Annotated in this window: 41 protein-coding genes (1 of these 41 running past the window's edge); 21 read left to right on the top strand and 20 right to left on the bottom strand. The window is 50.1% G+C overall.

Annotated elements, in window-relative coordinates; all coding sequences use genetic code 11:
• The 7 genes from ACO08I_RS07850 to ACO08I_RS07820 form a co-directional block, all read left to right on the top strand.
• Positions 1-913, top strand: the 3' portion of a protein-coding gene (locus ACO08I_RS07850) for a hypothetical protein (RefSeq protein WP_421948993.1). 491 nt of this gene lie to the left of the window's left edge; the window shows 913 of its 1,404 coding nt (coding positions 492-1,404); its start codon lies off the left edge, out of view; it ends in the stop codon at positions 911-913.
• Between the two features lie 43 nt (positions 914-956).
• Positions 957-2,606, top strand: coding sequence for a TPM domain-containing protein (locus ACO08I_RS07845; RefSeq protein WP_282784621.1), 1,650 nt, complete (start codon positions 957-959; stop codon positions 2,604-2,606).
• Positions 2,607-3,722 carry a hypothetical protein gene (locus ACO08I_RS07840; protein ID WP_282784622.1) on the top strand — a complete coding sequence of 372 codons (1,116 nt, stop codon included), beginning with the start codon at positions 2,607-2,609 and terminating at the stop codon, positions 3,720-3,722.
• A complete protein-coding gene (locus tag ACO08I_RS07835; protein WP_421948992.1) occupies positions 3,691-5,979 on the top strand; it encodes a hypothetical protein in 2,289 nt (762 codons plus the stop codon). Before ACO08I_RS07840 ends, ACO08I_RS07835 begins: the two co-directional genes overlap by 32 nt.
• Positions 5,966-6,331: a hypothetical protein gene (locus ACO08I_RS07830; protein WP_282784626.1), complete on the top strand. Its 366-nt coding sequence runs from the start codon at positions 5,966-5,968 to the stop codon at positions 6,329-6,331. Before ACO08I_RS07835 ends, ACO08I_RS07830 begins: the two co-directional genes overlap by 14 nt.
• Before the next feature lie 131 nt (positions 6,332-6,462).
• The gene (locus ACO08I_RS07825) at positions 6,463-6,741 is read left to right on the top strand and encodes a hypothetical protein (protein WP_282784628.1); all 279 of its coding nucleotides are present in this window, start codon (positions 6,463-6,465) and stop codon (positions 6,739-6,741) included.
• On the top strand, positions 6,738-7,040 hold the full coding sequence (locus ACO08I_RS07820; RefSeq protein WP_044229748.1) for a type II toxin-antitoxin system RelE/ParE family toxin: 303 nt from the start codon (positions 6,738-6,740) through the stop codon (positions 7,038-7,040). The genes ACO08I_RS07825 and ACO08I_RS07820 overlap by 4 nt, the downstream gene beginning before the upstream one ends.
• Positions 7,041-7,506: 466 nt before the next feature.
• Here the strand turns inward: ACO08I_RS07820 and ACO08I_RS07815 are convergent, their stop codons facing one another.
• A complete protein-coding gene (locus tag ACO08I_RS07815) occupies positions 7,507-9,543 on the bottom strand; it encodes a dipeptidyl-peptidase 3 family protein (RefSeq protein WP_421948991.1) in 2,037 nt (678 codons plus the stop codon).
• A gap of 338 nt (positions 9,544-9,881) precedes the next feature.
• On the opposite strand from ACO08I_RS07815, the gene ACO08I_RS07810 reads away from it, so the two are divergent.
• Positions 9,882-12,074, top strand: a complete 2,193-nt coding sequence (locus ACO08I_RS07810; protein ID WP_421948990.1) for a DUF5916 domain-containing protein — start codon at positions 9,882-9,884, stop codon at positions 12,072-12,074.
• Between the two features lie 41 nt (positions 12,075-12,115).
• Here ACO08I_RS07810 and ACO08I_RS07805 read toward each other — a convergent pair whose 3' ends face one another.
• The 7 genes from ACO08I_RS07805 to ACO08I_RS07775 all read right to left on the bottom strand — a co-directional run bounded on the left by ACO08I_RS07805 (position 12,116) and on the right by ACO08I_RS07775 (position 19,967).
• Positions 12,116-13,228 carry a T9SS type A sorting domain-containing protein gene (locus ACO08I_RS07805; protein WP_421948989.1) on the bottom strand — a complete coding sequence of 371 codons (1,113 nt, stop codon included), beginning with the start codon at positions 13,226-13,228 and terminating at the stop codon, positions 12,116-12,118.
• Positions 13,229-13,445: 217 nt separating this feature from the next.
• Entirely contained in the window at positions 13,446-16,724 is a 3,279-nt protein-coding gene (locus ACO08I_RS07800; RefSeq protein ID WP_421948988.1) for a ThuA domain-containing protein, read from the bottom strand.
• A gap of 279 nt (positions 16,725-17,003) precedes the next feature.
• Positions 17,004-17,483, bottom strand: a complete 480-nt coding sequence (locus ACO08I_RS07795) for a DUF4112 domain-containing protein (protein WP_421948987.1) — start codon at positions 17,481-17,483, stop codon at positions 17,004-17,006.
• Positions 17,483-17,686, bottom strand: a complete 204-nt coding sequence (locus ACO08I_RS07790) for a DUF4177 domain-containing protein (protein WP_421948986.1) — start codon at positions 17,684-17,686, stop codon at positions 17,483-17,485. Before ACO08I_RS07790 ends, ACO08I_RS07795 begins: the two co-directional genes overlap by 1 nt.
• Positions 17,687-17,734: 48 nt before the next feature.
• Complete coding sequence (locus ACO08I_RS07785; RefSeq protein ID WP_421948985.1) at positions 17,735-18,463, bottom strand: metallophosphoesterase family protein; 729 nt, start codon at positions 18,461-18,463, stop codon at positions 17,735-17,737.
• 80 nt (positions 18,464-18,543) lie between these two features.
• Positions 18,544-19,071 carry a GNAT family N-acetyltransferase gene (locus ACO08I_RS07780; RefSeq protein WP_421948984.1) on the bottom strand — a complete coding sequence of 176 codons (528 nt, stop codon included), beginning with the start codon at positions 19,069-19,071 and terminating at the stop codon, positions 18,544-18,546.
• Positions 19,071-19,967, bottom strand: coding sequence for a hypothetical protein (locus ACO08I_RS07775; protein ID WP_282784650.1), 897 nt, complete (start codon positions 19,965-19,967; stop codon positions 19,071-19,073). The genes ACO08I_RS07780 and ACO08I_RS07775 overlap by 1 nt, the downstream gene beginning before the upstream one ends.
• Before the next feature lie 296 nt (positions 19,968-20,263).
• On the opposite strand from ACO08I_RS07775, the gene ACO08I_RS07770 reads away from it, so the two are divergent.
• The gene (locus tag ACO08I_RS07770; RefSeq protein ID WP_282784652.1) at positions 20,264-22,393 is read left to right on the top strand and encodes an elongation factor G; all 2,130 of its coding nucleotides are present in this window, start codon (positions 20,264-20,266) and stop codon (positions 22,391-22,393) included.
• A gap of 88 nt (positions 22,394-22,481) precedes the next feature.
• Here the strand turns inward: ACO08I_RS07770 and ACO08I_RS07765 are convergent, their stop codons facing one another.
• Positions 22,482-25,934 carry a pyruvate carboxylase gene (locus ACO08I_RS07765; protein ID WP_282784654.1) on the bottom strand — a complete coding sequence of 1,151 codons (3,453 nt, stop codon included), beginning with the start codon at positions 25,932-25,934 and terminating at the stop codon, positions 22,482-22,484.
• 169 nt (positions 25,935-26,103) lie between these two features.
• Here ACO08I_RS07765 and ACO08I_RS07760 point away from each other — a divergent pair, with 169 nt between their 5' ends.
• The 5 genes from ACO08I_RS07760 to rplI all read left to right on the top strand — a co-directional run bounded on the left by ACO08I_RS07760 (position 26,104) and on the right by rplI (position 31,711).
• On the top strand, positions 26,104-27,684 hold the full coding sequence (locus ACO08I_RS07760) for a formylglycine-generating enzyme family protein (protein ID WP_421948983.1): 1,581 nt from the start codon (positions 26,104-26,106) through the stop codon (positions 27,682-27,684).
• A 10-nt stretch (positions 27,685-27,694) separates the two neighbouring features.
• Complete coding sequence (locus tag ACO08I_RS07755; RefSeq protein WP_421948982.1) at positions 27,695-30,295, top strand: YCF48-related protein; 2,601 nt, start codon at positions 27,695-27,697, stop codon at positions 30,293-30,295.
• 168 nt (positions 30,296-30,463) lie between these two features.
• Positions 30,464-30,928 (top strand): 30S ribosomal protein S6, encoded by a 465-nt coding sequence (rpsF, locus tag ACO08I_RS07750; protein WP_044229715.1) that lies wholly within the window; start codon positions 30,464-30,466, stop codon positions 30,926-30,928.
• A gap of 39 nt (positions 30,929-30,967) precedes the next feature.
• On the top strand, positions 30,968-31,234 hold the full coding sequence (gene rpsR / locus ACO08I_RS07745; protein ID WP_044229713.1) for a 30S ribosomal protein S18: 267 nt from the start codon (positions 30,968-30,970) through the stop codon (positions 31,232-31,234).
• 27 nt (positions 31,235-31,261) lie between these two features.
• Entirely contained in the window at positions 31,262-31,711 is a 450-nt protein-coding gene (gene rplI / locus ACO08I_RS07740) for a 50S ribosomal protein L9 (protein ID WP_282784662.1), read from the top strand.
• A 115-nt stretch (positions 31,712-31,826) separates the two neighbouring features.
• On the opposite strand, the gene ACO08I_RS07735 is transcribed toward rplI, so the two are convergent.
• Together ACO08I_RS07735 and ACO08I_RS07730 are read right to left on the bottom strand one after the other, a co-directional pair.
• On the bottom strand, positions 31,827-32,591 hold the full coding sequence (locus ACO08I_RS07735; protein WP_421948981.1) for a M48 family metallopeptidase: 765 nt from the start codon (positions 32,589-32,591) through the stop codon (positions 31,827-31,829).
• 414 nt (positions 32,592-33,005) lie between these two features.
• Positions 33,006-33,806, bottom strand: coding sequence for a TlpA family protein disulfide reductase (locus ACO08I_RS07730; protein WP_421948980.1), 801 nt, complete (start codon positions 33,804-33,806; stop codon positions 33,006-33,008).
• A gap of 105 nt (positions 33,807-33,911) precedes the next feature.
• Between ACO08I_RS07730 and ACO08I_RS07725 the strand changes: the two genes are divergently transcribed.
• Positions 33,912-34,328 (top strand): hypothetical protein, encoded by a 417-nt coding sequence (locus tag ACO08I_RS07725; protein WP_044229697.1) that lies wholly within the window; start codon positions 33,912-33,914, stop codon positions 34,326-34,328.
• A 60-nt stretch (positions 34,329-34,388) separates the two neighbouring features.
• On the opposite strand, the gene serC is transcribed toward ACO08I_RS07725, so the two are convergent.
• On the bottom strand, positions 34,389-35,468 hold the full coding sequence (gene serC / locus ACO08I_RS07720) for a 3-phosphoserine/phosphohydroxythreonine transaminase (RefSeq protein ID WP_282779127.1): 1,080 nt from the start codon (positions 35,466-35,468) through the stop codon (positions 34,389-34,391).
• A 262-nt stretch (positions 35,469-35,730) separates the two neighbouring features.
• Between serC and ACO08I_RS07715 the strand changes: the two genes are divergently transcribed.
• The 4 genes from ACO08I_RS07715 (at position 35,731) to ACO08I_RS07700 (ending at position 40,639) form a co-directional block, all read left to right on the top strand.
• On the top strand, positions 35,731-36,375 hold the full coding sequence (locus ACO08I_RS07715; RefSeq protein WP_421948979.1) for a head GIN domain-containing protein: 645 nt from the start codon (positions 35,731-35,733) through the stop codon (positions 36,373-36,375).
• 106 nt (positions 36,376-36,481) lie between these two features.
• Positions 36,482-37,015 (top strand): dihydrofolate reductase family protein, encoded by a 534-nt coding sequence (locus ACO08I_RS07710; protein ID WP_282779131.1) that lies wholly within the window; start codon positions 36,482-36,484, stop codon positions 37,013-37,015.
• Between the two features lie 130 nt (positions 37,016-37,145).
• Positions 37,146-39,347 carry a peptidase domain-containing ABC transporter gene (locus tag ACO08I_RS07705; RefSeq protein ID WP_421948978.1) on the top strand — a complete coding sequence of 734 codons (2,202 nt, stop codon included), beginning with the start codon at positions 37,146-37,148 and terminating at the stop codon, positions 39,345-39,347.
• Positions 39,347-40,639: an HlyD family secretion protein gene (locus tag ACO08I_RS07700; protein WP_421948977.1), complete on the top strand. Its 1,293-nt coding sequence runs from the start codon at positions 39,347-39,349 to the stop codon at positions 40,637-40,639. Before ACO08I_RS07705 ends, ACO08I_RS07700 begins: the two co-directional genes overlap by 1 nt.
• Here the strand turns inward: ACO08I_RS07700 and recG are convergent, their stop codons facing one another.
• Positions 40,640-42,742: an ATP-dependent DNA helicase RecG gene (gene recG, locus ACO08I_RS07695; RefSeq protein WP_282779144.1), complete on the bottom strand. Its 2,103-nt coding sequence runs from the start codon at positions 42,740-42,742 to the stop codon at positions 40,640-40,642.
• 220 nt (positions 42,743-42,962) lie between these two features.
• Here recG and rbfA point away from each other — a divergent pair, with 220 nt between their 5' ends.
• The gene (rbfA, locus tag ACO08I_RS07690) at positions 42,963-43,352 is read left to right on the top strand and encodes a 30S ribosome-binding factor RbfA (protein WP_282779150.1); all 390 of its coding nucleotides are present in this window, start codon (positions 42,963-42,965) and stop codon (positions 43,350-43,352) included.
• A gap of 23 nt (positions 43,353-43,375) precedes the next feature.
• On the opposite strand, the gene ACO08I_RS07685 is transcribed toward rbfA, so the two are convergent.
• From ACO08I_RS07685 to ACO08I_RS07660, 6 genes are all read right to left on the bottom strand, one after another.
• Positions 43,376-43,876 (bottom strand): GbsR/MarR family transcriptional regulator, encoded by a 501-nt coding sequence (locus tag ACO08I_RS07685; RefSeq protein WP_044229770.1) that lies wholly within the window; start codon positions 43,874-43,876, stop codon positions 43,376-43,378.
• A 115-nt stretch (positions 43,877-43,991) separates the two neighbouring features.
• Positions 43,992-45,113, bottom strand: coding sequence for a glycine cleavage system aminomethyltransferase GcvT (gene gcvT / locus ACO08I_RS07680; protein ID WP_421948976.1), 1,122 nt, complete (start codon positions 45,111-45,113; stop codon positions 43,992-43,994).
• 12 nt (positions 45,114-45,125) lie between these two features.
• Complete coding sequence (locus tag ACO08I_RS07675; protein ID WP_421948975.1) at positions 45,126-47,135, bottom strand: peptidylprolyl isomerase; 2,010 nt, start codon at positions 47,133-47,135, stop codon at positions 45,126-45,128.
• 60 nt (positions 47,136-47,195) lie between these two features.
• Positions 47,196-49,763: a transglycosylase domain-containing protein gene (locus ACO08I_RS07670; protein ID WP_421948974.1), complete on the bottom strand. Its 2,568-nt coding sequence runs from the start codon at positions 49,761-49,763 to the stop codon at positions 47,196-47,198.
• A gap of 153 nt (positions 49,764-49,916) precedes the next feature.
• The gene (aroB, locus tag ACO08I_RS07665) at positions 49,917-50,975 is read right to left on the bottom strand and encodes a 3-dehydroquinate synthase (protein WP_421948973.1); all 1,059 of its coding nucleotides are present in this window, start codon (positions 50,973-50,975) and stop codon (positions 49,917-49,919) included.
• Between the two features lie 48 nt (positions 50,976-51,023).
• Entirely contained in the window at positions 51,024-52,403 is a 1,380-nt protein-coding gene (locus tag ACO08I_RS07660) for a hypothetical protein (protein WP_282779165.1), read from the bottom strand.
• Positions 52,404-52,787: 384 nt separating this feature from the next.
• On the opposite strand from ACO08I_RS07660, the gene ACO08I_RS07655 reads away from it, so the two are divergent.
• The gene (locus tag ACO08I_RS07655; protein WP_421948972.1) at positions 52,788-55,742 is read left to right on the top strand and encodes a DUF7619 domain-containing protein; all 2,955 of its coding nucleotides are present in this window, start codon (positions 52,788-52,790) and stop codon (positions 55,740-55,742) included.
• A gap of 146 nt (positions 55,743-55,888) precedes the next feature.
• Here ACO08I_RS07655 and ACO08I_RS07650 read toward each other — a convergent pair whose 3' ends face one another.
• The gene (locus ACO08I_RS07650) at positions 55,889-56,404 is read right to left on the bottom strand and encodes a hypothetical protein (protein WP_421948971.1); all 516 of its coding nucleotides are present in this window, start codon (positions 56,402-56,404) and stop codon (positions 55,889-55,891) included.
• Positions 56,405-57,671 lie beyond the last annotated feature (1,267 nt).

The raw sequence follows: 57,671 nt of genomic DNA, 5'->3' as shown, positions 1-57,671 counted from the left end.
CCTGGACGCTGAAGTGCTCGGCATGGAGGTGCAGAACTCTTGGACGGCCCCCTTCATCGCCCGCTTTATCCAGGACAACCTCAGCCGGTATCCTGGCCTGAAGCTAAAGTACGCCGTAAGCGACCAAGGCACGTCTTTGCTGGCGGCTATGCGCAGCCTGAGCCTGCCCCGGGCCAGTGACTGCAGCCATGTGATGATGAACGCCGTCAAGGATATCTTTGGGCAAGATGAAGCCCTCAGCGAGCTAAGCGCCTCAATCGGGCAACTGCGCAGGCGGCTTATGCTCTCAGATTGGGGCGGGTTGCTGCCGCCTACCTTACGGGACAAAGACCGCTTCCTGAGAATTTTCACTATCGTCGAGTGGGCAAACCGCATGGATGGCTACTGGGCCAAGCTGCCGGCCGTGGCGCGTCGGCACATCGCATTTTACCGTAAGGCCTGGCCTTTACTGCGGCGCTTGCGGCAGGTCAGGGAGTTGATTGCCATCGCGTCGGCTATCTTGAAAACGGCAGGGTTAAGCGAGCACAGCTTTCAACGCTGGCAGCAAAGTGCCGCCCAGTATTTGAGTGCCCAAAAGGTAGCCACCAAACAAGCCAAGGCATTCGTTGCCAAAATAGATGCGTACTTTGCCGCCCATGCCGGATTATATAAAGGGTGCAGCCAGATCATTTGTTGCTCCGATATTATCGAGAGCACCTTCAGCCGCTACAAAAACAAAGGGGGGATGAAGGCCATTAGTGCCGATGTGCTCAGTGTCGCTTTGTACAACCGGGAAATCACCAGCGGGTTTGTCCGCAGTGCGCTGACCAGCGTCAGTTGCCTGGATGTGGAAGAGTGGCAGCAGGATAACGTCTGCCACAACCGCTACGGGCTGCGAAAATCAATGGACCGAGAGCTAAAATCCCTAGGGTGAGAACCTTATCAGACTGAACAGCCTATGTCTAACTATAACGGCTTTGCCATTACTGTGCCAGCATAATCCTATACTGCCATTCAAAGATTATGGTGACTTGTTAGAACCATTGGAAGAAGGCTTGGTGCAGAACAAGGCTAATGAAGTAACCTCTTTAAAAGGCTGGGAAATCAAAATAGTGACACATACTAAGGCAATTCCTCAGGTAGAACAAAACCTTCAGGACTGGATTGCCGAGGGCAGTAATACTGTAGTGTTTTATGTATTGGCACAACATAGTGGTGGTATGCCAGTTATTGCGGTGACGAGTGATTTAGAGTCAGCATTGCCCCAGCCTGTTCGGCAGCATATTGTACAGGAAATAATGTTGCCATGGTATATTGTTACGGATTACAATACTTGTCTTCAGGAAGGAATAGAGGCTTTATTGTCTGACCAACTAGTGCTTGCATCAGTTGCATTTGAGGGGAGTTATCCGATAGATGGGGTAGAGGAGCCGCAATGGCAATTGTCTGCCAGTAGCGAAGCCGGGAATGGCATTATTGCAGATGCTGTATGTTACAAGCGGCAAGACGTGATGGAACTTCGCCCAACTTTTTCTTTTACTGGTGCTTTGCCGGGTAGCAGCATAAAAATCAAAGCAACGACCAATGACGCTACCTATACTGTAGATGGTGCAGTCTATAATGAAAGTACCATACAGCCATCCGGTCTTGGCATAGAAATTAGCACCGGGGAGTCGGTCGATTATTGGGCGGACTTTGAGGTGGAATGGTCGCTTTCTTTTGATGGTGGGGGGAGTTGGGTGGAGATATTTACAACTTCGAATACAATTTATGTCATCTATAATACACCCGCTCCGCCATTTGACGATTTTTTTGATCTTGATGAAAGACTATTGTACTATGGGTGCAATAGAGGAAAAGAAAATGAAAATAAAGCGGATCTCTTTCTAAGTATATGGGAAGGATTTGAATTGGCAAGTGGAAGCTTGACTTCTAACGACTTTTTAGGAAATGGAAATTATTCTACGTTATCATACTACGGGACCGCCGATCCCGACGCCTCTTGGGAACCCTTGTTGAACAATTATGATGGACAGTGTACGTCTTGGCAAAGCTTATTATCCAATATCTTAAAACACCAAGGCTATCGTTATGAAACAGACTTTAATTTTGTAACTATAGAGTCAGTGAATAGCAATGCTTTTGAAGGTATGCTAATAAAAAATTGGCACTTTGAGTCTAATCCCAATTCAAATTTTCCTGGTCCTAATAATTCTGAGTATTTATATAGGAATCTAATTCCTTACGATGAAAGCAATCCTGTTTATGATTTTCAACCCGAGTATGATAACGAAGGATTACCTACAGGGAAATGTAGATGGTACAACGAAAGTGTATGGAGCTTACCGGGTATTCCTGCTCAGGGAAATACTAACCCTGTATCGTATTTCTTATTTCATAAACTCTTAAAAATAAACATAGAAGGAGAAGGAATAGAAATGTTTTACGACCCTTCTTATGGTGTGACTTATTCTACTGAATTGGAGTTGAAAAGTTCCGTAGAAGGATTATATATTGTAGATTCTGAGGTGATTACTGTAGAGCTGGGAGGGTATGAATACAGTGCTATACCCGGATATTTCAGAAAAAACTTTTTACCAGAAGAAATAAAAGTAACAATTAATTAAATGAAGCCAATCTTCTTTATTCTTGTATCATTATTGTGTTTCAGTGCATCATGCATTGCACAGATTACTTATTCAGTTGTACATAATGCCGACTTGCATGTACCTGTAATCGGAGAACATATTAATGATACTTACATTCAGAGCCATAATATACTTAAAGTCGAAAACGAAATACCAACAACAGAAGTCAAAGCCGTTGTTGGTTCCTCGTTTTATGATTATCCGTTCACCTGGGATATACAGGATACCCTTGTTTTTGCTATAAACTGTATTCATACAAAATCTCCGGAGATAAGTTATTTTACTTTTTTTCGTTCTAAAATTTCAAAGATAAGTATTCAGGAAAGGAGAAAAAGAGACAGTTTGCTGGCGATTGAATTAGCAAAGGAAATCCCAGATAAAGATAAATTGTTAGGTGAATTGTTTGATAGGAAGTCGAGTAAACCGTCACTTAGGAATCTACGATATATATATCCTATTACATTTTTGTTCCGCTGGAAAACAGGCCTTCAGGGTAGAGACTTTCATAAAGGGCCGGTTATTGACAATATTACATTTGATTTTATTGCGCTCAATACCAGACAATTTCTCTTTTATATAAGAGATGACAGGCAACTCACCATATGGCAGTATGATTATCCTGAATACAGGGAAAAGCTAGAGGAAAATGCCTGGCAAGAGTTGATTACTTATTCGAGGGATAGTATAGGCGAATACAATATACCACAACCTTCTTACTGGTACCACTCACCTGAATTAAAGTACCACCCCTCCAGTAAGCACCACCGCTACGAAGCTATAGACGACTCCCTCTTCTTCGAGGGGCATTTCAAAGTAATACCGCAGGATGGCGAGTACTACTGTATAAACATAGATACAGGATTACTCTACCATGTCGGCGATCAAGATATTGTGCGCGTAGGGGAGCTTGATGTGGACAATTACCCCCGCTGGCTTTTTGGCAAGCCACTCTTCATAGAAGACCGGGATACAGGGGAGCTCGTGTTCTTTGCCACAGTTGAGCGTACGAATACCAAGCGTCCTTTTCCCAAAATTGTCAGCTTATCTAGTAAAGCAGCATTGTATGAGCGGTACCCCGGGCTCAAAGGGAAGTGATGGATTATTTAACTCATTAACGAATAAGCAAATGTTCTCTCCAAAAAACCTCATTCTGCTACTAGCCCTGCTCTGGGCCTCTTTCGCCCTAAAGGCGCAGTCTTGCTTCATACAAGAAGACGACGCTACGGGTAGTCTAGCCTTCTCAACTGAAGAACTTGCGGAGCTGGAGGCGGCGGCTTGCTCTTTGCGGGCGGTCTTCCCCACAGCATTCCAAAACGATTTTGCGGTATATGATTTCGGCTTTTACCTCCATCAGCAGGGATATGAGGGCGGGATGCCACAGGTCTTTCAGGACAAGATTGCTGAAGTGGAGCAGGAGTCACCGTATTTTTTGTTGTTTGGTCGGGAGTTGAGTAATAATAGTGGGCTGGGTCGGTTTTGGGTGGAGGTGAGGCTGCCTAATAGTGATCAATATCCATGCCTTGTAGAAAGAAGCTGGTCAATAATTAATTCGGTTAAGACTATTTTACAAGAAAGCGCCACCTCTGATGAATATGGCTTAGATGTACAAAAACTGAAAAGTGCAATTGAAAAGTTGCATTATCATGTTGACCATGCAGTTAATTGTTGTCCCTTGGATACCCAAGGGCGCACGCCTCTCTGCCCCGCTTGTTTTTGGGAAAATGAGGATATAGGTGTACAGTTAGGTTATGCCGGTTTTATTGAACTTAAGAATATTAGCAATATAAGAGTAGATTCTATTTCTACCGCTTTTGAAGAAATGAAGCTTGGACTGAAGGTTGATATTGGCTTGTCTAATGAGGGGGTGCATCAAGATTTTGATATTACAGGTGAGCTACTTGAAGCAAAGGGATTATATGGCAGTGATGTTTCATTTTCAATTTTAAAGTATAATCTGGACGAAGAAGGTACATGCAGTGAACTAGCTGAGTTATACAGTTCACAAATAGATATACAAAGCTATGGCAATTCATATAAGTATCAGGAAGAAATTTTAATTCTTGAAAAAGCTGGGGAATATCGAGTGTTCTCCCGGTCTGGTGGAAATGGAGGATACACCAACTTAGGCGAACGACCGGGGTTGAACAGACAGCCTGTGATTTTGCCAGCTATTATTCTAAGGATTGTTCTTAGGCGCGCAGTGATGGCTGCTTCGAATGTAGCAGTAAACTTATTCATGGAGTTTGTTATGGAGCGTACCTTTGGGGATCATGGTGCGGATTGTACCTGGCTGGAAACTGCAGGTTATATTGATACAAATCCTTGGCGTTTATCGCTCTGGGCGCTTGAGGGTGCACTTGGGGCTAATAATGCTGCTTATACAGCACTATTTGTTGGTGCGGATAATGCAATAGTCTATTTATTTCAATCAGGTGGCAATTTTCAACTGGATACTTTCTTCCTAAAATTCATTGAGGGAGCCATAACAGGTGCTTTAGCCCAAACTGTTGGAGGCGCTATTTTAAACAGTAAAGCATTTAAACGATTTTTTAATAAAGTTGAGAGTCAAACTGGTTCGTCTATACAGGCTTTAGAGTTTGAACTGATTGGGCTAATACCTGATTTTGTGAGGCATCCTCGCAAGGTTAAGGCGTGGGAGGCTTTAGTGTCAAGTGAATCAATTAGGAAAGTAGTTTTTAACTTGGAAAAGGTTTCCGAACAAATAAGTCAACATGCTGCCAAGTTAGATGACTTTAAATTGAAATTTGGGTCAGCTAGTGACGTAGCTAAACAGGATTTGCTTGATAAAATAGACGTCTTTTTTGGATTCAAACCTGGAAAGTTCAGTGAAGATGTAGTCGGGATACCTAAAGGAAGTCGTCCTGATCCTTCTGACTATTTAACCCCTAGTTATATTTCACAACATGTGACTAAGTTTGATAATGAAGGTGGAGCATTTTTAGTTGTGAAACCATGGATTGAAGGGGGTAGCTACAATACTTTTCCTCCTAAGAAATTTGCTATGTTAAGAAGCGATATGCAAAAGGCAATCGATGATTATAATCTTAGTGGGGATGTTTCTACTTTAGAAAACGCCTTGGGCTATAATGTTGGAGATTTAGCAGGGCTCCAAGATGAACTTTACGTATTTTATCCAAACTCATCACAATATAAATTTAAGGTTCCTGACGGAAATGAAATAGGTGCGAATAATTTTTGGGAAGCTGGTGGTGTAACATCTGGTGGCAAAAAGGAAGCTATTATGGAAGGTTTATCAGATCCCAATGAGGTAATCGTTCACAATAAAGATATCAATCATTTAATTAGTCAGTTTGATTATGAAAAATTATAAAGATTTTAAGGAGTTTTTGCTTCATAAGTATGAAGAAGATACTGAAGATATTGTGGGAATAAAATATATTTCTTGGTCTAAACTTAAGAAAGAAGATAAGGATAATTTAAAAAAAGTTTTTTCTCTAAGTATAGAGAATAAAGATTCAGTTGGATCTTGTTTAGGTAATTACTGGGCAGAAGATTACCCAATAGATTTTAAAGTTTATCCTAATTCATGTTGTGATGTTTATAAGGATAAGCAAGGCAAAAATTACTATTTAGTATATCTGGAATATGGTGGCCATGCTCCTGAAGAAAGGTGTAGATTAATACAAAAGAAACTTATCAAATTTGATTCTCTTGAGGCGTAAGTTCTTTAATTTCGCAATATCTGATCTGATCTGACCAGACAGTATCGATAATATAAGCTTGTAAGGAATCATTTTTAAGCATAAAACCGTTATCTTTAGGTAACCACTTTTATCAAGCTAAAGCAAAAGCCATGGGCGTCGATCAGATCAGGGAGCGTTTACATCTTCGTATTGAGCAGGCCGATGAGAAGATGCTTCAAGTGCTGGACGAACTGGCAGAAAGTCTGTTTAAAAACTATCAGTCGGATGCTTTAGAGCAAGCTCGTCAGGAGCGGATCGCCGCTTATGAAGAGAATCTCAAACCGATGACAAAAGAAGAACTTGTCGCCAGAGCCTTAGCTTCACAAGCTGATATCGAAGCTGGCCGTATCCATGACCTGGAAGAAGTGAAACGAACGTTGGGTTTATGAAACTGCGCTTCACAACCAACGCCAATCGAAGGTTGAGTCAAATACAAGACTATTACACCGACAAAGGGAACCCTAAAAAGGGTCGTCGTATTGCTCGTCAAATACTGGATAGAGCAAAAGAACTGGAAGACTTCCCTGAATTAGGTCCTGAAGAAGCGTCTCTAAAGGACTTGGGAAAAGGACACCGTTCACTGCTTGTTGGAACACTGTACAAGATCATTTACTTATTGGCAGCACCGTTCATTATCATCACTGATATTTTTGATACTCGTCAGGATACGGACAAGATGAAGCCATGAACCTCTCGTTGCCTTCATCATAAAACCCTCAAACCCAAAACCCTCAAACCCAAAATCCAACCGCCACAACCAAATGCAACGTTGCAGTTATCCTCCTTATAAAGTGGTTTGAGACTTTTCCAAATTGCTTCGGCGAGTAGATGCTGATACGTAGCAATTTGTACTTGTGCTGACCTTTAGTGTCAGTATGACCAAGGCATTTAGTCGTCAATATAGTACTGACGCTGTCGGTTCCCGGAAGCTGACAACGCAGTTCGTTCTCCGGCCTGCACCGAAAGCGTCAGGCAGTGCAGCATCTAAGAACTGCGTCTACGCGCCAGCTATCAGGCCATGAAACAATTAGCTACTCCACCTTCGCCAGGCTTCGGCGGACACTTTGCGCTGCGGAACCCCATCAGGCAGTATGGAAGAAAGCGCACCGCAGTGCCGAAGCCCTGCGGTGCGCCTTTCAGCGGCTTGCCAATGTTTACTTCAGAAAAGCATACTTCTCCGCATACTCCAGCATTTGCTCCGTAAAATCAGCCGGGTACTCCACTTTGATGTCGGTGATGGCTCCATCCTCACCGATAACCGGCACGAGGCGGGGGTTGATAAAGCCACCGTAGGGCGGGATGTTGAGTTTCTCTGACCGGCGCAGCACTTCCGCATGCAGTTCGGCATCCACCTGTACGCCGTAGGTTTCGATCAGGTTTTTGCCGGCTTCATAATCGCCCTGCGACTTGATGCGCTGCACCTCGCGCAGCAGCTCGCCAAACAGCTCCCGTACTTTCGCGTAGTCCTTGATGTCGATGTAGGTCTTGCCGTCGCGCTTGACGATCTCAATGGAGCCATTGGCCGTACCTTGCTCAATGGTCCAGCGGGAGATCATCTGCCGGTCGCGCATGTGGGCCTGCTCAATGGTGTTGCCGGGCTCAATGCGCCGAAGTTGGAGCATATAGCCATTTTTGAGGTAGCCATCGTACTCTGCCTTGGCTACTTCGTCGGAAGGGACCAGCCCAAGCTCCTGCATTTTGGGGTCCATAATGTAGTATAGAGCGACCAGGTCAGCACGGGCTTCCTCCAGAGGAGAGGCGTAATTCTTAAGGGTCTCCTTAGGTGTGGCTACGCCATCTTCGAGTTGTCCGGAAGCATGGCCGACTACTTCGTGCAGGGCGGTGTGCATTTTGCCGCCCAGGGAACCGTATTCCCGGGCGCGGGCCATTTCTTCCTCATCATGGGAGAATTCCTGCAGCAAGCCGGGGCCGTCTGCTTTTTCGTAGGCCTGAATGATGTTGCCCAGGCTCACCGACTTGGAACCGTGCTTGGCGCGGATCCAGTTGGCATTGGGTAGGTTGACGCCAATGGGGGTGGCGGGGGAGGCGTCCCCGGATTCACCGGCTACGGCTACCACGCGGTAGGTAATGCCAACGACGTCCTTCTTCTTGTGCTCGTCCATGATGGGCGAGTTGTCCTCGAAGTACTGCGCATTTTCGGAAACAACGGCCATACGCTCGGAAGCATCAAAGTCTTTGATCTGAACGATGTTCTCGTAAGAGCCTTTGTAGCCCAGCGGGTCGTTGTAGACCTCGATGAAGGAATTGATGTAGTCAATGTCTCCCTCGGTAGCTGTGACCCAGGCGATGTTGTATTTGTCCCAGGTTTCCAGGTCGCCGGTTTTGTAATACTCGATGAGGAGCCGAAGGGCATTGGCCTGTGCTTCGTTTTCTGCTACCTCCACGGCTTTCTCCAGCCAGGAGATGATTTGCTGAATGGCGGGGCCGTACATCCCATCGGCGTGGTAAACGGCTTCTTCCAGTTCTCCGTTTTCGTTGCGGATAACCTTGGAATTGAGACCCATGGAGACGCGTTCGTTTTCCAGGTTGGCTTTCAGGTTCGCGTAGAAGGCTTCTGCTTCCGCCTGTGTGATGTCGGGGTCGTAGAAGTTGATGGCTGAAGCTTTGACCAGGTCATCGGCGCTTTGGTTGATCTTCTTGGCGTCTACTTCCGGATCGAACATGGCAGTGAGGGCTTCATCTGAGAGGGTGGCACCCACGGCACTCATCAGCTCCTGAAAGTAGGCCTGTGAGAACTCGGGCTGGAACTTGTCATTAGAGTAGTGGTGGTGGATACCATTGGAAAACCAGACATTCTTCGCATACACGATGAAGTTGTTCCAGTCCTCGCCCGATTTGTCGCCTTCGTAGCCGGCTACGATTTTGTCGATGGCATCGCGGATAGCCAGGTTGTGGCGGTAGTTTTGATCGTACATGATGTCGCGCCCGCTCAGTCCGGCTTCCACGAGATAGTACACCAGCTTTTTCTGATCAAGGCTTAGCTTATCGAAGCCCGGCACCCGGTAGCGGATCATCTTTTTGTCGGCGAAGGTTTCCGTCAGGTACTGAAAGCCCTCATCGGAATCCTCGGTGGTGGTTTCAGTGGTGTTTTCGGTAGTTGGTTCTGCATTTTGATTGCAAGATGCGATAAGGGCAACGAGCCCCAGCATCCATAGCCATTGTTTATTCATAATAAGGTATGATGGTTAGAAAATGAGTTGGATGAGTCTGTTGAAGATACGCTAAATTATGAAAAATATTAAGCAGGGCCTGGTGATTCCAGCCGGGCCAAAAGAGCGGGCTTCCGAATATCGTACTCTTCCTTACCCTTCCCTGGGGCATACTCCGCTTACGAACGAAAATAGAATAAGTACCTAAATTATTTCTAATTTTATCAGGCCTTAGTCTATATGTTAACAACAGATGCCCAACTCTTGAGATGGTGAACGCCCGATCATTACTGTTCCTGTTAGGGGCCCTTTTAGGGCTTTGCACTGCTGGCTTTAGTCAGAATCAACCCGGTAAGGAATTGCACATCAAAAAAGCCACAGGTGCCATAATACTGGATGGCATAATCAACGAACCCGACTGGCAGACTGCGGATGTTGCGGATGATTGGTACACCAATTACCCGGTAGACACGCTGAGAGCGCCTTTTCAGACGGAGGCTCGTTTTACCTTTGACGACGAGTTCTTTTATGTTTCCTTTGTCTGCTTTGACGATGAAACGCCAGATATCGTCAACTCCCTGCGGCGTGATTTTGATTATTCGCTAAATGATAATGTAGGGTTTGCAGTTGGGCCTTACAACGATAAACTGAATGGCTTTTTCTTCGTCATTACCCCTGCCGGAGTTCAGATGGAAGGAACGGTTACCGGAGGTGGGACAGGCGATGATTCCTACAGCACTTTTTGGGATAATAAGTGGTATTCCAATGTCGTACGCTACGAGGATAAATGGATCGCCGAGCTGGCTATCCCGTTCAAAAGCTTCCGCTATAAAAGCAACATCCGCGAATGGCATATTTCGATGGACCGCTGGGAGCTGAAAAGGAACCGAAAGACCAGCTGGATTCGAACGCCCATACAGTTTGTTTCGGCCTCCTTCCCGTACGGCGGGCAATTGGTGTGGGATGACCCCATTCCACCGGCTAAAACCAATATCTCCTTTATCCCCTACATTACGGCTAATACTTCTACCGACAACGAGGTGGAACCGGTGGAACAGAATACGGGCTTTCAGGCTGGCTTCGATGCGAAAATCGCCATTACGCCCTCCTTAAATCTCGACCTCACGGTTAATCCTGATTTTTCCCAGGTAGAGGTTGACGATCAGATCATTAACCTGACCCGCTTTGAATTTCAGTTCCCGGAAAGGCGGCAGTTTTTTCTGGAAAACAGTGATTTATTCGATCTGGCGGGTTTTCCCGGGGCAAGGCCTTTCTTTTCCCGTCGGATTGGGCTGGCGGCGGATTCTTCCGGATTGTTTCAGCAGGTACCTATTGCCTATGGCGCCCGGCTAAGTGGCTCTTTGAGTGAAAAATGGCGGGTGAATGTCTTAAATATGCAAACGAGGGAGGAAGCTTCCATCGGCTTACCTGCTCAAAATTATACCGTCGCGGCCCTGCAAAGGAATTTCTGGGCACAATCCAACGTCACCCTTAGTTTTGTGAACAAACAGAGTTTTGGGGTAGAGCCAGAGGATTCCACCAAATTCTTCAGCGATAACGTGTTCCGGGAAGTCCAAGTGGGAGACCGCACAGAACTAAGGCCGAATACCTACAACCGGGTCGTTAGCCTCGATGTGGAGATGTCAAGTAAGGACACGAAATGGTACCACAGTTCTTTTATCGCGAAATCGTTTGATGATTTCAATGCCCGGGAGAATCTTTCCGGACTGGTTTTTGGCAGTTATTCCACACGCACGGTAAGCATCAGGTCCGGATTTTCCTTTATTAACGAATTTTTTAATGCGGAAGCTGGGTTTGTGCCGAGCATACGGGTATATCCGGGGCAGTATTCTTTTTTTGGAAACGCAGCCTACCAGTTTTTCCCGAAAAAGGAATCCATCATTCGAATGGGGCCGTTTTTTGACTTCGACCATACCTACATTCCGGGAGGGACCAATACCGACCGAAGCTATGGGCTGGGCTATCAATTCGAATTCAATAATGCCTCATCGCTGGAGCTGAGTTACAATTACGTTTACCAAAGGCTCACCAATAGTTTTAACCTGCTGGACCCGGATGAATTCAGGGGCTTTATGGAAGGGGAGGAGTACAATTGGAACGCCGCTTCAATTGAATACAGGAGCAACCCGAGGAAGCGGTTTTTCTACCAAATCAGCAGTAGCTACGGGGGCTTTTACAACGGAGAGAACTTTAATTTGAGTGGAGAGCTTGCCTATCGCTATCAGCCTTTTGGGAATGTGGCATTACGCTTCGATTTCAACGATTTGCGGCTACCGGAAGCCTACGGACAGGAGCAGCTTTTCCTGTTTGGGCCCCGCATCGATTTGACTTTTACGGATGAGATTTTTTTGACGACCTACGTACAGTACAATAACGTTTTGAACAATATCAACCTGAATGCCCGCTTTCAATGGCGGTATCAGCCTGCCTCGGATTTGTTTGTTGTCTACACAGAAAATTATCTTCCTGAAGACTTTGGCAGCAAAAACCGGGCGCTTGTGCTGAAGCTGACTTACTGGCTGAACCTCTAAAGCATGGACCGCTTTCCGGGAAAGGTATAAAGCGGTTTGGGTTAGATTTTGATGAGCCTCCTGGTCATAAGGGTGCTGTTGGATAGCCTAATTTTAACAAAATAAATCCCTTTGCTTAATCCGGAGATGTTGATTTCCCGGCTGTTGCCATGGTAAACAAGCCTTGAATTTACATCGTAGATTTCGATGGAGGCCAATTCCGGCCCATCAATATGCAGCATACCCCCGGTGGGGTTTGGAAATAGCCTTACAGGACTACCCGTGGGGGCTTCAGTAAGGTTCACAACATCTTGGGTGGAAAATGATATGAGCTTTGCCTCCTCCGAGAATGGAGGGATACTGAAGGACTCAGAGGTCATGAAATACGAATCGGGGGCTATATGGGTAATGGCTTCGACTTGTTCGAGCCCAAGGCTGGTAAGGGGGATTCGCGTATTGGTCCCGGAGAAGACATCGCTGCCTGAAAAGCCTTCACTAATCCACAGGAAGGGTTGCAGCAGCAGGGTGTACCCCACTGAATACAACTTACCAGTGGCATCATTAAAGGTGGCACCGGTGATTAACCCTTCGCTGTTCAATGCAGTGGGTAAAGGGCTGACAGCGTAGTCCCCACTCATCTTTGGAATTGGGTAAGCCTTAGATAATCCTGTAACCCAGTTTTTGGTCAGCAGGATTAGCATGGTATCTAAGGTAAATAATGCTTCTGCGTCCCATTCCGTATTATTAGGGTTGGATGGGAAGTCCAGCTGATCTGCGTAATTGAAATTTATGACCTCTGTTGAGACGTGGGTGGTGTCCAGATAGTCGTTCTTGTTGATCTTATAGATTTTCAAGTCCGTTCTGTTGCCGTTATTATTTCCAATGTCGCCTATATAAATTGATGTACTGTCCTGACAGATATCCTCCCAGTCTGCATTTGTGGCATTAGCGATTGTAACGGTTCTGGTTATTTCGCCGGTGGCCGGATCTAGTTCATAAAGTATATTTTCATTACCGGAATCATTATGGCTGATGAGCCGGTTGTCGAAGAAGATCACGCCCGAGGATTCACTCAGGACTGCGGGCAGATTATACTTTTCTTCCAAGTCAGTGATCTGGGCAGTGGTACGAAGCGCTCCGAAGAGCAGTAGGGCGGCTAAGGTTAATTTTTGCACAATCTGTCTGTCTTTTATTACGCATTTGGAACCGCAATGCCAGTATTGCGCGGTTCCAGAACTGTTGCAGTAAGCCGGGTAAGGCTTTTTCAAGAAGGTAAGTATTTAGCCTTAAACAACTCAAAGCGGGCAGGCTCGCTACACTCTGGCCCGTAATGGTTGCTGCTATCGGTGGTATCAGCAGTTTCCGGGAGCGGTTCTAAAATGATTCGCTCCACTACTTTTTACCAAAATAATTCAGCTGAATCCAATCTCCATTCATAGTGTACTGAGTCTCATTTGCCGGGTTTTTAAAGACCAAAAAGAGCGTGTCTAAGCCACTCGTTGGGTTGATGGGGACTTCAAAAACTTTAAAGTCTCCTTTGTCTTCATCGAAGTACTCGATGGTTTGCCTGCCCAGAAGCATACCGTTCTCCCGGCCTTTTCTAATCTCCACTTCACCGTAGTAGGCGTAGTCGGCCCCAAATGCTGCCCCGATGCTGATGCTGCTTAAGTGGTCAAAACTGATCGGATCGAATTTGAAATGTTTTCCATCTTTTATAGACCCCACCACTGTCCGGCCGTCTGTTTCCCAGACACCCAATTCCTTATCGAGGTCAACAGCGTGCTCTAACTCCATTTTGGGCGGGATAAACGTCAATTCTTTTACTACGGAAAGTGAAGACCCCTCAATGTCAGGATGCCCTTGGTCCAGGTAAGAGGCCATAAGCACATACTTGCCAGCCTCCGCGTCTTTTGGATGTTCGTTGAAGGTCAATTCTCCGGATAAGGGCAGTAGCTTTTCACTGACTTGCTTTTCCGGGTCCAGGGATAAAATATAATTCACCATTGCATCCACTTCTTCCACGGTCAGCTGAGGGTGGGGTGCCATCATCGTTTCCCCCCAGATACCCTGACTCCCTTTGATGACGCGGTGAATCAGTGTTTGTTTGTCCTTTTTGTCATAGCGTTTGGCAATGTCTATATAGCTCGGGCCCGCTACTTTTTTATCTTTTGCGTGACAGGCTTTACAGTCCGAGGCATCGATCAGGCTGAGCCCTTTGGGCGTTACGTTTTGCTGATGGCCTATGCTTGCGAGAATGATATCTTCACCTTCGGGAATGTAGTTGAGGGTCACTTTTACTTTTGAGGCATCCAGCGTCCCGTCGGAGGTGCTGCCGTCTTCCAGGTCGCTCACGGCTATTTCATACCTGACCTTTTTGTTGGTCCAGTAGGTAGTGCCATGATCACTTAGTGCGATTTGCAGAGCTGGAGGTTCATTACCGGCCATTATTTTTTTGTTCACGCTGGACTGTTCGCCCTTTGTATCGGTCACGATCAACTTTACATCATAGATGCCGGGGCTTTCAAAGGTATAGGTGAAAGCTGGAGCGTCCTCCTGCATTACTTCCTCTCCAATAATCCAGGTGTAGGTGAGTGGGTCCTGATCGTAGTCCAGGGACTTAGCCGCTGAAAATTGGACCGTAAGGGGTACAGCGCCTGTTTCTTTGTTGGCCTCGAATCGGGCCACAGGAGGGCGGTTCCCTCTGTTATAAGTAATGACCGATAAGCGGGCATCCAAATTCCGGCTGTTCCATTTTTGGCCATATTCCAGGACATACAGTTTGCCATCTCTGGAAAAGAGCATATCCATCGGATGAGAAAACGCTGTGCCCGGCATAAAGGGATCGGCCTGAACAAATTGGTGGTTGTCATCAAGATGTACCACGTAGATCCAGTCTCTCATCCATTCATAAACAAACCATTTGCCATCAAAATAGGAAGGAAAGGTATGTTCAGATTCCGGATAATCCGAAGCATGGTAGATAGGGCCTGACATGGGATTGACGCCTCCCGATCCCAGCCACGGGAATTCATCAGAGGCTTCGTAACTGTACCAAATCATGGACTCCTGAATGGGCGGCAGGTTTCGAAGCCCCGTATTATTGGGCGAATCGTTGATGATGTTTTGGGGATCGAAAACAGCACCCGATGTTTTTGAACGGAAATCATAGTCTGTATACATTTGGTTATTCCCCCGGCTGTAAGGCCAGCCATAGAAACCAGGCGTTCTGGCCTGGTTGAACTCGCCCATACCAGCCGGGCCCCGCAGGCTGTCGGGAGCGCCGGCATCCGGGCCGACATCGCCCCAATACAAATAACCTGTGTTGGAATCAATCGAAAACCGGAAAGGGTTCCGGCACCCCATCACAAAGATTTCCGGGCGGCAGTTTGCTGTCCCTACCGGAAAAAGGTTGCCTTCCGGAATGGAATAGCTGCCATCTTCTTCCGGCTTAATCCGGAGGATTTTACCTCTTAAATCATTGGTGTTTGCTGCTGATAGTTGGGCGTCAAAATGTTCCCGCCCGGGCCTTTCGTCAATTGGGGCGTAGCCTGAGGATTCAAAAGGGTTGGTGTTGTCTCCCACCCCTATGTACAGCAGGCCGTCTTTCCCAAACTCCAAAGAGCCGCCACTATGACAGCATTCCCGGATTAAGGGGATTTTCAACAGTATCTTCTCGTCGGTCAGTTGGTCATCTGCTAAAGTGAAACGGGAAATGTACTGTATCGCTTCTGATATGTTGGGCGAGTAAAACACATAAACCCAATTGTTCTTCTGATAATCCGGGTCAACCGCTATGCCCAGTAAGCCGTCTTCGTTATCATAGTGCACGTCCAGGGTGTCTAAGGTTTTTACCTGCCCGGTGTGATAGTCATAGAGCTTAATGGCACCTCTTCGCTCGACATAGATGATGCCTCTGTCCCCTAACTCATCGAGCTCCATGGGTTCGTCCAGGTTGAAATCCAGCACCTGCTTACTGAAACGGGTTTCTTCAGGGACGCTGAAGGTTGTAGCTTTTGAGTAGTCCAGGCTGTTATTGCCGATCGCAAATCTGGTCCCCTCCAAAACCTGCTTTAGAAACAAGGGGTCCTGATACGTTTCCTCTTTATGCCCGAGGGCGGTATAGAAAGCTCTCCCGCCATCGAAGTGGTGCTTCCAGGCCATAGGATGGTTGGCGCCGTTGCGGCCCCCTTCGTAGGAGGATTCATCAATTTCCATTAATACCTCGATGGCAGGATTGATGGATTTGAAGTTGTACCACTCCTCTTCAATAGACCAGATTTCGGGGAGATGCTGACAACAGGGATCCTCTCTCTTTATACAATGCAGTTCAGCTTCCTGAATAGCCGGATGCCCATCAAAGTAAGCCCCGGCCAATTGATTGTACCAGGGCCAGTGGTACTCCGTATCGGTCGCCGCATGTATGCCCACAAAGCCTCCGCCCGCCTGAATATAGCGCTCGAAGTCCGCTTGTTGGGCAGGGTCTAAAACATCACCGGTGGTATTCAGAAAAACGACCGCTGAAAACTGTTCCAGCGTATCTTCAGTAAAATAAGCGGCATCCTCGGTGAGGACGACCTGCATGCCTTCTGATTCATATAACGCTTTTAGGGCGGTAGCTCCAGCTTCTATAGAAGCGTGCCGGAACCCTTCCGTCTTCGAAAAAACAAGCACGCGCTGCTCTCTTTTCGAGCAGGAGCAAAGAAGGGCAAGGCACAAAAAAAAGAATAACGATTGTGCATGGATAGCCTGGCGAAAGATTCCAGCTCTGTTGATCATCCTGTGAAATATTTATCTGATGCTCCTAAAGTACGGGTAATAAGGTGGGTAAACTACTACAGAGGGGCCAAATTTTTTTACAGAGGCTCAAATATAAGCTCCATCTGTTATATGCATTTTGAATCGTCTAACTTGAATCCACGAATGTTTTTTATCCCATCGCCCTACATGCACTTAAAAAATGAGTTGGATCAGTTCGCTGAGGATACGCCAAATGACAAAAATGGTGAGTAAGAACAGGCCAAGTAATACCAGGGCGACCAAAATTACCGGCCCCCAGGCGCTGCCCTGATGCCTGCCCTCTTTGTAGTGCTCTTCCATGAGGTGGAGGTTGCGGCGGTTGGCTTTGTACCCGAGGTCGAAGAGGTCGCCGAGGATGGGTATGGCGCCGACGATCACGTCCAGTACAATATTGCCAATCATCTTGAAGAGGACCATACCGCTCGCGCCCTTGCGTGCCATCACCAGCACCAGCAATCCGGAAATACCAAAGGTGAGGGCATCCCCTGCACCGGGAATGAGGCCCAGCAGGAAATCTGCTCCAAACCGGATATTCGTACCGGGGATACGGTAGCGGGTATCGAGCAGGTCCGAAATGGTATCCAGCCATTTCAGGTCTTCGTAGGGCGTGGGAGAAGGGGATTGATGTGCCATTAGCGTTTGTCGCGTTCGAAGTAAAGGTAAAAGTACATACCGGAACCAAAGTCTTCGATATCTGTGGAGGCCAGCCGCCAGCCATCGGCCGCGTACTCGTCCAGCTTTTTTTGTATGTCTTTGGTGGAATCTTTGAGGATATGTGCCCGGTCCAGTGTAAGTTTGCTGTAGTAGATCAGGGATTCTATACGGTATTCTTTCATAGTGGTTGAATAGATGGTTGGACCACAAATTAACGAATCCGCGCAGTTTTACAAATAGTGGACCGCATTCATCATCATTCCGTTGCTCCAGTCTATAGTCCGAAGGGCGATACGGTAGTGGTCTACCTCAAAATCTTCGGATCGTTGTCCGATTTGAAAAAAACAGGAAGGGGTGATGTACACGGTGAGGTTACGCTTGGTCACTATTTTTTCAACGTGGTAGTGCCCGGTAAAGACTTGGACGGGATGAGGATGTTCGAAAAAGACGGCCTGTACGGCTTCCATATTGCGCAGGCTGTGCTTGCTGTCCATAAAGGGGACGCCGCCGGGCAGGGGCGGGTGGTGCATAAAGACGAGTGCCGGCCCTTTTATGGCTTTCAGGGCTTCGGAGAGCCATTCCATTTGCTTTGCCGGCATTTCATAAGTGGTGGTATCCAGAAAAAGTACCGTGCGGTCAGCGTACTCCCGGCTGAAGTACAGTTCTTTGCCTTTGAGCAAGCCCTCCCGTCCGAATGCTCTGGCAAGCAGTACCGGGTCATCGTGGTTGCCTGACATGACTTCATAGGGCAGGCCGGACTCATCCAGATGGTGTTTTATCCATGCATAAATGCGCGCATCCCCGTCACGGTAGCAAAGGTCGCCGGAGATGACCAGGAGGTCTGGGCGTTGAGCTTTGGCTTTGTCAAGGATTTGGAGGAAGTTCTGCCGGACGTCCACGCCATAGGTGTCTTCGTTTTCCAAGCCTATGTGCAGATCGGTCAGTTGTACAATTCTCATAGTAAGGGGCCGTCGTTGATTGCTTGTTGCTAACGTCGTTAGTGGTTCCTAAATTTTACGAAGCGGTAGTTATTTGGGTATTAAGGGTTGCTGGGCATAAGTTTAAGGTAAAGCAGAGGCTCAGGGTCATCGGGCAGGTGGACAATCCGCTCGAACCGGAACCCCAGCCGCTCCAGCAGTTTTCGGGAGGAGGTATTGGCCTCTACAGTGATGGCAGTGAGCTCTGTCAGGCCAATTTCGTTGAAGGCGGCTTCAATGAGCCGTTGGGCGGCTTCCCGGGCGTAGCCCTGCCCTTCGTAAGCGGGGAGCAGCCCAAATCCTAAGTCCACGCCCTCAAGCCCCACCCGGTCGTACAAACCGCAGCAGCCTAGTTTGGCGCCATCGCTTTTGCGGATGAGGGTATAATTGGCGTAACCCAGCCGCTCATACTGCGGGCGGATGCGTTCGAGGATGTAGTTTTCTGCATCTGCTATACTGTATACCTTGCGGTCACCAATGAACTCCAGCCACTTGGGCGTATTGAGGAGCTCAAGGATGAGGCCGGCATCCGGGAGGTCGGTCACCTTAAGCCAGAGGCGTTCCGTTTCAAATTCAGTAAACAGGGGCATTATTCAGGTTTATTTCCGGAGCTGCGGATGTTGACGAGCTTGCGCAAAAGATCAAACCAGAAGGGCGCGCCCAGGGAAACCGCAAGGGCTGTAACCGTCCAGCCCAGGAGCTTCAGGACCACATCGTACCAGGTCACTTCCGACCAGTCTACGTTTTTCCAGCCCAGGCCCAGTGGCGACTTGACAGACTCAATCTGATCGTTGATCATAAACTCCAGCTTACGGAGGGAAGCATCGAATTCGGGCGACATTTGAGGCGGGGCAATTTCCAGCCCGTCCTTTCCATTGACGTAGTCTTCAGCAAGGGTCAGCACCTGTTGCAGGGTTTCCGGGTCGGACTCCAGGCGCTCGTAAATGGCCAGGGTGTCGGCATTGAAAACCACTGCTATGAAGAACCCCATACCCACCAGAATCTTTTGGGTATAGCGCTTATACCAGCCCGAGGCGCGGTCCATCACATCGTTATACCAGGTGCAGACTTTGCCTTTGAAGGCTTCCACATCGTGCTCGGATTCCCGAAGGAACTGTTTCAGGACGTTTTTCAGGTCGGCATCCGGTAAGGTATCCAGCCTTTCCTCTATGCGGTCAAAGCCCTCCCCGTTCAGGATGGTCTCCATCAGGATAGACTGAAAGGAGCGGTCGCTGAGGTAAGAAGGGGAGTAGCGCTTTTTGCCGTATTTGTAGGAGAGCTGTTTGTACAGGGCGTTGTCTTTGAAAGCCGCTACCAGCTGGTCGTCTACCTCAGTAGAAGCGAGCATATTGCGCAGGGCTTTTTCCAGGTTGCGCCCGCGCAGGGAGAAGGCCGAGGCCACGAGCTCCATCATCGTGGTGGCCAGCAGGCTGAGCAGGAGCAGTACGAAAATTAGGCCAATGACGACCTGTAGCATTCCAATCATAGTGTCGAGGTCTTAGTTTGGGGTTGAATTTAAGCATTCTCAGGCATATCAATGCTTCACTGAGCCTGCAATTCCGACTAATTTTGAAAGTTGTGCTTTATGGTTGTGGATTTAGTTTTGAAAAACAATTTAAAATCGTAATTTAATTCCGTATTGAGTCGCATCAGTGGAATTATAGGATATATTGAGTGCCGCTTCCCAATGTGTGGGGAAATGTCACTGCCGTAGTATGCGCCTCGTCATATACTGTACCCTTAAGACCATAGATCTTACAGCAAATATAAAACCAATTACATATGAGCTACGACACCAAAAATCTCCGCAATGTCGCCTTACTTGGCCACCCGGGGAGTGGCAAAACATCCTTCACAGAATGTATGCTCTTTGAAGCAGGCGATATCCAACGAATCGGCTCGGTAGAAGAAAAAAACACGCAATCCGATTACACCAACATCGAAAAAGAACGGGGCAACTCTATCTTCGCCTCACTAACGCATGCCGAGTGGAAAGATTCTAAAATTAATATTCTGGATACACCTGGTTTCGACGACTTCATTGGAGAGGTGGTTTCCGCCCTTAAGGTGGCCGATACCGGACTAGTGGTGCTCAACGCTCAGAACGGCGTGGAAGTAGGCACGGAACTCATTTGGGATTATGTGGAGCGCTTCGAAACGCCCTGCCTTTTTGTGATCAATCAGCTGGATACTGAAAAAGCAGATTACGATGCGACCCTGCAGCAGGCGCAGGACCGCTTTGGCGAAAAGGTGATCCCGGTGCAATACCCAGTGGAGACCGGCGTTGGCTTTAGTAAAATTATCGATGCCCTGCGCATGGTGATGTACGTCTTCCCTGACGGGGGCGGAAAACCGGAGAAGCATGATATTCCGGCGTCTGAAATGCAGCGCGCCCAGGAAATGCACAACGCACTGGTGGAAGCCGCAGCTGAGAATGATGAAGGCCTTATGGAGCGCTTCTTCGATGAGGGTACCCTTACCGAAGAAGAGTTGACGGAAGGGCTGCGTATCGCCATCGCGCATCAGGATATTTTCCCGGTTTTCATCAGCTCTGCGATCCGCAATATGGGCAGTGGCCGCATTATGGGCTTCATCAATGATGTCTGCCCTTCCCCGGCTGACCGCCCGGCAGCAAGGCTCGTTGGTACGGATGAGAAACTGGCTTGCGACAGTAATGCCGAAACTACCGTGTTTGTCTATAAAACCATGACGGAGCCTCAGGTAGGGCTGGTGTCTTACTTTAAGGTGTATGCCGGTACGCTGAAAACTGGTGATGAACTGGTGAACCAGAAAAACCAGACTACAGAGCGATTTGGGCAAATCTTCATCGCGGAGGGCAAAAACCGGGAACCGGTTACGGAGCTTAAAGCCGGTGATATTGGCGTCACGGTTAAGCTCAAGAATACGCACACCAACAATACACTTGACGAAAAAGGTACGGATATCCAAATTGATCCGATCCACTTCCCGGAACCACGTATCCGCGAGGCCGTTCAGCCGATGAGCGCCAACGATATGGAGAAGCTCTACAAAGCGCTGCATCAGATCGAAGAGGAAGACCCTACGCTTATTGTTGAGCAAAATGCTACGCTAAAGCAGACCATTCTGCACGGGCAGGGGCAGTTGCACCTTGATCTGATCAAGTACCGGATTGAGAAAGTGCATAATGTTACGATGGAGTTCACCAAGCCACGTATTTCTTACCGGGAAACGATTACCAGGAGTGCCGACAGCATGTACCGCCACAAAAAGCAAACGGGCGGTGCCGGTCAATTTGCCGAGGTACACCTCCGGGTAGAGCCTTATACAGATGGCATGCCTGACCCGGATGGGCTGAGCGTACGTAAAAAAGAAGTGGAAGAACTGCCCTGGGGCGGCAAGTTAGCTTTCTACTGGTGCATCGTCGGTGGTTCTATTGATGCAAAATACTCCAATGCGATCAAGAAAGGGCTGCTGCAGCGTATGGAAGAAGGGCCGCTGACCGGCTCTCACTGCCAGGATATCCGCGTAAGTATCTACGATGGAAAAATGCACAGTGTGGATTCGAACGATATGGCTTTCATGCTGGCCTCCAAACACGCCTTCCGCACAGCATTCAAAGAAGCGGCGCCTCAACTGCTGGAACCTATTTACAAATTGGAAATCCTCTGTTCTGATGACTCTTTGGGGGATATCATGGGAGACTTGCAGACTCGCCGCGCCATTATTATGGGTATGGACAGTGATGGGCACTATCAGAAAATTACTGCACACGTGCCACTTGCAGAGCTATATGAATACTCCAACCGCTTGCGTTCCCTATCTCAGGGGCGTGCCAAATTCCATCAGGAATTCCTGGAGTTCCAATCTGTACCTCATGACCTGCAGGCAGAACTGATGAAAGCGCATGAGGAAGAGCTTTCTGAAGCTTAGCTTCTCTTATTTTCAAACTAATGGTGTATGAAAAACCGGGAGCCGGCACTTAGTGCTGCGCTCCCGGTTTTTTTTGCAGCAGGCGATCTTAAGAAAGCTCAATCACCAGGTCATCCTGTTCCACCAGCGTTTTTTCGGTCAGGAAAATCTTTTTGACCGTACCAGCTATGGGAGAAGTAACCGTAGACTCCATTTTCATAGCCTCGATGGTGAAGAGCGGGCTGTTGGCTTTTACTTCCTGCCCTTCCTCGACCAGTATTTTCGAAAGATTACCCTGTAGCGGGGCGCCCACCTGTTTATCGTTTTCCGCTTTGCGGTGCACAACTACTTCCGACTGTACCTTGCGGTCGCGCACCGGTACGGAGCGGGTCTGCCCGTTGAGTTGGAAAAATACCAGGCGCACGCCCTGTGCGTCCGGTTCAGACATATTGATGTACTTGATCAGCAGGCTTTTGCCCGCATCAAGCGCGACAATGATTTCTTCATTAGGCTTCAGGCCGAAGAAGAAGGCCGGCGTGGGGAGGGCTCTGACCAGTGCATAGTTATCGTAATGCTCGCGGTATTCTTCATACACCTTGGGGTACAGCTTATAGGACAAAAAGTTACGCATGTCCAGGTATTCACCAAAGCGGGATTTGAATTCGGCATATTCCGTGTCAAAGTCAACCGGCTCCAGGTGGGCGTTGGGCCGCTCGGTATAGGGCTGCTCATCTTTGAGGACAATTTTTTGGATGTCCTTGGGGAAGCCGCCCGGCGTTTGGCCCAGGTCGCCCCGCATGAGGGCCTTGACGCTATCAGGGAAGGAAAGCGTATGCCCCTTTTGAAGGATGTCCTCACGAGTCAGGTTATTGGAGGTCATGAACATCGCCATGTCGCCCACCACTTTGGAAGAAGGGGTTACCTTGACGATATCTCCGAATAGATCATTGGCTACGCGGTAGTTCTTTTTGATGGTCTCAAACTTTTCTTCCAGCCCGAGTGCCCGCGCCTGTGGCCGCAGGTTGGAATACTGCCCGCCGGGGATTTCGTGCTCGTAGACTTCCGCGGTACCGGAGCGCAGTTCGGTCTCAAACGGATAGTAGTACCGGCGCACGGCTTCCCAGTAGGCGGAGAATTCGTTCAGAGAGTGCAGGTTGATCGGGTGTTCCCGCTCATGCCCCTTCATGGCTGCAGCCACGGCATTAAAGTTGGGCTGAGAGGTCAGGCCAGACATCGAACTGATGGCGACATCTATCACGTCCACGCCAGCTTCTACCGCAGTCATGTAGGTACTGGCCTGAATGGAGGCGGTGTCGTGCGTATGCAGGTGGATTGGGGTGTGGACGGTGTCCTTCAGCGCACTGATCAGTTCTTCAGCAGCCAGTGGCTTCAGCAAGCCTGCCATGTCCTTAATGGCGATAATGTGAGCGCCCTGATCCTCCAGCTGTTTGGCCAGGTCAAGGTAATACTGTAGGGTGTACTTGGTCCGGGTGGGGTCGGTGATATCGCCGGTATAGCAAAGGCAGGCCTCCGCGATGCTGTCGGTGCGTTCCCTTACGGTTTTGATACTGACCTTCATCGCTTCCACCCAGTTGAGGGAGTCGAAGATCCGGAAAATGTCAATGCCTGCCTCAGCAGCCTCCTCTATGAACTTGATGATGAGGTTGTCCGGATAGGCAGTATAACCTACCGCGTTAGAGCCCCGCAGCAGCATTTGGAAGCAGATATTTGGAATCGCTTCCCGCAGGAACTGCAGGCGCTTCCAGGGGCATTCCTTGAGGAAGCGCATGGAAACATCGAAAGTGGCGCCGCCCCAGACTTCCATAGAAAAGACATCATCGCTGTGGCGCAGGGCGAAGCTGCGGGCGACCTTTTCCATGTCGTAAGTACGCATGCGGGTGGCCAGCAGAGATTGGTGGGCATCCCGGAATGTGGTATCCGTATACTGAACGGCTTTTTGTTCCTTGAGCCACTGCGCGAAGCCTTCCGCACCGAGCTGTTGCAGTTTCTGCCGGGTACCATCGGGTACCGGGGCTTTAGGGTCATAAGCGGGCACTACCGGGTCGATAAAAATTTTGCTTTCGTCCTTGTATTTCACATCCGGATTGTCATTGACGATGACTTCTGCCAGGTAGCGGAGGAGCTTGGTGCCACGGTCCCGCCAGTTGGGCATCGCCATGAGCTCGGGGTGGTCTTGTATGAAGTTGACGGTGGCAAGCCCCTGCTGAAATGTTTGGTCCCGAAGCAGGTTGAGCAGGAAACCAATATTGGTACTCACGCCCCGTACCCGGAACTCCCGCAGCGCCCGGTGAAGACGCTGAGAAGCCCCTTTCATCGTCCGGCCCCAGGCAGTCACCTTCACCAGCATGGAGTCAAAGTAAGGCGAAATTTTTGCGCCGGGGAAAGCAGAGCCGGCATCCAGGCGTATGCCCATGCCAGACGCGGAGCGGTAAGCAATCAGGGTACCGTAATCGGGCTTGAAGTTGTTGGCCGGGTCTTCGGTGGTCACCCGGCACTGAATAGCGTAACCACTGCACTCCACATCTTCCTGATTGCGGATGTAGATAGACCGGTGGCTCAGCTCATAGCCCGCCGCAATGAGGATTTGGGAGCGGACAATATCGACGCCCGTTACCTCCTCCGTGATGGTGTGCTCTACCTGTATTCTGGGGTTGACCTCTATAAAGTATACGTTTTCGTCTTTATCGACCAGGAATTCCACCGTGCCTGCATTACTGTAGTTGACCGCTTTGCCCAACCGGATAGCGTAGTCGTATAGCTTTTGCTTGGTGACTTCATTGATAGAAGGGCAGGGGGCGATCTCCACTACCTTCTGAAAGCGGCGCTGTACAGAGCAGTCTCTTTCGAATAGGTGGACCAGGTTGCCATGTTTGTCACCCAGCAGCTGTACTTCGATGTGCTTAGGCTGATCAATGAACTTTTCTATGAATACTGTATCATCGCCAAAGGCATTGCCTGCTTCCCGCCGGGCCTCCTGAAAGGCATTGGCGAGGTCTTCTTCCTTGCGTACCACGCGCATGCCCCGGCCACCGCCCCCGGATGCTGCCTTTAGCATTACCGGGAACCCGATTCTTTTAGCCTCCTTCAGTGCGATTTCGGCACTGTTCAGCGGCTCCTGACTGTCTTCGATAAGAGGGACATTCTGCTGCCGGGCCAGCTTTTTGGCAGCCACTTTGTCGCCCAGTTGCTCCATGCTTTCCGGCGATGGCCCCACAAATTCGATGCCTTCTTCGCGGCAGCGCCGGGCGAAGGTGACATTCTCAGAGAGGAAACCATAACCAGGGTGGATGGCATCAACTTCATTCAGCTTAGCTACCCGGATTATTTCTTCAATATTCAGATAAGGTTTGAGCGGATCATTATCTTCGCCCACCTGATAAGCCTCATCTGCCTTATATCTGTGCAACGAATAGCGGTCTTCGTACGTATAAATGGCAACGGTCCGTAAATTGAGCTCGGATGCGGCGCGCAAGACGCGGATAGCAATCTCTCCGCGGTTGGCTACCATGAGCTTTTTAAATCGCTTGCGTTCTGGAATCATTGTTTTCGCTGTTGATTGAAAGTGAGGGTAGGGCCGCCCGGAAGATAGTAATTGCCGGTAGGACGGCAAAATTTAGTTTTCAGATTGCGGAGTGGAAATCCGAAGCCTGAGGGGGGAGAAAAAGCAATTGCCTTGTAACTTTGCAGGTAATCCGTCAAACTAAACAAATATGAACCACCAACACATTCACGTCCTGCTTTTATGTTTTTCCTTTACCGTAGCCTGGTCGCAAAACCTTTCTGTTACCCTGATTGACAGCGGCATTTACCAACGGGGCTGTACGATCGGGCAGCAACCCTGTACATCGTCAGATCTACCTGCTCATTCAGTGACTTTAGGCGCATTTGCGATAGGTACGCATGAGGTGACACAGGCGGAATACCTGGCGGTTATTGGCAATAATCCTTCCTTGAATATTGGCTGCAGCGATTGCCCGGTAGAGCGGGTGAGCTGGTATGCGGCTATCGTGTTTTGTAATGTCCTAAGCCAGCAGCAGGGGGTGGCGCCGGCCTACTACAGCGACCCTGAGCTGTCAGAGCCCTTTTTCAGTACAGCAGGTACTGTATACTGGGATACCGAGTCAGATGGCTATCGCCTGCCTACCGAAGCCGAGTGGGAGTACGCTGCCCGGAGTGGGAATATAGATAATGATTTTCGTTATGCCGGAAGTGATAACTGGACGGAGGTTGCGGTGGCGGGGGCTGCCACACAGCCGTCAGCCACCAAAGCACCAAATGGACTTGGTTTGTACGATATGAGTGGGAATGTGGCCGAATGGGTCTGGGATCTGTATGGCGATTATCCCAACTTTCCACTTTGCGACCCGCGCGGAGTAGCAACCGGTACGGACCGGATTGTCCGGGGAGGGCATTTTCAGCAATCTGCCGGTGTATCAGTGAGCAGCCGGGCATTTGCAGAACCCGGCGATCAAAGCAGTACCATTGGGTTTAGAGTGGCCCGCACTACCGGCCGGATGGTCACGGTGCCCGGTGGGGCCTTCACCATGGGCTGTACTGCTGAACAGGAACCGGACTGCCAAAACGATGAATATCCGCCCCACACGGTTAGCGTAGACGACTTCCTGCTCTCCCGCTATGAGGTCACGCAGGCCGAATGGGCGGCTCTGATACCAGAATATACGCCTTTATACAACAGAGGGGCAGGCCCTGACTATCCCACTTACCGTGTGAGCTGGTATGATGCGGCCACCTACTGCAACCGGCTGAGCCTCACGGAAGGGCGGACACCGGCTTATTACTTTGATGCGGCATTCACAGAAGTGTTTGATTCTCTGGTAGGGGACCAGCTGGCCTATGTGGACATTTACTGGGATACGGAGGCTGATGGATATCGCTTCCCCACCGAAGCAGAGTGGGAATATGCCGCCAGGGGCGGAGCAGCAGGGCTGGTCACGGTTTATGCCGGCAGCAATGACCTTGATGCCGTGGCCTGGCACAGCGGCAATAGTAATGTTAACAGCCAACCCGTAGGTACCCGCGCACCTAATGAGTTGGGGTTGTATGATATGACAGGCAATATTTATGAATGGTGCTGGGACTGGTATGATTCTGATTACTATGATGTCAGCCCGGTTGATAATCCGCTGGGGCCAGCTGGTCTGACACTACGTACCATACGGGGCGGGTCCTGGAATACCACCGCAGATGGCTCCCGTGTAGCCAATCGTTTGAATTTTCTGCCCGGTGCACGCCGGACGACTTTTGCCTTTCGTGTAGCGCGTTCAAAATAACCAACTTCCTATGAAAACGATTTATGCACTTATTTTTAGCTTGTTTTTTACTGCTACGATTCATGCGCAATGCCTGGAGGAGCTCACCACACCGGTCTCGGCAGATTGGTCAGCGGCTCATTTTCTGTCTGCTGAGCAGGGTTGGCTGACAGGCGAATCGGGGCAGGTACTGCAAACCACGAACGGCGGTCAATCCTGGGCCCTGGCTGATCTCCGTACCCATGTAAACCTTCGGGGGCTTACCTTCCTGGGGCAGGCTATGGGCTGGGTTGTAGGCGAGAGTGGTGTCATCCGAAGAACTACCGATGGAGGCTTGTCCTGGCAGCAGCAGTTCAGCCCTGTCGGTGCGGACCTGAACAGCGTCGATTTTGCCTTCAGTAATTTAGGGCTTGTGGCAGGAGATTGCGGCACACTGCTTCGCACTATAAACGGCGGTACCGCCTGGACCTGGGTAGATGCCGGTACGCCTAACAACCTGAACGTTGTCAGATGGGTGAATGCGCAGACCGTTCTGGCTGCGGGTGAGGGTGGCGTCTTGCTTCGAAGCACTAATGGCGGTCAAACCTGGAACAGCTTAGGCGGTACAGGCACCGGAGACCACTACGCCCTGGAAATTCAGGGCAATGAAGTGTGGCTGTCTGGAGCAGGCGGTACTTACTACTCAGATAATGCAGGCCTTAGCTGGGAATGGCTGGACGGTCGGCGCTTCCAGGCGTTGGCGGCTGATGGCAGCGGTGCTGTTGTTGGAGCCGGGCAGGATGGGCTGGTGGCTGTTAGTACGGATGGTGGCCAATCCTGGGATAACCTTGAGCTGATCCCGGGCGTGGACTGGTCGGCGGTTGCGCTCACCGGCACCCGTTCGGGCTATCTTGCGGGTAGCGGAGGTACCGTAGTCGCGTTCCGGTGGATAAAGGCGGCTGCATCAGGTCCTGTCTCGGTGTGTGCCGGGGAGACTGTACAGCTTAATGCAGAAGCAATTCCTGGAAACCCAACGTATCTATGGGAAGGCCCAAACGGCATTATTGGCACAGGCTCGTCAGTCAGTCTGCTGCCTGCAAGCGCCGGCGACAACTGGTATGTATTAAGTGTGGAAGAAAATGGGTGTGTCGCTAAGGATTCTCTTTTGTTACAGGTTCTTCCTGCCCCTGAAGTCAATCTGGGCAGTGACGTTGCCCTGTGCGAAGGTGAAACTTTGCTGCTGGCCGGCCCGGATGATGTGGTGAGTTATGCATGGAGCGATGGGAGCGGGAATGTTGAGCTGGAGGTCGCTACTACAGGAATCTATAGCCTCACAGTGGTAAATGCGTTTGGCTGCACCGATTCAGATATGGTTGCGGTGGAAGTACAGGAAAATGGTACCCTATTGCTGGATACCCTGCTTTGTTCTGGTGAATTTCTGGAGGTCAACGGCAACTTTTACGATGAGTTCAACCCTGTTGGAACTGAGGTGCTCCCCGGCGCTGCCGTCAACGGTTGTGATTCCCTGATTTTGGTGCAAATTGAGTATTCTATCACGGAGCCCATTACATTAGATACTATGGTATGTGCTTCAGGTTTTCCATTTATGTACGAAAATATAGAAGTGGATGGCTCTGGAGATTATTTTACACAAATCCTCAATGCTGATGGTTGCCCTCAGATGATTTTTTTGAGCGTGCAGGCGCTTCAGAGCTATAATGTGTCATTTGAGGCTTCCTTTTGTGAAGGCGGATTTTATGTATGGAATGAACAAATACTGACCAATCCCGGCACCTACGTACGTGATTTTACCGCTACAGATGGCTGCGACAGCACCGTCACGCTCATTCTTACAGAAGCACCTGCTGCTGAAACCAACCTTGAGTTATCAGTATGCGAAGGGGAAACAGTCATGGTGGGCGACATGGATTTTGATGCTACAGGAACCTACGAAGTCGTGTTAAATGGAGCTGCCGGGTGTGATTCCATCGTAAATTTAGCGCTAACGGTTTTTCCAAATGATTTAGCTACAGAAACGGCGGAAATCTGCGATGGCGAGACCTACACCTGGGAGGGTATGATGCTAAGTGAGCCCGGGCAGTATCAGTTGGTTTACACCAATGCTCAGGGCTGTGACAGTATTCGGGTACTTGACTTGGGGGTTTTTCCTAACCCTGAACTATTTATCGTGGATACCCTGCCGGACAACGGTAGTGGGAATGGCGCGGCAGTACTGGACGTTCTTCAGGGGCAGCCACCATTCAGTGTAAGCTGGAGTAATGGAGGCGTGGGGCTGGTGCAGACCGGACTGTTGGCTGGCAACTATACGGTAACGGTGACGGATGGTAATGACTGTTCGGATACTCTTTCAGTGACGGTCCCGATGACGACGAGCCTGCGCGAGGTGGGCCTGCAAAAGGTGTCGGTATGGCCCAACCCTGGTACGGGGCAGCTTTGGGTTGAATTGCCCGGTGCCTGGGATGTCGGGGCCGTGCAGCTTGTCTTGTACAATGCTTTGGGGGCGCAAGTCAGGGCTTGGGAAGGGCAGGAAGTTCAGCAGGCTTTGGATCTGGGAGCACCCAATGGTGCCTATTTGCTGATGATTCAGTACCGGGAGTACCGGCAGATGCAAAAGGTTATTATTGCGGATTAGGAAATACATTGTAAAATTCAAAACCTTTCTTATCTTTGCACCCGCTAAAAGACAATGGTGTAAGCAGTTTTGGCTTCCAATACAGCATTCATCAGCATTTTGGCTGTAAAGTAACCTTCGGCAGAAGCGCCGGAGTTTTTTGATTATATTATTAATATGTCTGATCCAATGAAAAATTACGAAGTAACTTTCATCGTAGACCCGGTGCTGTCGAGGGAGGAAATCGAAGCGACAGCTCAGACATATGTCGATCACCTCAAAAATGAGGGTTGCCAGATCGTACATGTGGACGAAATGGGGTTGCGCCAATTGGCTTATCCAATTAACCGCCGAACCTCCGGGATTTACTACTGCATTGAATTCGAAGCGCCTAACGGCGAACTGATTGACGTGATGGAACTGGCGCTGCGCCGCGACGAGCGCATCATGCGTTTCCTCACTGCCGCACTCGACAAGTACGGTGTGAAGTACAATGCAGACAAGCGTGCCGGAAAGATCGGCAAAGTAAAGAAAAAAGCGAAGAAGAGCGACGACCGCAAGGACAGCCGCCGCGACAATCGCAAGAAGGACGAGAAGCGCAAGCCGGCTCCTAAGAAAGAGGAAGCTGCTGCTAAAAGCGAAGAAGAAGAATAGTCGTCCACCCCATTTGTTTAATTCTAAAGTTGAAAGATCATGGCATCCAGAGACGATATTAAGTTCCTCAGCAATCCTAAAATTGGTCAGAAGCGCGACAAGTACTGCCGCTTCCGTAAGTTTGGCATTAAGTACATCGACTACAAAGATGCAGACTTCCTGACTCAGTTCGTTAACGAGCAGGGCAAGATTTTGCCTCGCCGCATCACCGGCAACTCCCTGAAGTACCAGCGTAAAGTGGCTACTGCAGTGAAGCGTGCCCGTCACCTGGCACTGATGCCTTACGTGACTGACTTGCTGAAGTAATTTTTTGGCCCTCTAAATTTTTGAAAGATGGATATCATTCTGTTAAAAGATCTAGATAAGGTAGGCGATAAGCATGAGCTCGTGAGCGTAAAGCCGGGTTATGCACGCAACTACCTCATCCCTCAGGGACTGGCCCTTGTTGCTAATGACGCCAACCGCGCAAAACTCAATGAGATCAAGCGCAAAGAGGAAGAAGAATTGGCAGCTCGTAAGGCTGAGTTCGTCGAAATGGCGGATAACCTGAAGGGTAAAGTGCTGAAAATCGGCGCTAAAGCTGGCACAAGTGGTAAAATCTTCGGTAGCGTAACCAACGTACAGCTGGCTGCTGCTCTGAAGGACCAAATGGGTATCGAGGTGGACCGCCGCCGCGTTATCCTGCCGGAAGACGATATTAAAACCCTCGGCGCTTATGTCGCTGAGCTGAAACTTCACCCGGAAGTGGATATCAAAGTAAACTTCGAGGTTGTAGAAGAATAAGCTACGCCTCAGGTGCTTGGTTCGGTGCGCCGGGGCTATCCCCAGTTCACCAGCCGAAACAATCTACATTTAGAGCCATTTGTCTTACCTGGTAGGGCAAATGGCTTTTTGCTTTCTAGAAGCCCAGCTTCCCTCCGTGCACTTTCAGCCACTTCTCCTTCTCCTTGTAATCGGGCATCGCATCGGAGACCAGCTTCCAAAACCGAGGCGAGTGGTTCATCTCAATACGATGCGCCAACTCGTGGATGATGACATAGTCGATTACATCATCGGGTGCAAACAACAGGCGCGTAGACAGGTTGATATTACCCTTTGAGGAGCAGCTCCCCCAATTGCTGTGGTTGTACTTCAAGCGGACCTCCCCGATGTTCTGCTGGAAAAACCGGTCGTTTAAATCGTCGACCCGGCGGGTGATTTCCGGTAGAAAATCCTGCGCTACGATACGGCTCAGTAGATGCTGCAGGTGCTTGGTAAATTCCGGCCCCTGATCATGGTGGCTGAGCTTCAGGGCAATGGTGCCGTCCGGGAGCAACTTGCCCGAGTGGGTTTTCCGGTCTTCATAGGTGATCGCTAACCGGTACTGTTTTTTTCCAACCTCAAGGGTATCCCCATCCTGATACGCCCGGTGCCCGAAGTGACGGTTGATCCTATCACTTTTGGCTACTTGTTCGTGGAGCCAGTCTTTAAACCAGTTCAGGTGTCTTTCTTCTTCGCGGGCATGTAATCCGTGGGGCATACGCAAAAAGGCTGCCGTTTTGCCGATGCTTGCCCGGACGTTGTACCGGTACTCTTTGTAGATGCGCACAGGCACTGTTGTACCCCCGATGTCGAGCGTCAATTGCTGTAGAGTGGGCTTGGCTTTGTTGCGTTTCCGTCTCATGGGGGCTAAGTTACAGTTTTCTTTGGTTGCTGTTTATGGAGGTAGGGGCACAGATTGGACTGATTGCGCGGATTTGCACTGATTCCGGGAAGGTCCTCTAGCGGGGCGGGTCTCGTTGAGCAGATCAGTGAGATCAGTCAGATCAGCGTCATCAGTGTGCTATTATCGTGCGTGGCGGGTTGGAACACGGATTGGACGGATTTGCACAGATTCCGGGAAGGTCCTCCAGCGGGGCGGGACTCGTTGGGCAGATCAGTGAGATCAGTCAGATCAGCGTCATCAGTGTACTATTATCGTGCGTGGCGGGTTGGAACACGGATTGGACGGATTGCACGGATTTTCACAGATTCCGGGAGGGTCATCGCGAGGAGCAGCACATAATGACAAAGATTAAAGTAAATGAACGAAACCATCCTAAGGCTTCCCCAAAACACCTTCAATTACCAGCTTCAGACTATCCACCCCGGGCTTAGGGGCAGACATATCAATGACCTCACGAGACCGGCCCAACAAGGCATAGGACGGGATACTGGAAATAGAAAACAAACTGCCATAATCCGAATCCATGCCTCCCTCCACATAAACCGGGAAGATATTGGGGTAGGCCGCTTGTTTGGACAAGGCGCGCTTCCAGGCCTCAAAGGAACGGTCAAAGGAAACGGTAAGGATAAGGAAGTCCGGCTGATCCGCATAGTGCTCAGCCAAAGCATGCAAATAGGGCAGTTGCTGCATGCAGGGGCCACACCACGACGCCCAGGTATCGATGTAGATGACTTTGTCTCCAAAAGCACTCAGTTGGATTGCATTTCCATTGGTGTCTACGGCAGTAAAATCAGCAGCGTAGCGCAATTGGCGGGTGGTGTAGTAATGCTGCAACGCATCCGCGTAAAGCGCCCGGTGCGGATTGTACTTGCCCAGCTTGAAGTCCAGTAGTGCCACGGTGCTTACATCGACCACCGCACTGTAGGTTTCCCACCCTTTTTCCTGATTCAGGACCTGTGCGAGAAAGAGGGACTGCCAGTATTGCTGCTGCGTGCTGTCAGCCGATTGGGTGGCAATAAAGTCGAAAAAGGGCTGCAAACTGTTAGGTGCAGGCTGAGTTTTTGCCCATTGCAATAGTTGCTGGTCCGGTGCAGGCGTAACCTGACTGGCACCGGTAGGGGAGGAGCAGGACCAAAGCACAACCACAGATAGCAGGATAATGATAGTACGCATGGGTAAAGATTCACAAATTTGCAGCATAGCGTTAGTGAGAAAAGTCACACAACCCCACCCAACGCTTGAATGAAATTTACCTGTCTAACTTATAAACTATCAGAAATGACCCGATTTAACGCAATTATTCTAACCGTTTTTACCCTTCTGGCCTGGTCTTGCAACGATAGCCAGCAGCAGGAAGTGGAACTTAGTGCCCCTGCCCCCTGGGTTGGGTACTGGGATTTTCAAAACTACCCCGGCCCAAATGAACGGGCATACCTCCGTGTGCCTGACGACAATGGGTTTGAGGTGACGGAGAAAAATCAAATGCTGGAATTCCGGGAGGATGGTTTTGTGCGCGAGTTTTTCTGGAACCGTTGTGCAACCGAGCCGGTCATACCTACAGGCTGGAAGGACGGTACGTGGACGCAGTCCGGAAGTGATCCGGTTGTGCTGCAGCTGACCATCGAAGGGCAGCCCCGGGCTTACGAGATTCTTGCTCTGGACGATACCAGTTTGGTCGTCCGGTCAATACAGTAAATTCATACGAAGCAATCATAGCGGGGCGGGGGAGTAACACTTCCTGCGCCCCTTTTTTGTTTACCCAAACTTCCGCTCAAAGGACTGCATCACCTGCACCAGCGCCTGCACGCTTTCAATTTCCATTGCATTGTACATAGACGCCCGGAAGCCTCCCACAGAGCGGTGCCCTTTCACACCAGAGCAGTTGGCCGCCTTGCAAAGCTGCATAAACTCATCGTTCAGATGTTCTTTGCCCTCGGCAAGGACGAAGGTGGCATTCATAGTGGAGCGGTCGGCAGGGTCCGTGACGGTACCTTTGAACATCGGGTTGCGGTCAATTTCCCGGTAGATGAGCTCGGCTTTGGCTGCATTCTTTTGCTGCATGGCAGGGATGCCGCCATTGGCTTTGATCCACCGCAGGGTCAGCATGCTTACATAAATAGGGAAGACCGGTGGGGTATTGAAAGCAGAGCCCTTTTTGACATGCGTGCGGTAGTCCAGCATGGTGGGAATGTGGCGTTTTACCTTGCCCAGTGCTTCTTTCCGCACAATAACAAGCGTAGCACCCGCCGGGCCCATATTCTTCTGCGCGCCCGCATAGATCAGGTCAAAACGGCTGACATCCACTGGTTGGCTGAAAATATCAGAGGACATATCGCCGACCATCGGCACAGAGGTCTCCGGCAGGGTTTTAAACTGCGTGCCGTAGATGGTATTGTTGGTGGTGATGTGGACGTAGGCGAGGTCCTCCGGAATCGCAAAACCCTTCGGAATGTAAGTGAAGTTATCAGGTTTGGAAGAGGCCAGGGTTTCAACAGCGCCAAAAGCCTGAGCTTCCTTAATCGCTTTGGTGGACCAGCTGCCGGTGTCAATGTAGCCCGCTTTCGCATCCTGATCCAGCAGGTTCATAGCGGTCATGAAAAACTGCGAACTTGCGCCGCCCTGCAAAAACAGGATCGCATAATCATCAGGAACGTTGAGCAAATCCTTGATCAGGACATTCGCCTCTTCCATCACGGCCGTGAATTCGGGAGATCGGTGAGAAATTTCCAGAATGGATAATCCCATGCCATTAAAGTCACGTACCGCTTCTGCGGCTTGTTCAAAAACCGGAAGCGGTAGGATGGCAGGGCCGGAACTGAAGTTATGTTTTTTCATGATCTGTTTTTCTTTCGGCAAATGTAGGTATTCAACGAAAACCTTGTACTTCATGTTGAGCGGATTTTTCCGGGGCTGCTCACCTTTTCGTCCAACCAAAACCCATTTTAGAAGAAAAAAGAAGTCCAGTTGCAGCTTTTAGCTGAATTTAAGCTCTGTTAGTATGTAGCAATAGGGGGCAGCAGCCTGTTATTGCATCATAAAATAGCGATCCATTTTTTACAAAACCGGGCAATTCCTGCCCAACTGAAACCACAACGATATGAAAAACCTGTTAGCCCTTTGTTTTCTAATAGTATCCGGCTTTGCGATCACAGCCTGTGCGCAGACCAATGGAAAAATGAGTAGTTCCAGTGCTGAATTGCGCGATTTTGACGGAATAGCACTGGGCATTTCGGCCGATGTTTATGTGTCGCAGGGAGAATATAATGTTGAAGTCACAGGACCTGAAAAAAGTGTTGATCAGGTTGAGCTCAATGCTAATGGTGGTACTCTTGGCATAGGCACCAAACGCGGTACCCGCAACTGGAACAGCCGGGGCGTAAAGGTATACGTCACCATGCCTAACCTGTCCTCTATTGCCATCGGTGGGTCCGGTGATGTAAAAGTGAAGGACAACTTTAATGACATGAAAAACCTGGAAATTTCCATCGGTGGCTCAGGTAATGTGGAAATTGCAGGTAAAGCCAGTCGTGTCGAAGTGAGCGTTGCCGGCAGTGGTGATGTAGATGCATCAGGTGTGGATGCAAACCGTGCTGAAATCAGCATCGCTGGTAGTGGTAATGTCAAAGTGGGCGAGGTAGATAAGCTGGAGGTTAGTATTGCCGGCAGTGGCGACGTTTATTACAAAGGCAACCCATCTGTGGAGAAAAGTGTAGTAGGCAGCGGCGATGTCCGCAAGCTGTAGCTTTAAAGGTATCGGAAAGAGCTTGAGGGGGTAGATCTGTAGCAACGGATTTGCCCCTCTTGCTTACTGGTAGATCGGAGTTTAAATTATTTACCAAAAAGATCGCATGCAAAAGATTGTCTATTATGTCGCCTCTTCCCTGGATGGATTTATCGCAGGACCGGAAGATGATATCAGCGCCTTTGCCTTACAGGGGGCAGGTGTGGAGCAGTATCAAACAGACCTCCTGAAGTTTCGAACGGTCATTATGGGGCGCAGGACTTATGAGTTTGGGTTTCAGTACGGGCTTCAACCGGGCCAGCCCGCTTATCCGCACATGGAACACTATATTTTTTCTGATACCCTGAAGATTGAAAATCTCGCAGAAAATGTTCACTTGGAACCCAGGTCAATTGATCGGGTGAAAGCCATCAGAGATAAGGCGGGAACAGATATTTACTTATGCGGAGGAGGTGTATTTGCCGGCTGGCTATTGGAAAATGGCTTGATTGATCAGTTAAAGCTAAAGTTGAACCCTGTTGTCTTAGGAGGCGGGGTGCCGCTTTTTGGAGATTCCAGAGCCTCGGTAAAATGGGGCCTTCGAGAACAGAAAGTATTCAGTGATGGGCTCCAGATTTTAACTTATAACCGGATTAAGTAAACTGGACCAAACAACAGGGGCAATACTTTTGGATTGAATACAGCAGTCCCGTTTCTTTGGAAGATTCCCTTAGGCCTTTATAATTTACCCCAAATCCGTACCTTAGGCAGTCCAGCAATACTTCATCCTTATGCTCGACCGCTTTCCGCACTACCCGCAGCACGATGCCATGGACTGTGGGCCTGCCTGCCTGCGCATGATCGCCCGGCATTACGGGCAGCATTATACGCTTGCAGAACTGCGTGCCCGGGCATATGTGGACCGCGAGGGCGTCTCAATGGCGGGCCTGGTGGAAGCCGCCGAGTCCATTGGAATGCGGTCATTACCGGTAAAATTACCGCTGGAAAGCACAGCGGAACGCCTGGGCATTGATCAGGCCCCATTGCCCCTGATTGCACATTGGGAGCAACGGCATTTCGTGGTCGTCTACAAACTATCTAAACAGCACGTTTGGATTGCCGACCCGGCAGCTGGGAAACGAAAAATCACACGCTCGGCGTTTAACCGCCACTGGGCCAGCGATGGGGACGAGGGGCTGGCTTTGCTCCTGGAGCCACAGCCTGCTTTTTACGAAGAGGAAGGCATGCCCTCCGCGCAATCCGCGCCCCTGAATTATCTCCTGCAGTACCTGCGCCCTTATCGGCCTTACTTCGTACAGCTGGTCTTTGGGCTTATCCTGGGTAGCATTTTTCAACTGCTTTTTCCCTTTTTGACCCAGGCAATTGTTGATATTGGTATCCGCAATGCTGATCTCTCGTTCATCAACCTGATTTTGATTGGTCAGTTGCTGCTTTTTGCCGGCAGGCTGACCGTGAGCATCATCCAAAACAGGATACTGCTCCACCTTGGTACCCGCATTAATGTCTCCCTAATTGCTGATTTCCTGCAGCAGCTCATGCGCCTGCCCATTGCCTACTTTGATACCAAAATGACCGGCGACCTGTTGCAGCGCATTGGCGATCACCGGCGCATTGAACAATTCCTGACCACCTCAGCCCTGAGCTTTTTATTTTCGGCTTTCAGCCTGCTTATTTTTGGCGGGGTCCTTTTGGTTTACAATGTATCGATCTTCCTGATTTTTTTGATCGGTAGTCTGCTCTACCTGGGGTGGATCCTCATTTATTTGAAAAAGCGGCAGGCTATTGACCACGCCCGCTTCCGGCAGCTATCGGATAATCAGAGTGCGCTCATTGAGCTGATTCAGGGGATGCCTGAGATCAAGCTGCAGAACAGCGGCTCCAAGCGGCGCTGGCAGTGGATGAACATCCAAACCCGCCTTTTCCGGGCTAATCTGAGGTCGCTGGATGTGGAGCAAACGCAGGATGCCGGTGCTACAGGCATATCCCAAATCAAAGATATTCTCATTACGATTCTGGCTGCAAAACTGGTTATCGAAGGACAAATGACACTGGGTATGCTGCTCGCCATCCAATTTATTCTTGGGCAGGTGAATTTGCCCCTGAGCCGGCTGGCGGACTTTCTGAGGCGCTGGCAGGATGCCCGTTTGAGCCTGGACCGCCTGTTGGAAGTACAATCGGAAACGCCCGAGGAAACCCTTTCAGATGGAGCGCCGGTTTGGGATGGTCTGCCGGAGCGCCGGGATATTCAAATCCGGGGCCTGAGTTTTCGGTACAATCCGCTTGCCGAATGGGTGCTCGAAGACATCAACCTGGATATTCCGGAGGGCAAAGTCACGGCTATCGTTGGGGTGAGCGGAAGTGGGAAAACGACATTGGTCAAATTATTGCTGGGCTTCTACGAGCCGGAGGAGGGGCAAATCCGTGTCGGCGGTCAGCCGCTGAGCGGATTGCGCAAATCCCGGTGGCGGTCAGCCTGCGGGGCCGTGCTTCAGGATGGGTTTATCTTTTCGGATACCATCGCCAATAATATTGCGGAAAGCAGCCCCACCGTAGACCCGGAACGCCTTCTGAAAGCGGTGGAACTGGCCAATCTGAAGCCCTTTATTGATGGCCTGCCGCTACGGTACAATACCAGGATTGGTGCTATGGGCAACGGCATCAGTCAGGGGCAGCGGCAGCGGCTGCTCATCGCCCGCGCTATCTACAAAACTCCTGATTTTCTGTTCTTTGATGAGGCCACCAACGCCCTTGATGCTAATAATGAACGCGAAATCGTTAATAACCTGCACCGCTTTTTCGAGGGCCGGACCGTTGTAGTGGTAGCCCACCGCCTGAGTACAGTAAGCCAGGCTGACCAAATTGTGGTACTGGACCAGGGAAAAATTGCAGAACAGGGCACACATGGGGAATTAGTCGCCCGCAAAGGCGCCTACTACCAATTGGTTAAGAATCAACTAGAACTCGGACAATAATGCCAGGGACCTCACCTTCAAACCACGCACAACCGGATGCCAATGGCGGGCGGGCAGCCGTTCAGGAAATGCTGGGCGCACCTCCGGGCTGGGCTTTGCGTTGGGGGATTTCGGCGGTATTTGCAGCGGTGGTCTTATTGCTGATTGGGGCATGGCTGATTCGCTACCCGGATACCGTAACAGCCGAGGTCGTACTGACCACGCCACAGCCTGCCATTCGTATCGTGGCGCCCCGTGGCGGGAAATTACAGCGGCTGATGGTGAAAGACGGTGAAATAGTTCAGCCCGGTCAAACGCTGGCTGTACTGGAGAATCCCGCAGTATTGGAGGAGGTTCAAACCCTGCAGCAATGGCTGGAAAAGGATACCCTCAAAAGCTCTATCCCCGATCTCCGTCTTGGTACATTGCAAGCTCCGGCGGCACAGCTTCAGCGCAACCGGGAGGCCTATCAGTTTTTCCTTCGCCGGTCAGACTGGGCGAAACGGATTCGCTCTCTGCGGAATCAGCAGGAGCAGCTGGTGGCGCTTTCGGTTGCACAGGCCCAAAAGCTGGAAGTCCTGCAGGCAGAACGGGACCTGGCGCAGGCCAACTTCAAACGCAATGAAGCCCTCGCTGCTTCCGGGAATGTCAGTCAGCTCGATAAGGAACAAGCGCAGTTGGCGGTGCTCCGGCTGGAGCGGGAAATACGCGAAGTGGAAGCCGAGCGCCTGCGCAATGCCCTGGAGGCAGAACGGAACAACGCCCTGCTCATCACCCTTCAACAGGAGCAACAAAACAGCGCGCAGGATCTGAAACTGGCCTATGAAGAAAGCAAGGCCAATCTGAAAGCCGCAGTGGAAACCTGGCAGCAAAACAACCTGGTTCGGGCCGAAATAGCAGGCCGGATCGCCTTTCATCAGCCGCTAACCACAGGGCAGTATTTGGAAGAGGGGCAATTGGTGATGACCGTGCTTCCGGTGTCAGGAGCGCGCGATTTGCCCCTGGCTCGCGGTTATTTACCCGCTCAGAATGCCGGGCGCGTGGATACAGGGATGCAGGCTCGCTTATTTCTGGATGCTTATCCGGAGCAGCAGTATGGTGCGATCAGGGCTGAAGTCCGCCACATAGCGCCCATCCCGGAGCAGCAGGCTTACTATATTGAGCTCGCGCTTACAGCAGGCCTGCAAACGACCTACGGGCAGGAGGTGCCCTTTTCACAGGAACTCTCGGCCCGTGCCAACATCATTACCGAAGACCGGCGGCTGCTGTTCCGCCTTTTTGATCAGTTGAGGAGTTTGTGGGAAAATTATTGATTAACTAATCCTGCTCCAGCCCCTTAGCTTCTTCCCATGCTTATCCAGGTACCAAACGATAGGGTGGTGCTCCGGGCGCTCAAACCTGGGGTCATCATCCAGGATGCGGGCGGCGACCTCCCGGGCTGTTTGCAGAATGCGCCCATCTTTAGCCAGGTCGGCAATGCGGAAGTTGAGAATGCCGCTCTGCTGCGTGCCCTCGATATTGCCCGGGCCCCGGAGGCGGAGGTCTGCTTCGGCGATATCAAAGCCGTTGTTGGTGCGGACCATGGTTTGAATGCGCTCTTTGCTCTCCTTGCTGAGCTTAAAACTCGACATCAGAATACAGAAAGACTGCTCGGCGCCACGCCCTACGCGCCCCCTCAGCTGATGGAGCTGTGACAGCCCGAAACGCTCCGTATTTTCGATCACCATAACGGATGCATTCGGCACATTTACACCCACTTCAATCACGGTGGTGGCCACCATGATCTGGGTTTTGCCTTCCACAAAGCGCTGCATTTCAAAGTCCTTATCTGCGGGCTTCATACGGCCGTGCACCACGCTGATTTGGTAGTTGGGTGGAGGGAATTCCCGCCTCAGGGCTTCGTACCCGTCCTGCAGGTTTTGCAGGTCCAGGGTTTCAGATTCCTCAATGAGAGGATAGACTACATAGACCTGCCTGCCCTTCGCAATCTCCTCCTTCATAAAGCCAAGCACCCGCAACCGGTTGTTTTCGGTTTTGTGCAGGGTTTGAATGGCTTTGCGCCCGGGTGGTAGCTCATCAATAACGGATACGTCGAGGTCGCCGTAAAGGGTCATCGCGAGGGTACGCGGGATGGGCGTCGCCGTCATCACAAGGACATGGGGAGGGTAGGGGCTGCTCTTTTTCCAGAGTTTCGCCCGCTGCGCCACGCCAAAGCGGTGTTGTTCATCGGTGATAGCCAGCCCCAGGTTTTGGAAGACGACAGGGGGCTCGAGCAGGGCATGCGTGCCGATTAGGATGTGGATCTCTCCGTTTTTTAGGGCTTCGAGCAGGACCTTGCGTTTTTTCCCCTTTACGCTGCCAGATAAAAAGCCGACCTGCAGGTCCATCCCTTCAAGGTATTCGCTGATGGAATTGTAGTGCTGCTGGGCCAGGATTTCAGTAGGTGCCATCAGGCAGGCCTGGAAGCCATTGTCAATAGCCAGTAGCATGGTCATGAGACCCACGATGGTTTTGCCACTGCCCACATCGCCCTGCAGCAGCCGGTTCATTTGGATGCCTTTGCCCAGGTCTCGGCGGATTTCCTTCAGGACCCGCTTTTGGGCGCCGGTCAGTTCGAAGGGTAATTTGTGGTTGAAAAAGTGCATGAAGTGCTCACCCACCTGTTCGAAATTGAACCCCCTGATCGCGTCCCGTCGCCGTCGGATTTGCAGGAGGCGAAGTTGCAGGAAGAAGAGTTCTTCAAACTTCAGGCGGTTGCGGGCCTGCTGCAGTTGTTCCTCGGACTTTGGAAAGTGGATGGTACGCATGGTATCGTAGCGGGAAGGGAAGCGGAACTTTTTGACGATGTAGGGCGGCAGGTTTTCCGGGAGGTCTTCAGGTTGAAGCTTATCCAGGAGGGCCGCCATCATCCGGCGTCGGTTGCGGGCATCTACCCCCTTGGTGTTTAGCTTTTCGGTACTGGGGTATACCGGAGCGAAGCTCGCCGCTTTTTTGATCTTTTCGGGATTGGCAATTTCCATTTCCGGGTGAGGGATGCTCAGCTGGTCCCGGAATGCATTGACCCGGCCATAGATGACATACTCTTTTCCAACCTCCAGCTGCTTTTCCAAATAGCTGACACCAGAGAACCATACCAGGTCGATAGCGCCCGTTTCATCCCGGAAGCGGCCGGTCAGGCGTTTTTTCCTGCCCTCCCCAACGGGTACAAGTCGGCGCAGTACACCGCGGAGCTGCACTTCCCCGCTTTCCTGGTGCAAGGTGTTGATTTTGTGGAACTGGGTTTTATCGATATAGCGGTGCGGGTACTGTTGCAGCAGGTCCCCACAGGTGAAGATGCCCAGCTCTTTGTTGAGTAGCTCTGCGCGCTTTGGGCCCACGCCCTTTAGGTAGGATATGTCAGAATCGAGGGTATTCATGTGGCGCCATCAAAAATAGCAACTTTTTAGTAGTTTTTGCAACCGCTAATGGAACTCTGAAGTGGCAGTTTTGTTGTAAAACTCGCAGAATGCTAATGGTTCCCGGGCTGATAGAGTTGACAAGGTGCTCCAATAATTCTATCTTTGCGGCCCGCTAAAAGCGGTGAAAAACCAGGCAGTGAATTTTCCTGCGGCACAACAAGAGAAGATTAAACGACATATGGCGACGAAGCGCAATTTACAGGTAGCAGAATTAATCAAGCGGCATTTCAGTGAGGTACTACAGAATGAAGGTGGCTATGTTTATGGCACCGAACCGTTGGTGACGGTCACAAAGGTTATGGTGAGCCCGGATTTCAGCCAGGCAAAAATCTACCTGAGCGTTTATAATACGGAGGATAAACAATCGGTGATCCTTAAAATGGAGCACGAAATTACCCGGCTCAAGCAAGCGCTCGCCTACCGTATTCGCAAGCACATGCGCCGTGTGCCTGACGTTGCCTTTTACCTGGATGACACACTGGACGAGATGTACCGGCTCAATCAGCTTTTTAACCGGCTCCACCAGGAAGGTCACATGGGGGATGAGGAAGAACAGCAGGAAGGCTAACATATAATCTGCAGAGCAGGCGGTTATTTGATCATTTTCATGAAAGTGCCGACAAACCAGTTAGAGTCAGCTTTAACCAGAGAGTCTAAGGTGGAATCGGCTTTGCTGGAGAAAAGTTTGATTTCCCTGATCACTTCCGCAAACTCTCTGGATTCCTGATCAACCTCATCAACGCTGGATATTTCATCAAGTACTCTGAGCATGGGCTCAAGTTCCCGTTTTTTACGTTGGGTAATGATGCACTTGACCACTTCCCACATGTCTTTTTCGGCCACGAAGTACTCCCTGCGTTCACCCGTCTTCAACTCTTTATAAGCCAGCCCCCAGTCAATCAGGGCCCGAATGTTCATATTTGCGTTGCCCCGGGAAATTTTTAATTCATCCATTATTTCCTCGGCGCTCATCGCTTCCGGAGAAATCAGCAGCAGAGCATGGATCTGTGCCATGGTGCGGTTGATTCCCCAGCTGGAGCCTAGCGCCCCCCAGGATTGGATGAATTTGTCTTTTCCTTCTTCCAGTGTCATGAAAACCTGATTTCGTTGGGTGCAAATTAAGATTGAAGGGCCCCAGCCAAAAATCTGGGACCGCTTATTCGGGTAGATAAATGAAAATAGCGGCAATTTGTTGTCAAACCGGAGGTTATTTTCCTTCGGCACCCTTGTAAAAAGGTGGGCGTACAACTTTGGCAGCCAGGTTTTTCCGGCCAGCTTGTACGTAAATAGTCGTGCCCGGAGCCTTGTAAGCCTCCTTTACATAACCCATGCCGATGGGATAACCGAGTGACGGAGACAGCGTCCCTGAGGTGACCTGCCCAATGGTTGTTCCCTCTTCATCTACAATAGGATAACCGTTACGGGGCACACGGCGTTCATCAGGGAGCTCGAAGCCCACCAGGCGGCGGCTTACGCCTTCTTCCCGCTGCTTAATGAAGGTGTCGCGGCTGATAAACTCACCTTTCTTCGTTTTGGTAATCCAACCAAGCCCTGCTTCAATTGGGGAAGTGGTATCGTCAATATCATTTCCGTAGAGGCAGTACCCCATTTCCAGCCGCAGGGTATCCCTCGCGCCCAGCCCGATGGGTTTGATGCCAAAGCTTTCACCGGCTTCCATAACGGCGTTCCAAAGTTCGGCTGCTTTATCAGCACTGACGTAAAGTTCCAGCCCGCCGGCACCTGTATAGCCGGTTGCTGAGATCAGTACGTTGTCGATGCCCGCAAAAGTCCCTTTGGAGAAGGTGTAGAACTTCAGCCCGCCAAGGTCCGTACCGGTAAGGGGCTGCATGGCTTCAATGGCTTTTGGGCCCTGCACGGCGAGCAAAGCGGTTTGATCGGAAATATTAATGAGCTGGGTGTCAAAGGTGTTGGCCTGAGTAATCCACGCCCAGTCTTTTTCGATATTGGAAGCGTTGACAACCATCATAAAGGCCTGTTCGCCATCAGAGCACATTTCTTCGGTCAGGCGGTAGACGATACAGTCGTCCACGATACCACCTGCATTATTAGGCATGCAGGTGTACTGTGCATCACCTATGGCGAGCTTGGAAGCATCGTTGGAAGTTACTTTTTGAATAAGGTCAAGGGCTTCTTTGCCCCGGATGATGAATTCACCCATATGCGAGACATCAAATACGCCAACGCTGTTGCGTACCTGATGGTGCTCCTCCTTGAGGCCGCTGTAGGAAATAGGCATGTTGTAGCCTGCAAAAGGCGTCATTTTAGCCCCAAGGGCTTCATGAATGGCGGTTAGTGGTGTGGTCTTCATGGTTAAGGTTGCTTAGAGTTCGATGTTTTTGATATAGTCACCGACCTGCGTTTGGTGAACCACCTCCAGCCCGTCTGTGACGCGCGCAAATATAGTATATTCTCCGTCCAGGTGGGGTGTGGGGCTATGGGTGATAAAAAACTGTGTGCATTCTGTATGGTTGCCCGCCGAAGCCATGCCTACATAGCCCGCTTCGTCATAATAAAGGGGAGGAAGCTCAGAACGGATGGTATAATCCAGGCTGCCATAACCATCGCCCCGGGGGCAGCCCCCCTGTATGACGAAATTAGGAACAACCCGGTGAATGGTCTTGTCCTGATAAAAACCCTGCCGGACCAGTGCAATGAAGTTGGCTACGGTACCAGGGGCAAACTCGGGCATCATTTCCAGTGTAATAGCACCACGGTTGGTGTTGATGGTGACCAGCCGGTCTTCCGACAAGTCATCCAACATAGCCCAGTCGATTGGATGGTTGTAGGCCGGGGTTTTGGGTTCGGGGGCCTGTTCCCCTTTGACGTAGGCAATAGTTTGCTGCAGCTGATTGTAGGTCTCGATTTCTTTCGGGAGCTCCAGTTTTTTGAGCGCTTCTTCCAGAATAGTTGTATTGGACATCAGTGCATCAAACTTGAGGTTTTCATTGCGCAGTGCCTCAGCAGCTACGGCAATCATGCCAGGGTCACCGGTCTGCATGGCTTCCAGGTACATGCCCAGCAATTCACGGCGTACACTCCGGTAGCCTGCTCCAAAGAAAGCTCTGAAGTCTGGCCGTCCGCTGATCATATTGAGTGCTTCCATCGTTGCTGTCCGGATAACCGGGGAGCTGGAGGGCGCGCCTTCCCGGTAAATGTATTTGTAGTTCCAGCCGAATTCGGCCAGGGCTTTTAGCAAGGCAGACTTTTCATAAACCGAAGTGCTATTGCCAAGCCAACGCCGCAATTCAGCGTTAATGCCATCTCTGGAATTGACGGAATAGGCGGGCAAGTGCCGGTTAGCGGCCTGGTAAAGCGGGATTTGTACCTGCCAGGGCAGAGAGTCTTTGGCCCACTGCCAATATTGGGTAGCTTCATCCGAAATGCCATGCTCGATAAAGAACTGTGCGGCTCTGCGGGCTTCACTGGCATTAGAGCTCTTGAGTGCTTCCCGTACGGTGGTTTTGACGCTATCGTAGGGAAAATTGGCCAATGCCCTGAGCAGGTTGCTCCGCACCCGGTAGTCGTTTTCCTGTTTGTATTGCTGAAGCAGGGCAGGCATAGCCTGATCGGCTTTGGTTTTGCCCAGTGCCACAACCAGCGCCATGCGAATACGGGGATCAGTTGCCGTTGCCAATGCATTTTTTAGCAAGGGCACCGCCGTGGTATCAAGCTTTAGCCCGGTAGCCCGGTAGAGGTAATTTGCTGCGATAAGGCGCACACTCCCAGGGTATTTGCTATCCGTTGCCAGGTTGATCATGCGCGTGGTGCCTGCTTCGTTAGTGATGTTCCGCAGGGCATAGCGATAGATGCCCAGGGCCTGTCCTTCCAGCAGTGCGGTATCTGTAGGTTCATAAGTTGAGACAGTCGCAAGGTCTGCCAAAGTAGGTTCGGTTCCGATTTTGCCTACGGCCTCAAGAATTGCCCGGTTTGCCAGCCGGTAGTGGCCGGCAGTATCATTGCGCTCAAATGCACGCAGCAGGTAGCGTTCGCCATCGGCAGCTCCACTCTGCCCTATGGCGTAAGCGGCAACAGCACGGACGCGGTCGACGGGGTCTTGCAAAAGCCGGGCAAGACTGTCTATAGCCTGCGGTGAACGAATGGAGGCAAAGGCACGGGCAGAAAGATAGCGCAGAGTCGGCCGCTCATCGTGAAAAAACGCATAAAGGCTGTCGGCGAGTTTTTGGTCCTGGAAGTCAGCAATACGCTGAAATTCCGGTGAGCTGGCATCAAGTGTGATGTTGCTGTCTACTTCATCAGAAGGAGGCATACAGCCACTGTATAGCAGTGCCGTCAGGGCTAAAATCAGCAAAGTGGGGCGTTGGTGTTTCATGGCAGTCTTGCTCTAGTCGGTTTTCGTTTAAAAAACGCTGTTTGTCAGGCGGGCGAGGTCTTAGAATTCCTCATCCCCAAACATATCATCTGAGAATCCTTCGTCCTCGAAGTCCTCATCTCCCTCTTCTTCCAGAGGGAATTGGTTTCTCTGGTATTCGTTGCAGTCCATTTCAATACCGATATCGCCGGAAGGGCGGTTGAACCGGGCTTCGGTATCGAAGTCGATATCCTCATTTTTTTCCAACTCTTTAATAAAATCAATGAAGAACGGCTTGGCCATAGCGGCGCCTTGTCCATATTGTATGGAGCGGAAGCGGATCCATCGGTATTCGCCCCCTACCCAGGTGCCCACTACGAGGTTAGGAGTGATGCCCATGAACCAGCCATCGACGTAGTCGTTGGTCGTTCCGGTTTTGCCGCCGGCTTCCGTTTTTAGTGTGCCGCCAAGCCCGGCAGCATACTTCAGCATTTCCACCATAACATAATTGGCGTTGGGGTTGATGGCTACGTTTTCTTCAGGTACGCCTTCGTACAATTTTTTGCCATCCTTGTCCTCGATGCGTAGTATACAGTAGGGCTTGGTGAACAGGCCGTTGTTGGCAAATGCCGTATAGGCTCCTGTGAGCTCCAGGTTGGTCAGGTCAGTGGCACCGAGGCAGATGGAAGGTGCCTTAGGGACCCGGTACCGCCCATTGGAATAGCGGGCAGAACTGTCGATGCCCATTTGGTGCACCAGGCCACGGACCGGATCCGTATCGCCCAGTTGTTTCATCAGGTGGGCGGAGATGGTATTTTTGGATTGCTTGAGCCCTTCTTTTAGCGTGAATAGCCTGCCACTGTAAGCGTTAGAAGAGTTGCGGGGCGTCCAGGGCTCTAACAACCCGAAGTTGCCGTCACCGGGCGCAATGGTTTGTGGCAGATCATAAACCTGATAACAGGGCGAAAACCCCTGCTGAGCAATGGCTGTGGCATAGACAAAAGGCTTGAAAGTGGAGCCAACCTGCCGGGAAGTCCGGTTGTGGTCTACCTTGAAGCGCTTGTAATTGATACCGCCTACCCAGACTTTGATATGGCCAGTTATCGGGTCAACCGCCAGGATGCCGGTTTGTAAGTGCATCAGGTGGTACTTAATGGAATCGATAGGTGTCATGACCGTATCCTTTTCCATCTCTTCGTTTTCATAAGTAAAGACCCGCATTTCCGTTTCAGAGTTGAAAGCGCGGTCCACTTCCTCCTGCATGGCCAGCCATTGCTTGCGAAGTGCGTTGAAGTGTTTGCTGCGCATGATCTGCCGGTACTGAGCAGCGAGCCCGGTGCTGATGTAGTTGCGCTCGACCAGATCGTCGATCACGCCGCCCTCTTCGGCTTCCTGTACTACCCGTTCTACTTCGCGGTCATCTGCATGGAACATAAGTTCGGTTTCCTGCTGCAGTTTGGCGACGATGTCTTTGATGTATTTGGATCTTATTTTCTGGTAACGGTCAGAGTCCCGGATCAGGTCCTCCAGCTTCTTTTGGCGGCGTTCCACGGGGACTTCATGCACCGAGCCACTCGTGTACTCCCAGGGGTCCTTACGCACGACGCTCCAGGTTTCCCAGAAGCGTTTCTGTTGTTTGGCCATATGCTCCTTCATGACCCGCTCGGCAATCCGCTGCATATCGGGGTCTATGGTAGTGTAGATGCGCAGCCCGTCCCGGTAGATATTGTAATGGCTGCCATCCGCTTTTTTGATATTCTCGCTGCGGAGCAGGTCCTTGATGTCTTTAGCCAGCTCCATACGGAAATATGGCGCGATGCCGTCAATGTGGGTTTGGGCGGTGTATTTGATGTTCAGAGGTTGGGTGCGCAGGGTATCGTAGGCGGTCTCGTCGATCAGGTTGTTTTTTTGCATTTGCTTGAGCACCACCATACGCCGGTGCAGTACCGTATCGGGCCGGTCGAGAGGGTCAAAAAGGGAGGGGTTTTTCAGCATGCCCACGAGCATGGCTGCTTCGTTGACGTTGAGCTCGTCCTGCTGCTTGTCGAAATAGATTTCAGAAGCCGCTTTGATGCCATAGGCACCATTTATAAAGTTGAACTTATTGAAATACATCGCAATGATCTCCTCCTTGGTATACCGGCGTTCGAGGCGTGCAGCAATGATCCATTCCTTGAGCTTTTGGAGGCCGCGTTCCCAGATGTTTTTGGAGACCTGTTGAGTGAAGAGGAGCTTGGCCAGCTGCTGAGTGATGGTAGAGCCCCCGCCCGAGCTGCGTTGGCCGAGCAGAACGGTTTTTACAGCAATCCGGCCCAAAGCCGCAAAGTCGATGCCGCTATGTTCGTAGTAGCGCTCGTCTTCCGTAGAGATGAGGGCATTGACCAGGTTAGGCGACAGCTGATCGTAAGTGACGGGCACCCGGTTTTCGGTATAGTACCGCCCGATGACTTCCCCATTGGCACCAAATACCTGAGAAGCCTCCTCGCTTTTGGGGTTTTCGAGCTGCTGTACGGAGGGCAGGTCAGAAAAAGAGAGGACGATAAAGGTTAGGGCTACACCTAATAAGCCCGCACCAGCGAGGTACCACATCCACCGCATAATATTGCGGTACTGTTGTTCTTTAGGCTTGGATCCGGTTTGTTGTTCCATGGTCTGCTTTGAGTTCCAGGTTCAAAAGTAGTGAATTCTTGCGGGTTGTTTAGCAGCAAAATTCCTGCTTTGCGCTGAGTGGCTGCCCCTTTTCCAATACCTTAACGTATCAGGCGGCTGCCTTCATGTGCTGTGTGATTGGGAAGTTTGAGGTTAAAGGCTATTGTAGAAGTTCAGGGCTGCGGTAATATGGCTTTCACCAGCAGTTTGGTTGACCACCACCTTTCCGGCTTCCGGCAGCAGGCTGAAGTTGATGGCCTGGCCCTCGTTTTTCTTGTCGTTGCCCATGAGTTGCAGGTAAGCCGGGTAGTCGTCGGGCCGAAGGGCAGCCTTGCCATAACGGGCAGTCAGGTAATCGGTGATCTGCCGGAGCTGAGCTTCCGGCAGCCCTTGCTGCTGTGTGCTGAGGAACGCCTCGCAAATCATGCCGATAGCGATCGCCTCTCCGTGCAAAAGTGGGGTGTCCGTTTCCAGCGCATGCCCTTCAATGGCATGGCCGATCGTGTGGCCGAAGTTGAGGGCTTTGCGCAAGCCTTTTTCGAAGGGGTCTGCTTCCACGATTTGCTTTTTGATGCTTAGCGAGGCGGGGATAATGCCTGCCCAGTCGGCGCTTCTGAGGTCGGTTATTTGTTGCAGGCTTTCCCATTGGCTGAGGTCAGCAATAAGGCTGTGTTTGATGACCTCGGCGTAGCCACTGCGCAACTCCCGGTCGGAGAGGGTGTCGAGGAAAGCCGGGTCGATGAGGACTGCTTGTGGGTTTCGGAACAGCCCAATACTGTTTTTGACCTGCATAAAGTCGATGCCCAGCTTGCCGCCAATGGAAGCGTCCACCTGAGAAAGTAGTGTCGTCGGGATTTGCAAAAAGCGCATGCCCCGCTTGAAGGTGCTTGCTGCAAATCCGCCCATATCGCCAATAACGCCACCGCCCAGGTTGAGCAGGAGGGCATCCCGTGTGGCCTTGTGGGCCATGAGCTGCCCCCAGATATGCTCACAGGTTCGGAGGTTTTTGTGCGTTTCCCCGCTCGGGATTTCAATCAGGATGGGCTGATATTGCTCAAGGGCAGGTGCAATGCGTGGCCAGCAGTGCTCCCTTGTATTTTCATCTGCCAGTACAAAGAGCTGGCTAAATGGCTGCTGCTCAAGGGTGAGTGTAAGAGATTCGGCAACGGGGCCAATACGGATAGGGTACGTATCAAGGGCAAGCGTCTGCATAATAATGGAAAATTTTAGACCGCAAAGCTAAGGTATGTGTACCTAAGTTTATAGTGCCGTGACCTGCTCCAGGAGCCAGTCTTTTTCGGTCAGGGGGCTTGCGGTAAGGATTTCAGATTTCAGCGCACTTTTTTCCTGTTCATCGAAGGGGTTGACCCGCACAAGTTTACGGGTAAAGCGTATGAAATTATGGTAATTGGAACGATAGGCGCCCATAAGCTGCTTTCTTTTGAGGTAGGCACGCATGCTTTCCAGTAAGGACTCGAGGGCGTCGTACTCATCCAGCTCATAGTAGATTTTGAGCAGCATACTTTTAGCATTGAGGTTGATCAGGGTGTCATCAAAGTCTGTTTGTGCCAGAAGCTGCATGGCCGACCCATAGTCGCCTTTCTCAAAATTGAGGCGGGCCAGGCTGTGGAGGAAAAAGCTCTCTCTGTAATCAGGGGGCAGGGCTTTTTTGTATTGGTGTATGAAGTGCTCGACCCAGTCGTATTCTTTCAGGCGAAGGGCGGCGCCCACGGCATTTCTGAAGGTAAACGGGGAAACTACGCCATTTTCCAGGAGAATTTCGTTTTCAAGCCCCTGCCGGTAAAGCCGGAAAGCTTCCCGGATAAGTTCGCTGTCATTGAACTTGTTTGCCTGCCGGATGCAGTAGTTGACCGCCATCAGGTAGATGTCGCGCAGCTCAGACTTAGGGAAGGAGGTGCGGTGCTTTTGGATTTCCTGGCGGAGGTTTTCGAAGTACTGCTTGCCGGACTCATCCGTGATGGCTTTGTAGCCATAGAAATATACTGCGATAGCGGGGTGGTGAAGCATCAGCTTTTGGCGGTCCACATATTCGATGATGTATTCCAGCAATCCGATGTTGTACTGAGCTTTATAAACCGATTGGTGGGCGATCATGAGGCAGCCCTGCCGGAGTTTATCCGCTACGAAGGTCAGGTCGAGTGCATCAGAAACTTCCTGCAGGTTCATCTCTGTGGTCCGCTTTTTGCCATCGTAAAAGGAGTATTTTTCCAACTGCAGCAGGTATTCATTTCTGAGGTACTGTTCATTTCTGTAATTGGCTTTTTCCTGCTGTACCTCTACGGCTTTGATGGCTTTTGTGAATGCCCGGTCCAGCTTCCGTTTGCGGAATACGCTGGCCAGCGCCATTCGTGCCCGCACTTCATCGCTTTGTTGCTCCTGATAGATGAGAAATTCCTCCACCGATTTCAGGAGAAAGTGCATGCTTTGCCTTAACTTGGCATCATCATAGGGCTCATTTGAGAAAATTCGCGAAAACACCCTTTCTTTCTCCAAAAACTTTTCTTCATACAAGTGCTGCCCTGCCATTAGGTATTCAAACAGTGTGACCACGTCTTCCCGGTGATTGTGGGCGGGGGAATTCAGCCATTTTCGGAGCTCCCGTTCTTCCTTTTTAGACAAGGTGCGCAAGATTAATACTAAGTGGCTGTTTGTCATATATCAGGCTAAATTAAAAACGATCAACAAGGAGTGGGTAATTATTGATATGTACTGGTTTGGTTGCTAGGGTTTTGTGTGGGGTTGGTGGTTTTTTTAGACTTTAAAAGTACAATTTTTTTTCAACAAATTCGCTTTTTTGTCTTTGATTCCTTTACAGAATGTGAGCACTTTTGTAATGGGTGAAAAAGACAAGCCGCGCTTCATAGTCGAATTTCCTGCACCAAAGTAAGGTGCAAAGCGTTTGTAAACAGAAGCTTCCAGGTTTGTTACTGCCCGAAGCAAGACGCTATAACTGAACTGAAGGAAATAGCTTTGTTTTCACCAAACGGCCTAAATAATTCATTAATGACGACTTCAAATTTCTTTTTTTCACTGAATCGTTACCGGACTGCCCTGTTGCTGTCTGTGATGTTCTTTTTTTGCATTGGTTCTCCCCCCGCCATTGCCCAGGGCTGGGAGCGGTATTACGGCGGAACCGGTGAAGATATAGGAGAGGCCCTGCTGTCGACTTCCGACTGGGGTTTTCTGGTGGTAGGCAACACCCAGTCTTTCGGGCAGCCCGGCGGTGATCAGGGTGTGAATGTCTATGCTCTGAAAGTCGATGTGGATGGCGATTTGGTGTGGCAACGCGCTTATAATACAGCTTTTTATGACAGGGCTAAGGCCGTCGTCGAGATTGAAGCGAACCGCTATATTGTTGCCGCTGAAGCTTCTGATGCCTCTCAGCAGGGGCCGTTCGGCTTAATGTTGCTGGAAATTGATGAGCGCGGCGTTTTGCTGGATACGTTCCCCTTTTCGCTGGATGAGGTGCCTAACCTGCGTATCAACGATATGGTTCTGGCTCCTGATGGAGGCTTGCTGATTGCAGGCTTTGCTGATTATTACGCAGAAAAGGATGACGATATGGTCATCATGAAGATCAGCCCTGATATGGAGTTGGAATGGCACCGAATTCTGGACGTTGGGGTGAATGACCGGGCAAATGCGATTGCGGTAATCGACGGAGGCTATGTCGTGACCGGGCAGGTGGATAGCGAGGTAGAGCCGCCTGCTGCCTTTGGGGATGATATTGTTACCCTGCGCATGGATGAAGCCGGCGCAATCGTCTGGCAGCGAAAATTAGTCTCTGACCAAAATGATGAAGGAAATGACATTCTCGTTGATAATGACGGGAATATTGTAATCACCGGTTTTATCGACGCTGACCTTATCTTATGGAAATACGATCAGGGCGGGGAGAGCGTAGACAGCCTCAGGTACTCCATGTTCGGTAGTGGCAATGCGGGGGAAGCTGTGATTTCACTGGAAGAAGGATATGTCGTGGCGGGTATTACAGAAGTGGATGAATCCAATTTGAATCAGCTGCTTTTGGAAGTTGACCAAAGCTTTAATGTTTTATGGAGTGCCAGTAATGGCGATGTAGAGTCCTCTGATATTACATTTGATATTGTCAAATCTAAATCGGGAGGCTATGCAACAGCGGGTTACAGTGGCGTGGATATTTTATTTGACCCCCAGTTGAGCCTGATGAAAACCGATGAGCAGGGGCTGATCGTCTCTAATGTGATCCGGGGGCAGGTTTTCCACGATATAGATGTGGCCTGTGATTTGGACCCCGGCGAACCGAGGCTTTCCGGCTGGCTGGTGCGGGCCACAGGTGATGAAAAAACGTACTTCGCGACTACAAATGAGGCTGGCGTGTTCGAAATGCGGGTTGGTCTGGGGGCATACGTAGTAGAAGCCCTGCCTCGCAACGACTACTGGGAGAGCTGTTTCCCCGGCGGTGTGAACGTAGGGTTCAACCAAATCTACGATACCGTAGGCGTGAACTTTCCGCTAAAAGCCAAATACATCGACTGCCCGTTGATGGAAGTTGATATTTCAACGCCATGGATATCCAACTGTGCGAATATTGAGTACACCATTAATTACTCTAATCAGGGTACGGGAGGAACCGATGGTGCAGCAAGTGTAGAAGTGGAACTGGACCCGGCGCTTTCTTTCCAAAGTGCCTCTTTGCCATTTTCTTTTGAGAATGACACATACACCTTTGAGCTGGGTGAAGTACCTTATAATACGGAGGGCAGTTTTACGATTCAGACCTTTATGGATTGCGACTCCATAGTAGAGGATCAGTCCGGGCTGGTTACCGCACGTATCTTCCCGGACACGCTTTGTTCGCCTGATGATCCGGGCTGGAATGGTGCGAGTGTTTCGGTGGATGGGCTATGTGAGGGAGATGAGACGGTTGCCTTCCGGTTGTCCAATACAGGAAATGCAGCAATGGTGTCTGCGAAAAGCTACTTCATTGTGGAGGAAGACTTGATGTTCCTGACCAATGGGTTTGATCTCGATGAGGAACAGGATACTACGATATTGCTCCCTGCTAATGGCTCTACTTACCGGATCATCGCCGAGCAGGTCGACGGCCATCCGGGCAACAGCTTCCCCACACGAGCGGTAGAGGGATGTGGAACAGATGAAGAAGGCGGCTATAGCGTAGGCTACGTTACCCAATGGCCGGAAAATGATGGGGATCAGGCGGTTTCCATTCATGTGGATGAGGTCCTTGTTGATGTGCCGGACGTGGCGATGGTTGCCCACCCCAAAGGTTGGCAGGATTCTCTGATTTCTGCTCAGACGGCACTTACTTACCGGGTTTTCTTCCGGAATATTACCCAGGATAGTGTTATTAGGGTCATCGTTCGCGATACGCTGCCTGAAGGTTTGGACATTTCCACTTTGGAGTTTGGAGCGAGCAGCCATCCTGCGACTTACGATATTTATGAGAATGGCGTCATTAAGGCGACTTTTGAGAACCTGGAGCTACCGGTTGATGGGACAAACCCCGGGGACTATGCATTCTTTGAATACCATGTGGCACAAACCGATGGCAATACCACAGGCACTGTAATTGAGAACAGCGCCCTTGTTATTTACGATTATAACACCCCGGTATATACGGGGCGCACAAGGCATGTGGTTGGTGCGCCTACGACCACCGGTTTGCTTGATATTATCCCGGTGGATGTAAATGAGCCGGAATGGGCTTCAGGGGTCACCGTAAAGGCTTTCCCAAACCCGGCAACGGAGTACATTACCCTAGAAGTGGAGGGGCTGCAGGGGCAACATGAATTATCCTTCACCTTATTGAACTTATACGGGCAGCCTGTGCGTTCTATCGACAGGGAGGGGCATCAGTGCACCTTCGACCGGAGTAATCTGCCTGCCGGAAGCTATATTTATCTGGTTCGGGCAGATGGGCAGAAAATCGCCGCCGGCACCCTGATTATTCGTTAACAAACGGTTAAAAAGACATTACCGCTGATACTTTGCTGAGCTTCAGCGCGTTTATAAAGATGTAAGACTTAGGTCGTCTTATTTATTTCATGAGATTATGATTTGTTATTAGTGAGAGGCTCTGCCGTAACGGCAGAGCTTTCTTTTTATTCCTCCTTCAGCTTTACCGGAAAGTAGCTTTCTCCTGTCAATGCCCAGCGCTCATCATAGACACTTCGGTAGACGAGCCGGTAGTCTATGTCAATGGCCATTAACAGCTGCAAAAACTGATCTGTGCTCTCCTGCGAATTATCCACCTTGAATATTTCGATTCTTTCATTGGGAGAGATGAGCTGTCCCGGAGCGATATTGGAATGATAGATATTGCTGACTTCGCTGAGTTCAGGAACCTCCTGATAAAAGAATGTTGGCAGATCCATCTGATAGGCCGAATCTTTATAAATAACTATCGTGGAGTCGACAATTGCCGGGCCTATTCCTTTATTGCTGAGTACGATGGAGAAATCAGGCCCTCCGTAGTTGGCATTAGCGATCATGAGGTAAGGCATCGTAGACTTGAGCTGGGCATTGCGCTGCAGCTCTTGCTCCTCTCTCATAAGGTTGGTTTGGTAGAAGAGCGCAATTAAAGACATGAGGCTGATCATAATTGCGCTTGTGCTCATGATTTTCTCTGTATTCCAAAATCGTTTCTTCTTTTCGTCGCTTTGGGTTAGCATCGGAGGTCGTGCCGCTTTTCCGGAATTAGAGTACGTCTTTTTCAGGCTCATAGATCATAAGTAGTTTGGCGGGAATTGTACCATTTAGCTTCTCTTCGTCACTAAAGCTTAAGATTCAGTGCTCAAAATAAGAGGAATATCTGATATGGAGGGGGACAGAAATCGACACTATTCAGGGTGAAAATCCACCTAAAAACCTTTTTCCAGGCTTTTTTTGAAAAAAAATGAAAAAAATCAGCAGGAAAACGAACTGTAATTTTCAATAAAAATCAACAAGGATTATAAATTAGATTGGGGTCTATATAGCTGGTTTGCAGTATTTTAAGATTGGAGTTAATTGTAAAATGAAGTTTTTTATTTAGATTTTTTTTTCAACAAAACCCGTTTTTTGTCTTTGTCCTGGGGTAAGAAAGCCTGCATATTTGTAATGTAATCAAAAGGAAAGGGGCTAACGAAACAGCCTTGAAGAAAAACACCAGGAAAGCCTGGAGTTAAAATTGAAAGAACAGATCAATGGTAAAGTAACTAACATCAAACTGAGAGGCTATCCCAAAGGCTACGAACAACTATTTAAGCCAGTTTTTTTGTTAAAACCAACTTCATGATACTTTACCACCGGGCGGCAGTGTAGGGGAGATTACCTACAGTTCCCAGAGACCGATTCATATCCCAAAAACTTTTAAGCTGTAGGGATAAATTTTCTGATACTGCTGCCCATTCTTTCTTTGACATTAAAACGGTTCGTTTGCTTGCGGCAGCACACAACCGTCTTATGATAAATGGTACAATCTCTAGCCTTAAAGCTCGGGATAAACAGCCGGATGTACTGCTCAGAAGGGGATGAATATCAAGTTGAGCGTACGCTATCATAATCCCAAACGCCGTGGGTTCCTTGCCGGATCAACACAAAAGACTGGCAAGGAGCTCCAAAAAAACTAGAGCAACATCAAAATATAGATTTGTTTGAAAAATTAGGTCGTCTTATTATTTCATGAGATTATGATTTGTTATTAGCAAGAGGCTCCGTCGCAGACGGAGCTTTTTTTTATTGTAGGTCGTCGTAAAAAAGTAGGTCGTAAAAGGTCGTCTTACTATCTCATGTAAATAATAACTGCTTCAAAGTTAGAAAAAAAATATATCTCACCAAGCCTTTCTGCTGGCCTGCCCGCTGCTTTTGCTCCGCTTTCTCCCTTTATGCTTGTATTTTTTTAAT

Origin of the sequence: Phaeodactylibacter xiamenensis, assembly GCF_965229835.1 — a bacterium.
Taxonomy (GTDB): domain Bacteria; phylum Bacteroidota; class Bacteroidia; order Chitinophagales; family Saprospiraceae; genus Phaeodactylibacter; species Phaeodactylibacter xiamenensis.
Note: the sequence above shows the minus strand (reverse complement) of the source record. Positions and strands in the feature narration are given on the sequence as shown.

Coding starts and splice junctions, on each gene's coding strand:
- gcvT (WP_421948976.1), bottom strand. CDS start 45,113: ATGAAGACCACACCACTAACCGCCATTCATGAAGCCCTTGGGGCTAAA.
- aroB (WP_421948973.1), bottom strand. CDS start 50,975: ATGCAGACGCTTGCCCTTGATACGTACCCTATCCGTATTGGCCCCGTT.
- ACO08I_RS07650 (WP_421948971.1), bottom strand. CDS start 56,404: ATGAGCACAAGCGCAATTATGATCAGCCTCATGTCTTTAATTGCGCTC.
- ACO08I_RS07685 (WP_044229770.1), bottom strand. CDS start 43,876: ATGACACTGGAAGAAGGAAAAGACAAATTCATCCAATCCTGGGGGGCG.
- ACO08I_RS07655 (WP_421948972.1), top strand. CDS start 52,788: ATGACGACTTCAAATTTCTTTTTTTCACTGAATCGTTACCGGACTGCC.
- ACO08I_RS07825 (WP_282784628.1), top strand. CDS start 6,463: ATGGGCGTCGATCAGATCAGGGAGCGTTTACATCTTCGTATTGAGCAG.
- ACO08I_RS07830 (WP_282784626.1), top strand. CDS start 5,966: ATGAAAAATTATAAAGATTTTAAGGAGTTTTTGCTTCATAAGTATGAA.
- ACO08I_RS07785 (WP_421948985.1), bottom strand. CDS start 18,463: ATGAGAATTGTACAACTGACCGATCTGCACATAGGCTTGGAAAACGAA.
- ACO08I_RS07715 (WP_421948979.1), top strand. CDS start 35,731: ATGAAAAACCTGTTAGCCCTTTGTTTTCTAATAGTATCCGGCTTTGCG.
- rplI (WP_282784662.1), top strand. CDS start 31,262: ATGGATATCATTCTGTTAAAAGATCTAGATAAGGTAGGCGATAAGCAT.
- ACO08I_RS07840 (WP_282784622.1), top strand. CDS start 2,607: ATGAAGCCAATCTTCTTTATTCTTGTATCATTATTGTGTTTCAGTGCA.
- ACO08I_RS07775 (WP_282784650.1), bottom strand. CDS start 19,967: ATGATTGGAATGCTACAGGTCGTCATTGGCCTAATTTTCGTACTGCTC.
- ACO08I_RS07755 (WP_421948982.1), top strand. CDS start 27,695: ATGAAAACGATTTATGCACTTATTTTTAGCTTGTTTTTTACTGCTACG.
- ACO08I_RS07735 (WP_421948981.1), bottom strand. CDS start 32,591: ATGAGACGGAAACGCAACAAAGCCAAGCCCACTCTACAGCAATTGACG.
- rpsF (WP_044229715.1), top strand. CDS start 30,464: ATGAAAAATTACGAAGTAACTTTCATCGTAGACCCGGTGCTGTCGAGG.
- ACO08I_RS07675 (WP_421948975.1), bottom strand. CDS start 47,135: ATGAAACACCAACGCCCCACTTTGCTGATTTTAGCCCTGACGGCACTG.
- ACO08I_RS07700 (WP_421948977.1), top strand. CDS start 39,347: ATGCCAGGGACCTCACCTTCAAACCACGCACAACCGGATGCCAATGGC.
- ACO08I_RS07670 (WP_421948974.1), bottom strand. CDS start 49,763: ATGGAACAACAAACCGGATCCAAGCCTAAAGAACAACAGTACCGCAAT.
- recG (WP_282779144.1), bottom strand. CDS start 42,742: ATGAATACCCTCGATTCTGACATATCCTACCTAAAGGGCGTGGGCCCA.
- ACO08I_RS07725 (WP_044229697.1), top strand. CDS start 33,912: ATGACCCGATTTAACGCAATTATTCTAACCGTTTTTACCCTTCTGGCC.
- ACO08I_RS07765 (WP_282784654.1), bottom strand. CDS start 25,934: ATGATTCCAGAACGCAAGCGATTTAAAAAGCTCATGGTAGCCAACCGC.
- ACO08I_RS07710 (WP_282779131.1), top strand. CDS start 36,482: ATGCAAAAGATTGTCTATTATGTCGCCTCTTCCCTGGATGGATTTATC.
- serC (WP_282779127.1), bottom strand. CDS start 35,468: ATGAAAAAACATAACTTCAGTTCCGGCCCTGCCATCCTACCGCTTCCG.
- rpsR (WP_044229713.1), top strand. CDS start 30,968: ATGGCATCCAGAGACGATATTAAGTTCCTCAGCAATCCTAAAATTGGT.
- ACO08I_RS07705 (WP_421948978.1), top strand. CDS start 37,146: ATGCTCGACCGCTTTCCGCACTACCCGCAGCACGATGCCATGGACTGT.
- ACO08I_RS07780 (WP_421948984.1), bottom strand. CDS start 19,071: ATGCCCCTGTTTACTGAATTTGAAACGGAACGCCTCTGGCTTAAGGTG.
- ACO08I_RS07815 (WP_421948991.1), bottom strand. CDS start 9,543: ATGAATAAACAATGGCTATGGATGCTGGGGCTCGTTGCCCTTATCGCA.
- ACO08I_RS07730 (WP_421948980.1), bottom strand. CDS start 33,806: ATGCGTACTATCATTATCCTGCTATCTGTGGTTGTGCTTTGGTCCTGC.
- rbfA (WP_282779150.1), top strand. CDS start 42,963: ATGGCGACGAAGCGCAATTTACAGGTAGCAGAATTAATCAAGCGGCAT.
- ACO08I_RS07760 (WP_421948983.1), top strand. CDS start 26,104: ATGAACCACCAACACATTCACGTCCTGCTTTTATGTTTTTCCTTTACC.
- ACO08I_RS07790 (WP_421948986.1), bottom strand. CDS start 17,686: ATGAAAGAATACCGTATAGAATCCCTGATCTACTACAGCAAACTTACA.
- ACO08I_RS07795 (WP_421948987.1), bottom strand. CDS start 17,483: ATGGCACATCAATCCCCTTCTCCCACGCCCTACGAAGACCTGAAATGG.
- ACO08I_RS07770 (WP_282784652.1), top strand. CDS start 20,264: ATGAGCTACGACACCAAAAATCTCCGCAATGTCGCCTTACTTGGCCAC.
- ACO08I_RS07835 (WP_421948992.1), top strand. CDS start 3,691: ATGAGCGGTACCCCGGGCTCAAAGGGAAGTGATGGATTATTTAACTCA.
- ACO08I_RS07820 (WP_044229748.1), top strand. CDS start 6,738: ATGAAACTGCGCTTCACAACCAACGCCAATCGAAGGTTGAGTCAAATA.